Consider the following 53994-nt stretch of genomic DNA (forward strand, 5'->3'; position numbering starts at 1 on the left):
AAGGCTGGGCGGGCCTTAAGAAGGTGTATCGCAAGGCGGCATCTGCTGCACAGCTTTCGGCGAAATTTGCTGGCGTTGCGGGCACGCCGCTTAGCGCTGGCACGTCGGTCGTCCGGTCTGACGGTGTCACGTACACGACGGTATCGACAGCGACAGTGGACGGTACCGGAACCCTCTCGGTTACGATCGTCGCGACTGCTGCGGGATCAGCGGGTAACGCCGATGCGGGCACGTCGCTCTCGCTCGGCACCGCTGTCGCGGGCATCCAGTCCACCGGCTCGGTGACGGGCACAGTCCAATCGGGTGCCGACGTCGAGCAAGACGACGCGCTGCGCACTCGCATGCTGGCGGCCTATCAGAACACGCCGCAAGGCGGTGATGCGAACGACTACGCCGGCTGGGCGCTCGCCGTTCCGGGCGTCACGCGCGCGTGGGTTGCGCCGAACGGATTCGGTGCGGGAACAGTCGTCGTCTACACCATGTGGGACATCGCGGAAGCGTCGCACAACGGCTTCCCGCAGGGGACGAACGGCGTCTCGCAGTACGACCAAGGACCGGGCGGAATCCCTCGCGGGACTGCCGCGACAGGTGATCAGCTTGTTGTCGCCGACTCGCTCATCAATGAGCAGCCGGTGACTGCTCTCGTGTATTCATGCGCGCCGGTCCCGAACAGTCTCACCTTCACGCTTTCCGGTTTGAGCGGAACGACGACCGCGACGCGCGCGGCGATCGCGGCTGCAATCTCCGACGTCCTGTTCCGCAACGGTGATCCGCGCGCGGGCACCGTCAACCGCTCCGACATCGAGTCGGCTATCGCGTCGGTTTCTGGAACGAGTGGTTTTGTCATCACGCTCGTGCAGGGCGTGGTGAGCGGCACCACGACGACCTATCCGGGCAACATCACGAGCGGCACAGGGCAGTTGCCGGTGCTCGCGGGCGTGAACTACGTCTGAGGCCTCGATGCTCGCACCCAACTTCAAGGCGGCCGACTTCCTGTCCGCGATGCAGGCATTGCTGCCGCGCGGCCGCGTGTGGCCTCGCGATCCTGACACTGTGCAGGCGAAGGTCCTTTCGGGCCTCGCACCGAGCTACGAGCGCCAGACGGCGCGCGCGAACTATCTGCTCGTCGATGCCTTTCCGCCAACGACGTACGAGTTGCTGCCCGAGTGGGAGGCAACGCTTGGCCTTCCCGATCCATGCGCGGGAACTGCGCCGACGATCCCGGCTCGGCGTGCGCAGGTGATCGCGCGGCTGACGGCGCTAGGCGGCGCGTCGATTCCGCAGTTGACTGCATTCGCGGCATCGCTCGGTTACACCGTGACGATCACGCAGTACACGCAGGCGCGCGCGGGAATGCTCAAGGCCGGGCAGCCAGTCAACGGCTACGACTGGAACTTCGCCTGGAAGATTACGGCGCCGTTGAACACGATCGTCCGCGCCGTCGCCGGCGGCATGGCGGCAGGCGATCCGCTCGCGTCGTGGGGCAACAAGGTTCTCGAGTGCGAAATCCGCGCAGTGATGCCGGCGCACACCATTCCGATTTTCGCTTACGCCTAAGAGGCAAGAGTATGTTTCGAGTCGATGATGCAACGGCAGCGCCCTCGCTGCCATCCCCCGAAGCAGTGGGAACTCCGGGCTATTTCACCGAAGGTAACGCCGCTGCAGGCACACCCGCAACCAACGTGCGTGCGTCGTGGCTGAATATGCTGCAAGAGGAAATGATGTCGATCCTCGCAGCCGGCGGGATAACGCCAAGCAAAACGACGTACACGCAAATCAGGGATGCCATCAAGGCATATGTCGGTCCGGGTCGATTGCTCCGGACGCTGGTCTACTTCAATAGTGGTGGCACGCAGTACCTATCTGTCAACGGTGGCGCCGCTACGACGACAGGTGCGACCGTATACACGCCTAGCGCCGGCTTGGGGTCCGCATACGTCCAAGTTCAAGGAGCAGGCGGCGGCGGTGGCGGGACTGCTGCCACATCTACCGGCCAATACGCGATCGGAAGCGGCGGGGCATCGGGAAGCTACGGTTCTTCCTATCTCACAGCCGCGCAGATCGGTGCAAGCCAAGCTATCACCGTCGGGACCGCTGGTGCATTCGGCGGTGCTAATGGCAATGGCGGTACTGGTGGATCGTCATCGTTTGGCTCACTGATTAGTGCGCCCGGTGGAAACGGCGGACCTGTGGGGTTGGCTACCTCGTCGACATCTTCTCTCCAATACGGCGCGCAGCCCGGGGCCGCAGCGACCGGCGGCAATATCGTTTCCACCTATGGAATGCAGGGTGTCACAGGGAGTATCACCGGATCGCTTTTTGTCAGCGGCGCGGGCGGTGGCTCACCGATATTCGGCGGCTCGGGCGGCGGCAAATTTGTTTCCGGAAACGGGACCGGTCAACCTGCCGGGGCGCTGGGTGCCGGAGGCGGAGGTGCCGCGATTGGACCGTCATCGGCGGCTTCGACAGGCGGTTATGGCGCTGGCGGAATCATCATCATCCAGGAGTACGCGTGATGAACTATGCCTATGTGCAAGAGGGCCGGGTGATGGAAGTCATCGCCCCGATGCTGGATGACAGCGGGAACGAGATTCCCATCGAAGCGCGCTTCACCGAAGAGTTTCGTCAATCGCTGGTTCCTTGCGACGATAGCGTGAAGGAAGGATTGGTGTACGACGGGACGACGTTCTCGGAGTACGTTCCGCCGCCTAAGTCGGCGGCGCAGATTCTCGCGGATAACACCGCTGCTCGCGACACGATGCTTGCCCAAGCAACCGCGGCGATTGCTCCGCTGCAAGATGCCGTCGACCTGGACGAAGCAACCGACGCAGAAATCGCGCTGCTGAATAAATGGAAGCAATATCGCGTCGCGGTGAATCGAGTCGATTTGACGCAAGCAAGCCCGGTCTGGCCGGCCGCGCCTTCCGCCTGAACAGGCAAGTCGGAACAGCCGCCCCCAGAGGCGGCTTTCTTTTTATGCCCGGATGACCGGCAAACGAGGGGTGGTTAATGCCTGCTGAAGACTATTCGGGCTTGCGGGACAAAGTAGCTGAGCACGGCGAGGAACTTGCTGCTCTGCGCGAGTGGAAAACGGGTGTCTCGATTCGGATTGATACGTTCGTCACGAAGACGGAGTTTACCGTCGTGAAGATCCTCGTCTATTCGCTTGCGGGCACGACCTTGACCTCTGTTCTCGCCGCGCTGCTGGCAAAGGTGATCGTGAAATGAAGCCCGAAGATCGGAAGCAGATAGCCATTGGAGGTATGTACGCCGTAACGCTTATCGCAAGCGCCGCCGCACTGATGTATATAGCGCTCGTTGGTGGCAATCCATATCACGCCGGGCCGGCGGCCGCGTTCGATAAGGACGGCGCGCGCCGGACAACATTCCATCGTGGTGACTGGATGTACGTGCGCCGTAACGTTTGTCTCGATCGAGACATCTACGCGGAGCAGTCACCATCGCTGTACGACGTGGACCGCCACGCATACATCGCACTGCGCGGCGCCGCGACGCTTGCGAAGGCTGGATGCGCGATCCGCAGTTCGGCATTTGAGGTACCGCCGACCCTTCCGCCAGGCGACTACGAATACCGCAACGTGTCGCGGTTCCAAAACAACCTGGTCGGCCGCGACGAGAGCAACGTCTATCCGCCTATACGAATCACGGTGACCGAATGACCGATCTGACTGAGCCGGTGAGGGCGCGCGACGGCGTGCACATCGAGCAAGCATATTTCCTACGCGCGAAGCACCTTCCGTGGGTCTGCGGGATTCTGCTCTTCGGTGCGCTATGCACTGGCGTCGCTGGCATCTATGCGGGCAGCACCATGCAAGCGAGCAAGAACGAGCAGGACGTCATCGAGCTAAAGGAGCGGCTCGCTCAGCAGAAGCTCGAGTATGAGCAGCGACTCGGCAAGCAGTCGGCGCAATACGCGATCGACGTCAATAACTTTGCTGACGCCATCTCGAAGTTCGGGCAGGCGCTCGACAAGATGGACGCGAAGAACGATCTCCGCGCAGCAGAGCGAGAGCGCGCGCAGGCCGCCGCCATCATCGCTGCTCAAAAGGCGGCAGCTGCTGCCGCGGCGACGGCGCAGAAGACGGATCAGATTCTCGTGAAGCAAGACGCCGTGCAGCAGCAAGTCGTCGAGGCAGCCTCTGCGGTTAAGGCAACGGAGAAGAAGCTCGACACCGCTACTCGCGGCACTGCGGCCGTGCCGCCGACACCCTGGGCGGGCAATCGCCGCTAAACCGAAACCGCTTTTCATCCTAACCCGGCCGCGTGCCGGGTTTTTCATTTCTGGAGGGCATATGCCTCTCATCCCGTTCACTCGACTGCGGCTGACACTCGCCGACGGGTGGCAGAAGCTGCACAAGCGCGGCACCGTTATCGCCGGTGCCATCTTCACCGCGCTCGCCGGCGCTGGCCCGCTCATCGCCCAAGCATGGGAAGGAATGCCGCGAGAGGTACGCGACGTCATCCCCCAGAACGTGCAGCAGTGGATCGCGTACACGCTCTTCGGCCTGAGTTTCATCGCGATCCGCTACACGTCGTTGCGCCGCGTTGTGAAGGAGGGCGGCGATGGCACGAATTGACGCAGTCGCAGCCGGCGGTAAAAACCGAGTTGCCTTCCTCGACATGATCGCCGTCAGCGAGATCGGTACCGTGCAACTGGCCAAGACGGACGACGGATACAACGTGCTGGTCGGATCGACGCCCGCGCGGCTGATGCTTTTCAACAGCTACGCCGACCATCCGAACATCCTGAACACGTCGCTGAAGTCGACGGCCGCCGGCCGCTACCAGATCCTCTACCGCTGGTGGCGCATCTACAAACAGCAGATGAACCTGCCGGACTTTTCCCCGATCTCCCAGGACAAGTATGCGCTGCAGCAGCTGCGCGAGCATGGCGCACTGCCGCTGATCGATGCGGGCCGGTTCAAGGATGCGGTCGCGAAGGTGGCGAACGTGTGGGCAAGCCTGCCCGGCGCCGGATACGGGCAGAACGAAAACGCAATGTCTTACTTGCTGGCGGCATACCAGGCCGCGGGTGGAGGAATCTCAGCATGACCGCACTCATCACATCCCTGTGGCCGCTGATCGGCGGAGCGGTGCTCGGCCTCGGCGGCTTGATCTTCGGGCTTTTTCGTCACAAGTCAGCGCAGGCGGCGACCGCCGAGGCCGCCGCGGCAAAAGCAGACGCGGCGCGCGCCGTTGCTCAAAAAGAGAGCGAAGTGGACCAGTCGAACGCTGCGGCATCCGCTGCCGGCGAACAGGCCGTCGTCAATCGCGCGGCGGCTGATCAGGCGGCTGCGTCTACAGCGCGAGAAGACCTCGATGCCGAGCTCGACCAGATCGGCGCATTGCGACAGGAGTCGTGAACATGCGGGCCATGATTATTTGTTGCGCACTGGCAATCACTGGTTGTGCGACGACTGCGCCGGCGCCTCAGCCGCCTCAGACGGTGACCGTGACGAAGGTCGTTGACACGGCGTGCGACTGGGTCAGGCCAATCACGGCCAGCAAGGCAGACACCGACGAGACGAAGCGGCAGATTCTCGCGCACGATCTCGCGGTCGCGAAGAACTGTCCAGCAAGATAAAAGAAGCCCGGCATGGCGCCGGGCTCAACAGAGAGATTGACCGGACGATACCAGTCATCCAAAGTTTAGGACATGACAGGGACGCACTAAGTCGTTTTCTGAATGGGAGGGTCTCCCTTCTCCCGGGCGGCACAGTAGAAAGTAGAAGAGACACGTGCGACGGGTAAAAAGCTGATCAGGGCCAGCGTCTAATGCTGTAACCCTATCTCCCGACGCTATGTGGAGCACAACATGCTGGCGACCGCTCGGCAATAAAGCGACCTCTGCGAGCGCGGAACTAGCGTTCTCATGAGCACGCATCCGATCGCTCGTCTTGGGAAATCCACTCCCATTGTTTTATCGGAAGCCGGCCAACTCACTTAAGAAAGGTCGTGCGTCACTCCGCGCACTATTCGCTAGTCGTTGCCTTGAACCAAATTCCCTCGCCGTTGTGACGGTGCGTACACGCCGCTCGATTCGTCGAGCAGAAAGTTGAGCCACTGCTGGCTCGATGGATAGCCGTTTCGCAGTTCGGCGCAGATTGCCTGCGGCATGTCTATGCGGCTGACGGAGATAGGAGACCCGTCACGGTCGTCGAAACGATGCTGATCTCAAAATGGTCAGTGGCACCGCGCCAATCGGGGCGATCGCGACCTTGACCCGCCGTGTTAATCGACCGCCTCCCGAAGAGTCGACCCGGAGGTGGCCTTTCGCGGGGGAGTGAATTCGCCCGAACGTTGCACCGTCATTCACGCCGACGGGAGGGCGAAAACTAATGCCAATCGATAGGTACGAGCCCTCCGCCTTGAAGCCCACAGTCTGCTGCGGGGCCCGCTGGCTCCTGTGACGTGCACGTGTCAGGCAGCGCGATCAGTCGGCCAGCTTTGTCAATCAGAACGCCGGAGACTAGTTGGGAGTACTGGTACGTTACGCGCGGATTATGCCAGAACGTTTCTCCCTCTGTCACAGAAGAACCTCCTAATGCCGCAAAATGCAATACTAAAGTAAAGCCACCGTTAGCCATTGCATCGGCGATATACAGAGCCAGCGAAATTTGTCCGAACGCCGACGTTGAGCTTCCATTAGCCACGCCTGTTAGGTTGTTTAAAAACTGATCGACTAATGTACCGACCGTGTTTGCATTTGTTATTTCGGCAGGGAGAGCTTTATTTTTTGGAAATTGCGCCGCTACCTTTTGTGCAGCGGCGGCCTTGCTCGCGAGGGAAGCTCTCGCTTTCTGTAATTCAGAAATATAATTCTTAAGAAACGACGCGGCCGCAGGGGATCCGAATCCAGGGATTATTACGTTCACTTGTGGATCGGTTCCAAACTTGTCGAGTAAGCCAATCTCGACTTGCAGAAAGTCCTGATTAACAGCCACGGACGATAATGTGTAGTTCGATCGGAAAGTCGCCGCGACACCCTCGATCGCGCTCACGACTAGGCCGACTGCAGCGATAGCTGGTAGTAGTTGTTGGCCGCTTTGAGCGCCTTGTACCGCAAGATCCAAGTTATTGCTTTCGATCGAGAGAACATTTTTTAATTGATTGAGTCCGGCGACTGTCCCCTGTCCAGAATACAGAAGGCTCGCAATGTTCTGGTCGTTGGTAAGAATCAATGCTAAGGGCGCGTTGGGCGTAGCATCTCCTAGAGCTGCTTTGAATTTGTCGTTTCCGCTCAACTGGTCTGCCAAGGTATGTCCGCGCGCCCGCAATGCCTTCGCTATTGCGAAGTTCGCGAAATGATCCAGGCTTCCACTGTTCGTCGTAACAGTGCCGACCGTGCCACTTGGAAACGTTTGCGCGGCTTTCTCTTTCGTTAATTCCGCATTGTCATTTGCATATTGCGCTGCTTTGACCTGGGCTTGAAGCAGCTGCAAGTTTTGCGCATCCATTTGTGCCTGTATCGCCGGATCTGTACTTGCCGACGATGCGCTCCCACCGCTGGCCGCTGCGCAGACGCCCAGACTCATATGTAACACAAAGAGGGACAGAGAAATTCGCAACTTGTTGTTCATGGCATCTCTCCTCAAAGCGTTAGTGGTGTGCCTAATGTGCCACGGGTGGATCGAGAAACCGCTGAATCCATGGTGACGCGGATCCGATCCACCCGTAAACGCCATATTCATTCCGCTTTCCGCATCCGTCCGCAAAACTGTCGACGCCGATTTGCTGAAATGCACCATTCGTTGATTTGACTAACAGAGGCCCTCCGCTGTCACCCTCGCAAGCGGCAGCCCCCCCATCTTTGCTCCCGGCGCAGAGCATGGCCGCTTCAATTGGCGCGTATGCTTCTCCGCAGAGACTCTCTGCGACAAGTGGTAATGAGGCTTCATAGAGCAACGGTGCTGATTTCGCAGCTCCTTCCTCCGTTACGCCCCATCCCATGACCGTCGCACTTGCCATCGCAATGGCATGTGCTTTGTTCGGATCGGAAAACAGGGAAACGCGTTGCGACGCCACGTCACTATCTAATAAGAACACTGCAAAGTCGTCGACAGGCGAGCCTTTCAAGACTGAACCATTTGCCAAATGGAAAGTGGACTCATGATAGTTAGGCGACTTTTCAATACCAAGTATTCCCCGAGTTGCAGCTACCGGCGGGGCTGAAACAGACGCGCCGATAACGGCACGAAGGTACGTGCTCGGGATCCCACTTGGGATGATTTTGGTGCAATGCGCTGCCGTCAAGACAACCCGCTTTGCAATCAAAGTTCCACCACAGAAGTGCGACCATGAACTAGATTTGGGGTCTCCCGTTACCTGCAGAGAAACCATCCAGGGGTAACTAGAAGGATCGACTGCTCGTTTAGGTTTTACTACCCGGATCTGAATAATCTGTGATTCCTCGAGTAGGTGAACCTGTTGCAGTATCGCATTGGATAAAAGCTCCGATTTTTTATTAGCTTCCAAGTTCGAATCCGTAATCTGAGAAATTCTCTCACTAAAATCTCTCAGCACCTGATTTTGTTCGCTGAACTTGGAAATTGTTGCGTCGTTTTTGTCGCGCGGGACATTCGCATCAGCCACCGATGCGCTTGCGGCGGGCGGCATCGCAATCTCGGCGCGTGCGACGTGTTGCGAAGAAAACGGATCGATCACCGCCACGGTCACGAGGCTAAGAAGCGCTAGCTTTCTTAAGAGCGACGGCATGATTCGTCCCCACATTAAAGGACTTGATGCCACCCGTGCCCGAGGCTGGCTTAACTCAGGATATGTCAGGACGACTGCGGTGCGCGAGGGGATGCAGTCGGTTTGTGCGCCTGCGAACAATGTAAGCTAATACCGGCGCTCAAGCGCCGTGCAAGCACCCCGCCCAGACTCCGCCAGAAGAGGCTCCACGCAGTGCTGCTGGAAAGAAAAAGCCCCGACGCTCGGGCGGGCGGCACAGAGAGAGCGACCGGACTGAACCAATCATCTCGAGGCTAAGACCTGACACGGCACGCATCGAGTTGTTCCTGAACCGCAGCGTTTCACTTCTCGTGCTCTGGCGGGCGAGAGGAGCGGCGTGCGACTGGACGAAGCCGCTCGCGGCAGCAACGCATTGGCCGACGAGCGAAGCATTAAGTCATCGCCCAAGATCTTCCGGTCGCGAAGACATCGATCTTGTAGTTATGCCGCGCTCTACTCTTTGGGTCCGTCTGAGAGATTTGCATCCTTGAAAACCTTGTCGACGTCCGCGCTAAGGTAGCGTTTGCGCCGTATCTGATAGTTTTTATTCACTTTGTCATGAAACACCTCGTCAACGGGGCGCGTACGTGTGTCTGAAGTACGGTCGAGCGACGTAATGAGATCGCTGAACGACTCCGGGGCGATACCGGAGATCGACAGGCCTCGCTCGAGTTGAGCCACTCGACCGGACAAACTGCGCGTGTGCTCGAGGATCTCGGCCAGCATGCTGTTGTCCGATCGGGGCGGAGCATCCGCTGCGGCTGCAGGCACGTCGCGGAGAACGCTGGCGAACGACTGCTCGAACTGTGGCCAGTATGTGACGAAGACCCGGTCAAGGACGTCGTCTCGAAGTCGGTGCTCGACCGGCATTGCCGCGTTGAGGGTTCGAGCCAAGTGTCGAAGGCCTTGCTGATCCGGCAGGGTGTGGTTGAATTGCGCAAGAGGGTTTTCGACGTCCGCATGTTTCAAATCTACCAGGAACGTACAGACGCGTGAGGCGGAGATCCCTTTAGCCAAGGCCCCGGCCTCGAACAAGATCCATGGTTTTGTCTTGTTTTCTTGCGTTAGGCACACGATGCCGACAGACGTTTCAGCTAGCTGCGCCTGGATCTCGCTGAACCAGATCGTGCCGCTCGCTATGTCGTGCGTAGAGATCCATGGCCGCGCGGCCTGTAAGACGCACGAAATCCAGTCATTAAGCAGTTCGGCAACTTCGCGGCTGCGCTGACCGGACCAACTCAAGAAAACTTTCATCCCGACTCCCGCCTGTGTCGTTTCAAGGTCACTAGTCTAATTGATCTCCGAAGAGTTCCATCATCTGCGCCGCCGGCCGCAAGGTTGGGTGAGTGGAGTTATGAAGACTCAACTCTTCACTTTCGTTTGCCGCGTGGCGTACGGATCGCCTGTTTGAAAACCATCCGCAAGTGACTGATTCAATTAGGACGCGTGTGGCCGTTTTTGCACCTATTTTGTGGCACCTGGATTGGCCGCAAAGCCTTGCCAGCACTAGCTTTGTGCCGTAAGCCAGCCGCGTACCGCTTCGATTCGCGTCAGCAGACCGTCACCGTGCGCGGCCGTCCGGTGCAATTGAGCGGCACGCAGTTCCGGCTCGCGCAGCTTTTCTTCTCGAATATCGGCCGCGTGCTGTCGCGCGATCACATTTTCGCGATGGTCTGGGGCCGCGAGTTCCGCGAAACCACGCGCACCATCGACAGCCACGTGTCGCGCCTGCGTCTCGCGCTCGAAATCGAGCCGGTCAATCACTTCCGCCTGCAGCCGGTGTACAAAAGCGGCTATCGCCTGCTGCATCTTTACGACGACGGCGAGGACGCCGGCGACGATCGCGTCGAAGCCGAGCACGCGCGCATCGCCGCCTGAGTCGTCGCTTAAGTCGTCGGTTAAGTCGTCGCTTAAGTCGTCGCTGAAAGAAACTGAATGAGAAATGCCGTCGCGAGACGGCATTTTCGTTTGTCAGAGTTCCGGCAGCGCGGGCCGTGTTTCGATGCTGCGCCGGATCAACGTTTCCACGTCCCGGCGCTCGTCGCCCGCGAGCGGCAGCCGAGGCGGACGCACCGGCTCCGTGCCCAATCCGACGATCGCTTCGGCCAGCTTGATGTTCTGCACGAGCTTGTGTGACACGTCGAGCGCGAGCATCGGCGCGAACCAGCGGTAAATGGCGCGCGCTTCCTCGATCCGCCCCGCGCGCAGCAGCCGGTAAATGGCCACGGTCTCGCGCGGGAACGCGCACACGAGCCCGGCCACCCAGCCGTGCGCGCCCATCAACATGGCTTCCAGCGCCAGATTGTCGACGCCGCAGAAGAGCGCGTAGCGTTCGCCGACTTCGTTGATGAGATCGGTGATGCGCCGCACGTCGCCGCTCGATTCCTTGATCGCCGCGAACTTCGTGTCTTCCGCGAGTTCCGCGAACATCTTCGGCGTGACGTCGACGCCATAGGCGAGCGGGTTGTTATAGACCATCAGCGGCAGCGGACTCGCGTCGGCGACCATCCGAAAATGATTGAGCGTCTCGCGCCGGTCCGACAGATAGCGCAGCCCCGGCAGCACCATGTAGCCCGCCGCGCCATGACTGGCCGCGCGCTCGGCCTGGCGGCAGCCGTCGAGCGTGCTGTTTTCCGCGATGGTCAACAGCACCGGCACGCGCCCCCGCGATGCGTCCACGGCGATGTCGAGCACATCGAGCTTTTCGTCGAGCGAGAGCGTCGAGGCTTCGCCGAGCGATCCGCACACGATGATGCCGTCCACGCCCGCATCGATCTGCGCTTCGATGTTCTTCTTCGTCCACGCGCGGTCTATGCTGAAATCGGCGTTGAACTTGGTAGTGACGGCGGGCATCACGCCTTCCCAGATATGCGCCACGGCGGCTCTCCGAAAGTGTTTGAACGCATAGCAGTGTAGGCAGCGGAAAACGCGTCGTCTTGCGTGAATCGCGCGTCGCCCGTGCCGATTTCGGCACAGCGGCGAACGCCTCGGGCTATGCCGATATCGTCATCAAAACCGCCTAGCCATGCCAAGACGCCCGCCGGGCGCATTTCTACGATAGGCGGCATGAAAACCATCGACATCATCGACTCGCACACGGGCGGCGAACCGACGCGCCTCGTCGTCGCGGGCGGACCGGACTTGGGCGGCGGCACGCTTGCGCAGCGGCTCGACACTTTCCGCGCGCATTTCGACGACTGGCGGCGCGCCATCGTGACCGAGCCGCGCGGCTCGGACGTGATGGTCGGCGCGCTGCTGTGCGCCCCAGACGATCCTGGCGCGGCGGCGGGCGTCATCTTTTTCAACAACGTCGGCTATCTCGGCATGTGCGGACACGGCACCATCGGGCTCGTGGCGTCGCTGGCGCACGCGGGCAGGATCGCGCCGGGGCGGCACCGGATCGACACGCCCGTCGGCCCCGTCGATGCGACGCTCAATGCGAACGGCAGCGTCAGCGTGCGCAACGTGCCGGCGTATCGGCACCGGCACGCGGTGAGCGTGAACGTGCCCGGCCACGGCACGTTGCGCGGCGACGTCGCGTGGGGCGGCAACTGGTTCTTTCTCGTGAGCGAATCCGAGCACGGGCGCGAGTTGAGCCCCGCGCACATCGGCGAACTGACGGCGTTCACCGGGGCCATCCGCGAGGCGCTGCACGCGCAAGGCATCACCGGCGCAAACGGCGCATACATCGACCATATCGAATTGTTCGCGGATTCGCCGCACGCGGGCATCGACAGCCGCAACTTCGTGCTGTGTCCTGGCAACGCCTACGACCGCTCGCCCTGCGGCACCGGCACGAGCGCCAAGCTCGCGTGCCTCGCCGCCGACGGCCTGCTCGCGCCCGGCGCGGTGTGGCGGCAGGAGAGCATCATCGGCAGCGTGTTCGAAGGCGCCTACGCGATGGACGGCGATCGGCTGATCCCGACGATCACGGGCTACGCGCACATCATGGGCGAAGGGCGGCTCGTGATCGACGAACGCGATCCGTTCGCGTGGGGCATCGCCGCTGGCGAATCCGCATGACGGCGGACGTGATCGTGGTCGGCGCGGGCATCGTCGGGGCCGCGTGCGCAGCGGAACTGGCGGCGCGCGGCGCATCGGTCGACGTGATCGAGGCGCGCGGCGTCGGCGGCGGCGCGACGGCGGCCGGCATGGGCCATATCGTCGTGATGAACGACTCGCCCGCCGAGTTCGCGCTTTCCCATTTCTCGCGCGAATTGTGGCTCGCGCTCGCGCCGCATCTGCGCAAACGCGACGCCTTTTCGCGCTGCGGCACGCTGTGGGTCGCGGAGGACGAAGAAGAGCTCGCCGCCGCCCGCGCGATGCAGTGCGCGTTCGCGTCCAGCGGCGTGCGCGCGGATGTGCTCGATGCCGCCGCGCTGCGCGAAGTCGAGCCGGCGCTCAGCCACGCGATGGTCGGCGGCCTTCGCATCGCGGATGACGCCATCGTCTATGCGCCTGCCGCCGCGCAGTTCCTGCTGACGTGTTCGCGGGGAGCGGCGCGCATTCGCGTATCGACGGATTGCGCGGTCGCCGCCGTCGAAGCGGGCCGGAGCCAGGCGAGCGTCACGCTTGCGAACGGCGAGCGGCGCGCGGCGGGGCATGTGGTCGTGGCGAACGGGCTCGCGGCGTCCGGCCTGATCGACGACATTCCGCTCGAGCCGAAGAAGGGCCATCTCGTCATCACCGACCGTTATCCGGGCACGATCCGCCATCAGGTGCTGGAACTCGGCTACATCAAGAGCGCGCACCACGCACGCGGCACGTCCGTCGCCTTCAACGCACAGCCGCGTCCGACGGGGCAAATACTAATCGGCTCGTCGCGGCAGTTCGGCACGGTCAATCCCGCCGTCGACATGAGCGTGCTCGGCGCCATGTTGCGCCGCGCGTCGCGCTTTCTGCCGGGCATCGGCGGGCTGAACGCGATCCGTGCGTGGACCGGCTTTCGCGCCGCGACGCCCGATGGTCTGCCGATCATCGGCCCGGCGCGGCATTTCGGCGACCGGCTTTGGGTCGCCACCGGACACGAAGGGCTCGGCGTGACGACCTCGCTCGGCACCGCGAAGCTGCTCGTCGCGCAGATGTTCGGCGATCCGGCGCACGCAGGTTTCCCCGACGCCGCCGCGTTTTCTCCGCGACGCTTCGCGAAGGCGCACGCCGATGGATGACCACGTTCACGTGATTGTCGACGGCATGGCTTTGACCGTTCCCGCTTACACGACCGTCGCCGCCGCGCTTGCGCTCGCGGGCCGAACGGCGACGCGCCGCTCCGTCGGCGGCGAACCGCGCGCCGCGCTGTGCGGCATGGGCGTGTGTCACGAATGCCGCGTGTGCGTCGATGGCCGCGCGCACGTGCTCGGCTGCCAGACGCTGTGCCGCGATGGCCTCGTCATCGAGAGCGGGCGATGAAAACGGAGCATGTCGATATCGCGATCGTCGGCGCTGGACCGGCGGGGCTGGAAGCGGCGCACGTGGCGACGCAAGCCGGGGCGCGCGTCGCACTGATCGACGACAATCCGCGCGCCGGCGGGCAAATCTGGCGGCAGGGGCCGGGCGCGGCGCCGTCGCCGCCGCTGCGAAGCTGGCTCGACACGACCGGCGCGCGCCCGAACCTCGACCTGATGAACGCGAGCAAAGTCGCCGCCGCGCTCGACGGCAAGCGCTTGCTGCTGGAACGCGACGGCGCGCCGTGCGCCGTCGGGTACGCGAAACTGATACTCGCGACCGGTGCGCGCGAGCGGTTGCTGCCGTTCGAAGGCTGGACGCTGCCCGGCGTTACGGGCGCAGGCGGCTTGCAGGCGCTCATCAAGGGCGGCGTGCCGGTGCGCGGCGAGCGCATCGTCGTGGCGGGCAGCGGGCCGCTGCTGCTCGCCGCCGCCGATACCGCGCGCCGCCACGGGGCGCACGTTCGCGCGGTTGTCGAACAGGCGCCGCTTCGGCGTGTCGCGCGCTTCGTCGCGTCGCTGGCGGCAACGCCGTCGAAGTTCGCGCAGGCGGCCGCGCTGGTGAGTGCGCTCGGCGTGGCGCGGTATCGCGCGGGAAGCGTGGTCGTGAAGGCGCACGGCGTCGAGCGGGTGGAAGGCGTCACGATCCGCACCGGCGCGGGAGAAGAGACCATCGAAGCGGAGCGGATCGCGTGCGGTTACGGACTCGTGCCGAATGCGACGCTGGGGCTCGCGCTCGGCTGCGACGTCGATCCAGGCGGCGCGATTGCCGTCGATGACCACCAGCGCACGTCACTCGCCGATGTCTTCGCGGCCGGCGAATGCACCGGCATCGGCGGGATGGAGCTGGCGCGCGTCGAAGGCGCGTGTGCGGCGTATGCGGCGCTCGGCGCTTCGGTCGATCCGCGCCTCGAACGCGAACGCCGCCGCTGGCGCGCATTCGCGGCGCGCGTCGAACGCGCGTTCGCGCTCGGCCCCGCCGCCCGCGCGCTGCCGCCCGCCACCACGCTGATATGCCGTTGCGAAGACGTGAGCGTCGGCGAAGTGGCCTCGCACGCGAACTGGCGGGATGCCAAGCTGCATACGCGATGCGGCATGGGACCGTGTCAGGGGCGCATTTGCGGCGAGACGGCGGCGCTGTACTTCGGCTGGCCGCGAGCGACGGCGCACGAGCCGCTCGTGCCCGTGCGCATCGACACGCTGCTCGCCGCCTGCGAATCGTCGGAAGAAGCGGACTAACGAAAAACATAGTCGGGAGAGCGCCAATATTGGCGTCATTTTCGCGCACCTATAATCGGCGCCATTCCGACTCGGCGCACCCCGAACGCACGATGAGCACGACCGCACAACTTGCCGGCAGCGCCTCGCCTCGCGCGCCGAAAGGCGCCGCGTTGCCGCGCGCGTCGGCGCTCGGCGACATGCTCGCGCATTTCGCGCTGCTCGCGCCCGTGTTCGACGCGATGCCGGACATCGTGTTCTTCGTGAAGGATCGCGACGCGCGCTATGCGATGGTCAATCGCACGCTCGCCCGGCGCTGCGGTCACAAGGACGACAAGAGCGCGCTCATCGGCAAAACGGCCGAGGACGTGTTTCCCCGCCGTTTCGGGCGCATCTACACGGCGCAGGATCAGGCGATCATCGCGCAGGGCGTGGAACTGATCGATCAGCTGGAACTGCATCTTTATCCGGGCCGCGAGCCCGGCTGGTGCATGACCTGCAAGCAGCCGCTGCACGACGCTGAGGGCCATATCGTCGGGCTGGCCGGCATTTCACGCGACTTGCAGGCCGCCGAAAGCACGCACCCCGCGTATAGCCGGCTCGCGGCGGTCGTGCAGCACATTCAGGAAAATTACGTGCAACCGCTCAATATGCGCGATCTGGCGCGGATGGCGAACATGTCGATTGCGCAGCTCGAACGATACTTTCACAAGGTCTTCCATTTGACGCCGCGGCAGGTCTTGCTCAAGACACGGCTCGATGCCGCGACCGCGCTGCTCGTCTCGCACGACAAAGTCACCGACGTCGCCGCGCTCTGCGGATACACGGACCACAGCGCGTTCACGCGGCAGTTCAAGGCGACTGTCGGAATCACGCCGACCGAGTACCGCGCTTTGCTGCAATCCGCCTCGCCACGCGTTGAACAATGTGCAAACGCCTGACGGCAAAGCGGGCGAGTACCATGCCGAAGTTACAAGGAAATGCGCCATCGAGGTGCGGGCGGACACGTCCGCCAAGTGGCGCGCAGGGCCGGCTGGCCGGGCCAAAACGCACGTCGGTCCGTTTTTTGCTCGAATAGAATCGCTGGACACCGAGGCCGGGCGAAATTTCGCGCTGGCGGCGTCCGGACACCGCGAGACGTTCAGCACCGGCGCACGCGCGGCGAAAAATACGGTGCGTCCGGAATTCCCGCTGCGTTTCTCTGTCAACCTTCACGCGAGTCGCGCGACGGTCGGCAGAGAGAAGTGAAGCGGCGAGCCGTGGAGACCGTGCGCGAGAATTCCGTTTTAGGCAGTTGAAAAGAACATGATGAACGAAGTGGCAAGACTGGGGCATGCGCGGATCGTACTCATCGAAGACGATCCCGAAAGCAGGGAATCACTGCGGATGTTGCTGGAAGAAGAGGGCGCGCAAGTCGTCGCCGTGGCCGACGCCGAGGACGGCGCGGAAACCGCGACCCGTGTGCTTCCCGATGCGGTGATCTGCGATCTCGACCTTCCAGGAATGGATGGTTTCTATCTTATCCAGCGTTTGCGCGATCACGAGATACGCGGGAATCTGCCGCCGTCCGTGGCAATCGCGCTCACGGGGCACGACGGCGACGAGTACCGCCTACGCAGCATCGGCGAGGGCTTCCAGCATTTCATGACGAAGCCCGCGCATCCGGACGAACTCGTCACGCTGATTCAGGACGCGCTCAACGCGCGCGTCGTGGTCTGACGAAGAAAGAGCGCCGCGAGACAAGACGCGGCGCTCTTCGCTTTACGGACGCTAGGAACGGTCGCGGTTGCGCGCCCGCGTCGCGCCCGTGATGACGGCGATACCTAGCAAGATGACGGCGACGATGGCGATGGTATGTTGCGCCACGTGCATGGCGACGAGCGCCCACGATACGCCGCCGATCAGAATCAGCCAGCCCACGAGATAAATGATCAGGGTCATCGGGTTCTCCTTTTACTTGTCGGAATAGTCAGGAAGTGTTGCGGCGCGGCGGCTTGCGTCCGCGCGCGTCTTTCGCCTGCAAGAGTCGTACCGTCGGCACAACAAGAAGACATGCTCACTGTTCATCACCTCAACAATTCCCGTTCACAGCGCGTACTGTGGATGCTCGAAGAACTGGGTGTCCCGTATGAAATCAAGCGTTACGAGCGCGATCCGCAGACCATGCTCGCGCCGCCCGCGCTGCGCGCCGTTCATCCGCTCGGCAAGTCGCCCGTCGTCACGGACGGCGCGCTGATTATCGCGGAGTCCGGGGCGATCATCGAATATCTGGTGGACCGCTACGGCGACGGGCGTTTCGCGCCGCCGCACGGGGCGTCGCCGGAACGCGTGCGCTACAACTACTGGATGCACTACGCCGAAGGCTCGGCCATGCCGCCGCTCTTGCTCAAGCTCGTGGCATCGCGAATCGGCAAGGCGAGGATGCCGTTTTTCGCCAAGCCGATTGCGCGGCGCATCGGCGAGACCTTGCAGCGCAGTTTCATCGATCCGCAACTCATGCTGCACTTCGGCTATATCGAAAGCGAACTCGCGAAGACGCCTTGGTTCGCGGGCGATACCTTCAGCGCCGCCGACATCCAGATGAGCTTCCCGCTCGAAGCCGGGAGCCAGCGCGCGGGCGCCAACGACTTGCCGCATATCCGCGCGTTTCTGGAACGCATTCACGCGCGCCCGGCGTATCGGCGCGCATTGGAGCGCGGCGGCCGATACGACTACGCGGCCTAGCGGGCCTAGCGTGCCGTGCGGGAAAGCGCCGCACCTTGCGTACAATGAGGCGCACCGCGCGCCGCTTGGCATAGCCGCGCGTTTCGTCGCAAGTCCCTCACGCTCAAAGGCAACGCATGGCCCGTATCGTTCCCGACGACTGGAAGAACCTCGAAGCGACCGGCGCCGCGGCGCGCGAACTGGAGACGCTCGCGCAGCTCGAAAAGCTGCCGGAAGACTACACGGTCTATCACGGCGTCCACTGGACGCGCATCAACGAAGGCTTTTCGGTATTCGGCGAGGCGGATTTCGTCGTAGTCGCGCCATCGGGCCGCGTGCTGATGATCGAAATGAAGGCCGGTTTCCTGCGCGAAACGGGCGCGGGGCTCGTCAAGGTCTATCTGCAAAAGGAGCGCAACGTCGCCATCCAGCTTGCGCGCACGCTCGAAAACCTGCACCGGCGCTTCACGGCGGCGTTCGGCGCGGGAACGTACCGCATCGAGGAACTGCTGTATTGCCCCGACTACACAGTGAAGGACGCGGCGATTGCAGGCGTGCCGCCGGGCCGTATCGTCGATGCGAGCCGCAAGGCGCAGCTTGCGCGCGTCGTGCTGGAAATTCTTCCGCCCGACGAGCCGCGCTTCGAAGCCGCCGCGCGAATTCATCACTTTCTCGCCGATGAACTTTCGCTCACGCCGGATACCAACGCGCTCGTCGGCGCGGCGAACACGCTCGTCACGCGGCTGTCGGGCGGGCTCGCGACGTGGGCGCGGCGCCTCGAATTCGAGCCGTTCCGTCTGCGCGTGGTCGCGACGGCGGGCGCGGGCAAGACGCAACTCGCCGTGCGCGTGATGCGCGACGCGCTCGCTGCCGGAAAGAGCGTGCTGTATGTCTGCTTCAATCGGCCGCTGGCGGACCATATCCGCGCCATCGCGCCCAAAGAGGCGAAGATCGCGAACTACCATCAACTCAGCGCGGCCGTGGCGCGCGATGCTGGCAGTCCGCCGGATTTCAGCCAGCCGAACGTCTTCGCGACGCTCGAGGAACGCTTCGCCGCCGTGCCCGTGCCGGAGCACTGGAAGACAGACGTGCTGATCGTCGACGAGGGCCAGGATTTTCAGGCCGCGTGGGTCGAGGCGCTCGAACGTCTGCTCAGCCCGGACGGTGCGTGGTGGTGGCTCGAAGACCCGATGCAGAACCTCTATCTGCGCGAGTCGGTGCCGCTGCCGGGCTGGACCATTCTGCGCGAGACGACCAACTATCGCAGTCCGCGCGACTTGCTCGGCTTCATCCGCAAAGTCGTCGGACCGGGCGTGCGGCTCGATGCGGGCAGTCCGTTCGACGGCTCGGACGTCACCGTGTCCACCTACGAAGACGGCCATCCGGACGAGGTCATCGAAGCGACCAAGCGGGCCATCACGCACGCGCTGTCCCTCGGCTTTCGGAAGCAGGACATCGCGGTGCTGTCGTTTCGCGGGCGCGAGGGCTCGGCGCTCACGGCCGTCGATCATCTCGGGCCGCACCGGCTGCGCGCGTTCACCGGAACCTACGACCTGTTCGGCAATCCCGAATATCGCGAAGGCGACGTGCTGCTGGAGTCGATCTATCGCTTCAAGGGCCAGTCCGCGCCGTGCGTGATTCTCACCGAAGTCGATTTCGATCCGCTCGACGATCAGGCGGCGCGCAAGGTCTTCGTCGGCGCGACGCGTGCGACGATGAAGCTCATCGTGGTCGCGTCGGAGCGCGCGGCGCACGCAATGGAAGCGTTGCGCTAGTTCGCGCCGCTGTCGGCTCATGGCACCCATGCAGAACCGGCGTCCGTGGATTCGCCGCCTCTGGTATGCGGCGATGATCGCGCTGGCCGTCGCGCCGCCGCTCGGCGCGGTCGGCTATATGCTGTACTCGAGCGTGCTCGCGCGGCAGCCGCACGGCATGGTCGTGCCATACGAAGGGCTGTACTGGGACGCAGCGCAGTTCCAGATTGCCTACGAGCGGTTCGAGAGCCAGGTGCTGCTTTTTCGCAGCGGCATCGACGAAGACGCGGGCGCTGTCCGCGATGCCTACGCGCGGTTGCGGGCGCGGCTCGATATTGTCTCCGACGCCACGCGCACGCCCGAAGGTCACGACGCGATGCACAGCCGGCAACAGGAGATCTTGCGCCAACTGCACACGGCGCTGGATTCCATCGAAGGCGACGTGAGCCGGCTGACCGTCAGGCAAAGCCGCGCGCTGCGGGTGATCGGCGTGCTGCGGCAAAACGCGCCCGCCGTCGCGGAACTGGCGACCGGCAGGCGGCTGATGGACGCAGCCGAGCGCGAGAACGTCGTGCGCGATTTCGAGGCCAAGCGCCGTTATTTGCTGTATGGCGGCATTCTGCTTGGCCTGTTGTCGGCGGCGGCGACATCGCTGCTGCTGCTCAACGGGTATCGGCGCGCCCGCCTGATTGAGCAGCAAGGGGCCGCGCTCGCCGCCGAACATCAGGCCACGCGGGCGGCGCGCGAAGCGAGCGTCGCGAAAGACACGTTTCTCGGCATGATCAGCCACGAACTGCGCACGCCGCTGCACGCCATCGTATCTTCGATCGAGCTGCTCGGGCTCAATTTGCGCGGCGAAGCGGATCGCAGGATCATTCAGCGGCTGGAAACCGGCGCGCGGCATCTGGAAGCGCAGATGCGCGACCTGACCGACTACGCGCGTCTGGGCGCCGGCAAGCTGGAACTGCGCATGACCGTGTTCGATCCCGCTGAACTGCTCGATTCCATCGTCGAGGCGAACCTGCCCGCCGCGTCCGCGAAAGGGTTGCAACTGCGCGGCGATTACAGCGGCGAGCGCGGGCTGCTGGAATCGGACCCGCATCGCGTGCGTCAGATCGTGATGAATCTCGTCACCAACGCGATCAAATACACGGATGCCGGTTCCATCGACGTGCGCTTCGTGCGCGAGAAGGCGCGTCTCGATATCTCCGTGACCGACACGGGGCCCGGCATCGCGCGGGAACAACTGCCGCTCATCTTCCAGGAATTCACGCAGCTCGATTCGTCGAGCACGCGGCGTTTCGACGGCGCCGGCATGGGACTCGCGGTCGTGCGGGGCTTGGTGAATCTGCTCGGCGGAAGCATCGACGTGTCGAGCGAAGTGGGTCAGGGCGCGGCGTTTCGCGTGAGCTTGCCGGCGGTGCCAATCGAGCGAATGCCCGAGCGCCGCGAGCACGACGCCGAGGCGGCCGGCTTGCGCAAGTCGCACGTGCTGGTCATAGACGATCACGAATCCATCCGCGATTCGTTGATCGAAATGCTGACGCTGCTGGGTTATGGCGCCGTGGCGATGCCGGACGTGGACAGCGCGCTCGCATGGCTGCGCGGCAACGACGCCGACGTGATTCTTCTGGACCTTCACATGCCGGGCAAGGACGGCTATTCGTTCGCTCATGAATACCGCTCGCGGACCGCGGCGGGCGCGAGCGTGCCGATCATCGCGGTGAGCGCGTATGTGCCGGAACTCGTCGATCCGAGCGCGACGGTGCTCTTCTTCGACTACTTGCTGAAGCCGGTGCGCTTCGAGGTGCTGAAGGCGGCCGTGCATCGCGCGGCGACGGCGCGGCGGCGGGCTGCGTAAGATTTAGTTGCGCAAGAGCCGCTTCGACAGGTCCGCGACCAGAATGCCGAGTCGCGCCGGCTTTTCGAAGCACGTGACGTTGTAGTCGCGAATGATCTGGCTGATTTCCGATTCGCTCGCCTTGCCGGTCGTGAGTTCGCCGGTCAGCACGAAGATGGGCGCGTCCGGGTTGTCGGACTCGCGCACTGCCTGAATCGCGCCCGCCGACGTGTGCACGCCGAACAGCCAGTCGATCACCACGGCGTCGAAGACTTGCGACTGCAGCGCCTCCAGAAAGGCGTCGAGGCCGTAGAAGGCCATCGCGGTGAAGCCGGTCATCTCCAGATAGTCGTGCAGGTTGTCGGCGGATGCGTGATCGTCGTCGACCACGGCGATCACCGGTTTTTCCGTATCCGCGCGTCGCGGCTGAATCTCGATCTTGTGGACGTCGCTCGCTTGCTGCAGCAGCACGCCTTCGTGGCGCGTGACGATCCAGCGGTTATTCACTTTTTGCGCAATGAAATCGGGCCGGCTGCCCGCGTCCAGTGCATCGCCGATCCACGCGGTGCATGGAATTTCCGTCGACCCGAGCTTCAGCACGGCGTCGTGCGCGGTGCCTTCGGTGTCGTCGGGGCGCGTGTCGATGCTGTCGAAGAGGTGGAGCGCGGGCTCGTCGAAAGCGTCGGCGACGCGGCGAATCTGCGCGAGCGTCCACGGGCTGTTGCCGCGCAGCTTGCGGTGGCCTTGCGAAAAGCTGAGATCGAGGATGCGACACAGTTCGGCCGTCTGCTGACGCTTGCCGATGCCGTGGCGGCTCATCAGCTCGCGCACGCGCTCTGCAACGGCGAGCGATTCCAGGGATGAGGTTTCAGAGACCATGCTGCCCGACGGAAGCCAAAATAGCTGCGAATGCGCAGCAAACCGCCCATTGTAAACGGCGGCCGTGGTCGTACTCAAATCCGAAACGATCTGCGCGCGAGCGCGTGATGGCGAGCTTCTGCATAGGAATGGAAACTGGCCGATCGATCAATCTTTACAATGTAAAAACCGTTGACGCAACGTTCGCGTGAACTCAGAATGTTTCCACCGTAAAGATTGATCCTGACATCAAGGAGAACGACCATGTCATTGCAAGCGATTCTGGCCGGCACGCCGGCGTGGGTCTGGGTGTTGTTGGCTGTGCTCGTGTCGCGCGGCCTGAAGGCGATGAAAGGCGGCACCGCGCCGCTTTCGAAGCTCGCGGTCGTGCCGGCTATCTTTGCCGCGTGGGGCTTGTTGCATATCTTCACCGGGCCGGAAGCGGGCTGGGAACCGGCGGCGACCTGGCTCGTCGGCGGCCTGTTCGGCGTCGGCATCGGCGCGATGCTCGCGAAAAAAAGCGCGATGACGGTGGACCGCGTGCGGCGTACCGTCAGCGTGCCGGGCTCGGTCGTGCCGATGCTTCTGATCCTCGCGACCTTCGCCTCGAAGTTCTTTATCGGCTTCGAACTGGCGACCACCGCGAGTGTCGGTGTTGACTTTGTACTGGTAGCGCTGAGTGCGCTGATTTCGGGTGTGATCGCCGGCATTTTCGCGGGCCGCTTCCTGATCTACTGGCTCGCGCTGCGGCCAGCGGCGGTATTCGAGCGCGTGTGAGTCCGGCACAAAAAAGCCGTGGAGCCGCTATGCACGGCTCCACGGCTTCGACGTTGAAGCTTGTGCGCTTACTGCGGCTGAATGTTCGCCGCTTGCAAGCCCTTCGGACCCTGACGCACGTCGAACAGCACCTTTTGATTCTCTTGCAGCGACTTGTAGCCGTCCGCCCGGATTTCCGAGAAATGCGCGAACAGGTCGGGGCTGCCGTCGTCCGGCTTGATGAACCCGAAACCCTTCGTGTCGTTAAACCATTTCACAGTGCCAGTTGCCATTGTTTCCTCTTCTTCTGCAGCGTTGAGCGAGGCCATGCCTCGCGTGGTGATGAATCGTTGGGTAGCGCGTGGCCGTCAGGCGAGCGCGGCTTCGTCGGGAATCTCGTTGAGCAGCGTCGAGAGCTGGCTGTCCGCGTCGCGGCCGCTAAATTCCCGCAGCGTTGCCAGCAGCGTGCGCCAGGGCGCAGGCCAGCGCGTTTCCCGCACGCAGCGGCCGGTGGCGTCGGTAATGCGGAGCAGGGTGGTATCGGGATAGTACGTGAGCGTGACGGGCATGCCGTCGAGGACGCAGGTTGCAGTGCAAGGTTTTGGTGTGAACATGCTTTTTTAATGGGTAAGAGAATCGTCGCCGCGCGTTGCGCGCTGGTCGGTCGACGGTGCGTGGTGTAGAGCAACGTCCGTGCCTAGCCGCTTCGGGCGAGCGGCAAGCTCGTCGCCAATAGCCGAAGTTCGAAAGTGCGTTGCAGTAAGTTGAATGCCGAATGCGTCAGTTTCAGGTTAGTTGGCGAAAATTACTCGGATAGACTCGTGTCGTAATTATTCGAGGAGCTTTAACATGTTTGTCGCCACGTTGCTTCTGTGTCCGGTTGGCGTTGCCGCGCTTTTCGCATTCGCTTTGTTCGCCGATAGGGCTTTCCGCCGGGCCGGGCTGGAAAAAGCGCCCGCGATCGCGCACCCGGAAGTGCAGAACCGACGCGACGTCGAGCGCCGCTGATAGGAAACGCTTGCCACCGATCCGCTCTGGCTATCGATTGATCGCTGTTTCGAATTGTCGCGTTATCGGCTCCCGTCTATAGTGCTTACGACAAAACGACAGGAGACAACGCATGAACCGGATCGATCTGGCGGAACGCACCGTGGTCATCACCGGCGGCGCGCGCGGCATCGGCCTCGCGGTCGCGCAGCGGGCGCTTCTTTCGGGCGCGAACGTCGCGCTGTGGGATGTGGACGCCGAACGGCTTCAGCGCACGCGCGCCGAACTGGCGTCGAAGCACGAAGACCGCACGGTGAGCGAGTGCGTCGTCGAACTGACCGATGAAGCATCCGTCGAGGCCGCCGCGCAATCGACGCTCGCCGCGCACGGCAAGATCGACGTGCTCGTGAACAACGCAGGCATCACGGGCGGCAACGGTTCGACGTGGGAACTCGCCCCGGACGTGTGGCGCCGCGTGATCGACGTCAATCTGATCGGGCCGTACCTGACGTGCCGCGCCGTCGTGCCGCATATGCTGAAGAACGGCTATGGCCGCATTGTCAATGTCGCGTCGATAGCGGGCAAGGAAGGCAATCCGAACGCCTCGCACTACAGCGCGTCGAAGGCCGGTCTCATCGGGCTCACCAAGTCGCTCGGGAAGGAACTCGCGGGCAAGAACATTCTCGTGAACGCGGTCACGCCCGCCGCGGCCAAAACCGAAATTTTCGATTCGATGTCGCAGCAGCACATCGACTACATGCTCTCCAAGATTCCGATGAACCGCTTCCTCATGCCGGAGGAAGCGGCGTCGCTCATTCTGTGGCTCTCGTCCGAGGACTGCGCGTTCAGCACGGGCGCCGTATTCGACTTGTCGGGCGGACGCGCGACCTACTGACAGCGCGCTTCACTGGAGAGAGACATGGACCACTCCGCCGCGGCGGAAGGCGCTGTCACGTCCCGCGTGATGCGCCGGCTGCTGCCGTTCCTCTTGCTGATGAACGTGCTCGCGTTTCTGGACCGCGCGAACATCGGCTTCGCGCAGAAGGCCTTGCAGCAGGACACCGGTCTCACGAACGCCGCGTTCGCGTTCGGCGCGGGCGTCTTTTTCGTCGGCTATGCGATCTTCGAGGTGCCGAGCAATCTCCTGTTGCATCGCGTGGGCGCGAAGCTGTGGATGTGCCGCATCATGGTCACGTGGGGTCTCGTTTCGTCGGCGATGGCCTTCGCGCATTCCGCGACGACGTTCTACGCATTGCGCTTCCTGCTCGGCGTGGCGGAAGCGGGCTTCTTTCCCGGCATCGTCTATTACCTGACGCGCTGGTTTCCGCAGAACGCGCGCGCCCGGGCGCTCGGCGTGTTCTATTTCGGCGCGCCGCTCGCCTTCATCTTCGGCGCGCCGCTTTCGGGACTGCTGCTCGATCTGCACGGCGTGCTGGGCTTTGCCGGCTGGCAGTGGCTGTTTCTCGTCGAAGGACTGCTCGCGTCGATTGTCGGCGCGTGGGCGTTCTGGTATCTCGACGACGATCCCGCTCGCGCGCGCTGGCTCACGCAGGACCAGCGGGCGTGGCTCGTCGCGCGCCTCGATGACGACGCGCGCGCTGCGTCGTCGCACGGGCCGCATCGCGTGCTGGCCGCGTTGGTCGATCCGCGCGTGCTGGTGCTGTGCTGCGTCTATTTCCTGATTCAGGCGGCGGTGTACGGCGTCGTCTTCTATCTGCCGCAGCAGGTCGCTGCGCTGCTCGGCACGAAGGTCGGGTTTCGCGTCGGGCTCGTGACCGCGCTGCCGTGGATCGCGGCGGTCGTCGTGACGTGGATCGTGCCGCGATATGCGGATCGCACCGGCACGCATCGCCTGTGCGCTGTGGCGCTGCTCGTCATGTCGGGCCTGGCCATCGCGGTGTCCGGGCTTGCCGGGGCGCCCATCGTCTCGCTGATCGCGCTCTGCTGCGCCGCCAGCGGATTCATTGCCGCGCAGCCGCTTTTCTGGACCTTTCCGACGCGCTATCTGACCGGCGCGGCCGCCGCCGCGGGCATCGCGCTCATCAATTCGCTCGGCGGACTCGGCGGATTCTTCGCGCCGATGGCCCGCACCGCCGCCGACGCCGCTTTTCATTCCGCGAGCGCCGGGCTCGTCGTGCTCGGCGCGGCGAGCGTGCTGGCGGCGCTCGTGATCGTCGCGCTCGTGCGCGTGCCGGCGCACGGCTCGGTCGCCGAATCTCGCGCCGATAGCCCCAAACCGGCGAACGCGTCCTGACCATTCCAATATACGGAGACGAAACCATGTCCATGCCCACCATCCGCCAGGTTCGCGCGTTCGTCGTTCGCGGCGGCGGCGCGGATTATCACGATCAGGGCGCCGATCACTGGATCGACGATCACATCGCCACGCCGATGGCCCGCTATCCGGAGTATCGGCAGAGCCGGCAGTCGTTCGGACTCAACGTGCTCGGCTCGCTCGTCGTCGAAATCGAAGCGAGCGACGGCACCGTCGGCTTCGCGGTGACGACGGGCGGCGAGATCGGCGCGTTCATCGTCGAGAAGCATCTGGCGCGCTTCATCGAAGGGCAGCGCGTGACGGACATCGAGAAAATGTGGGATCAGATGTACTTCGCGACGCTCTATTACGGGCGCAAAGGCATCGTGCTGAACGCGATCTCGGGCGTCGATCTCGCGCTGTGGGATCTGCTGGCGAAAGTGCGCAAGGAGCCGGTGTTCCAGTTGCTGGGCGGCCCCGTTCGCGACGAATTGCAGTTCTACGCGACGGGTGCGCGGCCGGACCTCGCTAAGCAAATGGGCTTCATCGGCGGCAAGATGCCGTTGCAGCACGGCCCGGCGGAAGGCGAAGAAGGGCTCGCCGCGAACATCGCGAAGCTCGCCGACATGCGCTCCAAAGTGGGCGACGACTTCTGGCTCATGTTCGACTGCTGGATGTCGCTCGATCTCAATTACGCGAAGCGGCTCGCCACCGCCGCGCACGAATACGGCCTGAAGTGGCTCGAAGAAACGCTGCCGCCCGACGACTATTGGGGCTACGCCGAACTGCGCCGCTCCGTTCCTCGCGGCATGATGGTGACAACGGGCGAGCACGAAGCGACGCGCTGGGGCTTCCGGATGCTGTTCGAAATGGGCTGCGCGGACCTCGTGCAGCCGGACGTGGGCTGGTGCGGCGGGATCACGGAGCTGATCAAGATTTCGGCGATGGCGGATGCGCACAACGTGCTGGTCGTGCCGCACGGGTCGTCGGTCTATAGCTATCACTTCGTCGTGACGCGGCATAACTCGCCGTTCGCCGAATTTCTGATGATGGCGCCGCAAGCCGATCAGGTCGTGCCGATGTTCACGCCCTTGCTGCTCGACGAGCCGGTGCCCGTGAACGGACGCATGAAAGTGCCGGAAACGCCGGGCTTCGGCGTACGGCTCAATCCCGAATGCGCGCTGGCGCGGCCTTACACTCACTGACGAGGCGTCCTATGCTGCTGGAGAACAAAGTCGTGATCGTGACGGGCGGCTCGCGCGGCATCGGACGGGCGATTGCGCTGGCTAGCGCGCGCGAAGGCGCGAACGTCGCGATCAACTACTGGCGCGATAACGATCAGTCTTACGGCAAGGCATCGGCGGTGGAGTCGATCGTCGGCGAGATCGAGGCGCTTGGCCGCCGCGCGATTGCCGTCGAAGGCAACGTCGCGGAACGCGAGACGGGCATTGAACTCGTGCGGCGCACGGTCGAAGCGTTCGGGCGCGTCGACGTGCTGTCGAGCAACGCGGGCATTTGTCCGTTCCATGCGTTCCTCGACATGCCGGCTTCCGTGTACGAAACGACGGTCGCGGTGAATCTGAACGGCGCGTTCTATGTGACGCAGGCCGCCGCGAATCAGATGAAGGCGCAAGGCACGGGCGGCGCGATTGTCGCGACCAGTTCAATCAGCGCGCTCGTCGGCGGCGGCATGCAGACGCATTACACGCCGACGAAAGCGGGCGTGCATTCGCTCATGCAGTCGTGCGCCATTGCGCTGGGACCGTACGGCATTCGCTGCAATTCCGTGATGCCCGGCACTATCGCGACGGACCTGAACGCCGAAGACTTGTCGGACGCCGACAAGCGCGATTACATGGAAAAGCGCATTCCGCTCGGCCGTCTCGGCGCGCCCGACGATGTCGCGCAATGCGTGGTGTTTCTGGCGTCGGACCGCGCGCGCTATGTGACGGGCGCGTCGCTTTTGGTCGATGGTGGCCTCTTCGTCAACTTGCAGTAACCGCGAGCGAAACGGCCGAGTATTTGCGCAGCAATGCGATAAAGTATTCAGCCGGTTCGCTCAGTGTTTCGAACTTGCGGCGCAGCAGGCCGAAGCCCGACAGGCTCTTGCCGATCTCGACGGGCAACTCCACAAGCAGTTGCGCGCGCAGATAGTCGCGCACGACGGACTCGGGCAGCATCGCGACGGCGTCGCTGTTTTGCAGCAGTTGCAGCGTCGCGAAGATGGACGCGCATTCGACGATATCGGCGGGCGTGGTCAAGCCCGCGCGCGCGAGTTCTTCCTCGAAGAGACCGCGCGCGGGACTCGTGATCGGCTGGAGAATCCACGGCCAGCCGACGAGCGTTTCCAGTTCAAGGGAAGCCTTGCTTGCAAGCGGATGCTTCGCGCGCACGACGAGCCGCATAGCTTCCCGTGCGAGCGGTTCGAAGTCGAAGTCGTTGTGCTGTAGGGGCGTGGTCAGGCGGCCGAGCGCGAGATCCACTTCGCGGCGATGCAGCAGTTGCACGACCTGATCGCTCGTTTCGCCGAGTATGCGCACGTTGAGCAGCGGGCGTTCGGATTTGAGTTCGGTCACGGCCATCGCGAGCACGTCGGGCGCGGCGCCCATGATCGCGCCGACCGTCAGTTGTCCGTGACCGCCGCGCCGTTTGTTGTCGAGGTCGTCGGCGAAGCGCGTGAGGTCCGCGAGCGAACGGCGCGCGTAGGCGAGCGCGGCGGTGCCGAGCGGCGTCGGATGCATGCCGCGCGCATTGCGGTCGAAGAGCTGGAAGCCGAACGCTTCTTCGATATCCGCGAGCATGCGGCTCGCGCTCGGTTGCGCAACGTTGATGTTGTCCGCTGCCTGATGAAGATTGCGGGTGTTATCGAGCGCGACGAGCAGCGCCAGATGCTTGAATTTGAGGCGGTTGACGAGCGCGACCTGTGACACGTTCTGGTTCATTGGACAGCCCCCGCTTGATGCAACGCAACGATGTTCGCTGATACGGTTTTGCAATCGGCCAATCCTGCTTTCGGATTGTCGTGCTATCGGTCGGCGAATTATAGTCGCAGCACAACGCGCCTTATCGCAAAGAGAAGGCGCATCGAACATAAAAAAGGCGTCCGCCATGGAGACAGTGGCTTTTCGCATGACCCTGAAGCCAGGCATGCGCGAGGAGTACGAACGGCGCCATCGCGAGCTATGGCCCGAACTCGCCGATGCGCTGCATGCGGCCGGCATCCGCGATTACTGGATCTTTCTCGACGAAGCGACAGGCCATCTCTTCGCAACGTACAGGCGCACGGACACACACACGACCGACGCGCTGCCGAACTTGCCCATCATGCGCAAATGGTGGGACTTCATGGCGGAACTGATGAATACGCATCCCGACAACGCGCCCGTGGCCGTTGCGCTTGCGCCCGTTTTTCATCTTGCGTGAATCAGCCTGAGCCGCGAGGACACCACCATGCAGGTTGTCGATCCGCATATTCACCTGTGGGACCTTTCCACGCACCATTACCCGTGGCTCGCCAATCCGCAGACGTCCTTCGTCGGCGATGCGCGCAAGCTGAAACATGACTATCTGCTTGCAGACTTGCTGCGTGATGCAGAAGGCATCGACGTGCTCAAGCTCGTTCATGTCGACGCGAATCACGATCCCGCCGATCCTGTTGAAGAGACGCGCTGGCTGCAAGGCATTGCGGACGGTGAAGGGCGCGGCATGCCGAACGGCATCGTCGCGGGCGCTGATCTGTCGCGCGACGATGCTCCTCAAGTGCTGGAAGCGCACGCGGCGTTTGCGAACACGCGGGGCATTCGCCAGATACTGAATGTGCATGACAACCCGCTGTATGACTACGTGGGCCGACACTTCATGCACGAGCCACAATGGCGCAAGCACTTCGCGTTGCTGAGGCGCTTCGGTTTGTCGTTCGATTTGCAGCTTTATCCGTCGCAGATGCGGGACGCTGCGCAGCTTGCGCGTGAACATGACGACACGCAGTTCATCGTGAACCACGCGGGGATGTTCGTGGACCGCGCGTCGCCGGCGGGGTATCGCGCGTGGCGTGACGGAATGCGTGCGCTGGCGGCATGCCCCAACGTCGCCGTGAAAATCAGCGGCCTTGCGATGTTCGATCATCAATGGACAGTGGAGAGCTTTCGGGCTTATGTGCTCGAAACCATCGACACGTTCGGCTGCGAGCGCGCCATGTTCGCTTCGAACTTTCCGGTGGACCGCCTGTTCGGTTCGTACACGGCGATGTGGACCGCCTACGCGCATATTGTCGATGATGCAAGCGCGAGCGAGAAAGAAGCGTTATTCGTTCGGAATGCAGAACGTATTTATCGCATATAAGCAGGAGACGTTTCGATGACACCAAGGCTCGAAATGCGGCACGCGAGCAAGGCCTTCGGCCGCGTGCGTGCGCTCGGCGACGCGAGCTTGCAGCTTTTTCCCGGCGAAGTGCACGCGTTGCTCGGCGAAAACGGCGCGGGCAAGTCCACGCTCGTCAAGCTACTCGCGGGCGTCTATCAGCCGGATTCGGGAGAATTGCTGGTCGACGGCGTGACGCGGCGCTTCGCCAATCCCGCCGAAGCACGCAATGCAGGCATCGCGGTGATCTATCAGGAGCCGACGCTCTTTGCGGACCTCTCCATTGCGGAGAACATCTATATGGGACGCCAGCCGCGCGACAGGCTGGGGCGCATTCGCTACGACGAAATGCATCGCGAAGTGGATGCGTTGCTCGCGTCGCTCGGCGTGAACATGCGCGCGCAGCGGCTCGTGCGCGGGCTGTCGATTGCGGATCAGCAAGTCGTGGAGATTGCGAAAGCGCTGTCGCTCGATGCCAACGTCCTCATCATGGATGAACCCACCGCCGCGCTTTCGCTACCTGAAGTGGAGCGGCTCTTCGCCATTGTGCGCGGTCTTCGTGAGCGCAATGCGGCGGTGCTTTTCATCACGCATCGGCTCGACGAAGTGTTTGCTTTGACGCAACGCCTGACGATCATGCGCGACGGCATGAAAGTGCACGACGCGCTGACTGCTGACATGAGCATCGATTCGATCGTGAGCAAGATGGTGGGCCGCGACCTCGACACGTTTTATCCAAAGGCAGAAGTAACGCCGGGCGATGTGCGTCTTTCGGTGCGCAATCTCACGCGAGAGGGCGTATTCAAGAACGTGTCGTTCGACGTGCGCGCGGGCGAGATCGTCGCGCTAGCGGGTCTCGTGGGCGCGGGAAGAAGCGAGGTGGCCCGCGCGATCTTCGGCATCGATCCAGTGGATGGCGGCGAGGTCAGAGTCGGCGGCAACAGGATCGAACTCGGCAAACCGGCTGCGGCCGTGCGCGCCGGGCTCGCGCTCGTGCCGGAAGACCGGCGCGCGCAAGGACTCGCGATGGAGTTGTCCATTGCGCGTAACGCGTCGTTGACAGTGCTCGGACGTTTGATGCGGCACGGTCTCATCTCGTCGCGAAGCGAGTCCACGCTCGCTGCCGACTGGGGCAAACGCCTCCGCCTCAAAGCCAGTGATCTCGACGCACCCGTGGGCACGCTCTCCGGCGGCAATCAGCAGAAAGTCGTGCTCGGCAAGTGGCTCGCGACGAACCCGAAGGTGCTCATTATCGACGAGCCGACCCGCGGCATCGACGTGGGCGCGAAAGCCGAGGTGTATCGCACGCTCGCAGAACTCGTGAAGGAGGGTATGGCCGTGCTGATGATATCGAGCGAATTGCCTGAAGTGCTTGGCATGGCGGACCGCGTGCTCGTCATGCACGAAGGCCGTGTCAGCGCGGATATATCCCGCGCCGATGCGAACGAGGAACGCGTGATGAGCGCGGCGTTGGGCGCTCCCGCGCATACATTGGGTCACGCGGCATGATGACACGACATTCTCCCAGCTTGCCCGCCATGCACGCCGCGCAAGAGAAACGCGACGGTTTCGCCGGATCCATTGCGAAGAGCCGCGAGTTGACGCTCTTTGTCGTGCTGCTCGTGCTCGTCGGCGCGACGGCGGCGGTGAAGCCCGACTTCCTCAACCTGCAGAATCTGCGCGACGTATTGCTGAACGTGTCGATCATCGGCTTGCTGACCGCAGGCATGACCATCGTGATGTTGATGCGGCACATCGACTTGTCGGTGGCGTCGATTGTCGGCGTGAGCGCGTACACGGTCGGCAGTCTCTTCGTGATGTTTCCGCATATGCCGGTGGTCGTCGCGATCATCGCAGGAATGTCAATCGGACTCCTGATCGGTGCGTTGAATGGCGCGCTCGTCACGTTCGGCCGCGTTCCGTCGCTAGTCGCCACGCTTTCCACGCTTTACATCGTGCGCGGCGCGGATTACGCATGGGTCCACGGTGGACAGATCAATGCAACAAGTCTGCCGGATGCCTTCGCAAGAATCGCGACCGGCTCGTTGCTCGGCGTGCCGAATCTCGTTTTGATCGCGCTCGTGGTGCTCGTCGGGCTGTCCGTGTATCTGAAGCAGTATCGCGGCGGACGCGAGCATTACGCGATCGGCTCGAATCCCGAGGCGGCGCGCCTTGCCGGCATTCGAGTGGACCGTCGCGTGATGATCGGCTTCTTGCTGTCGGGCGCCATTGCGGGGCTTGCCGGCGTGTTATGGCTTGCGCGCTTCGGCACCGTCGATGCGAGCACCGCGAAGGGCATCGAACTGCAAGTGGTGGCGGCGGCGGTTGTCGGCAGCGTCGCGATCACGGGCGGCGTCGGCACGGTGGCGGGCGCGACGCTCGGCGCACTGGTGCTCGGGGTCATCAACATCGCGCTTGTGGTGCTGCGTGTATCACCGTTCTGGCAGCAGGCGATACAAGGTGCGTTGATCGTCGCGGCGATCACGCTGGATACCTTGCTCGCGCGTTCCGTCGCGCGCCGCATGATGAGGAAACGCGATCATGGCTAAACCCGATTCTGCTCTGTCCATTGCCAAACGCCGTCATTTGCAGTGGGAAGCGATGCTAGTGATCGTGCTTGCGGTCTCGCTCGTCGCGGGGCGCGTGCTTGCGCCCATGTTCTTGTCGTCGGCGAATCTTTCCAACATGCTGGCCGATTTCACCGAAATCGCGCTGATTGCGTTACCGATGACGCTCGTCATCGTGGCGGCCGAAATCGACTTGTCGGTCGCATCAGTGCTCGGGGCATCGAGTGCGTTGATGGGCGTGCTATGGCATTTGGGGTTGCCGATGCCGCTCGTCATCGCCATCGTGCTCGTCGCAGGCACGCTCGCGGGACTCTTGAACGGGCTCGTGATCGTGCGCTTCGGCTTGCCATCGCTCGCCGTGACAATCGGCACACTCGCGCTCTATCGCGGCCTCGCGTATGTGTTGCTCGGCGATCAGGCCATCGCGGATTTTCCCGCGTCGTACACGGCGTTCGGCATCAACACGGTCGGCGATACGTTCTTGCCGATGCCGTTCCTGCTCGTGATCGCGGGGGCCATCGTCTTCACGATTCTTTTGCAGGCCACACCCTTCGGACGCAGCCTCTATGCCATCGGCGCCAACCCGACAGCCGCGCAGTTTTCGGGCATCGATGTCGGCAAGACGAAGCTGAAGCTCTTCATGATGTCGGGCGCAATGTCGGCGCTCGCGGGCATCGTCTATACCTTGCGCTTTACGAGCGCGCGGGGCGACAACGGCGAAGGTTTCGAGTTGTCCGTCATCGCGGCGGTGCTATTCGGCGGCGTGAGCATCTTCGGCGGACGCGGCTCGATGATCGGCGTGCTGCTGTCGCTCGTCATCATCGGCGTATTGCGCAATGCCCTGACGCTCGCGGATGTGTCGAGCGAAACGCTGACCATCGTGACCGGCGCGTTGCTGCTCTCTTCGGTGCTGATACCGAATCTGGTTGCGCGCTGGCGGGCGGCGCGCGAGAAGCGCCTGATGGCGCTCGATCTTTAACGAACTGTTATACCCCGCGTTGATAACCAGCGCAGACGCCTGTTTGATGGGCCGCGCACAATGACAGGAGACGTTTCGACATGAGAAAGCCCTATCGATTCGCACGCGGCCCGATGCTCGCAGCTGCCGTGCTTGCCGTCACGGTCGCATTGACTGCGAGCGCCGCGGAAGTGAAGAGCGGCCTGAAAATCGCGTTCGTGCCGAAGCAGATCAACAACCCGTATGAGGTAATCGCCGACGATGGCGGCATGGCCGCGATCAAGGAGATGAAGGGCGACGGCAAGGTCGTAGGGCCGTCGGATGCGGGAGCGTCGTCGCAAGTCAGTTATATCAACACGCTCATTACTCAACGTCAGAACGCCATCGTGATCGCGGCCAACGATGCGAACGCTGTAGTGCCGTATCTGAAGAAAGCGATGTCGCAGGGCATCAAAGTCGTCACGTTCGATTCCGACACCGCGCCCGAAGGCCGGCAGATCTTCGTGAATCAGGCGGAGTCGGAGGCCATCGGGCGCGGGCAGATCCAACTGCTGTCGAAGCTGATCGGCGGTGAAGGCGAATTCGCGATTCTCTCCGCCACGCCGAACGCGACGAATCAGAACACGTGGATCAAATGGATGCAGGAGGAGTTGAAGAAGCCCGAGTATTCGAAGATGAAGCTGGTCAAGATCGCCTACGGCAACGACGATGACCAAAAGTCGTTCGTCGAGACGCAAGGCTTGTTGCAGGCGTATCCGAACCTGAAGGGCATCGTCGCGCCGACATCGGTCGGCATTGCTGCGGCGGCGCGTTATATCTCCAGTTCGCCGGCCAAGGGTAAGGTCACTGTGACGGGCTTGGGCACGCCGAATCAGATGCGCGCGTTTATCAAGAACGGCACCGTGCAGGCGTTCCAGTTGTGGGATCCGGGTCAGTTGGGCTACCTCGCGGCATTCGCGGCGGCCAACCTTGCGTCCGGGACCATCACCGGCAAGGAAGGCGATTCGTTCGATGCCGGCAAGCTGGGCAAGCGCACAGTCGGCAAGAGCGGCGAAGTCATTCTTGGACCGCCGACGACCTTCGATGCCAGCAATATCGATCGCTTCAATTTCTAAAGGCGAATGCGGCGGAGCAGCCGGACGCTCCGCCATTTTCACGTAGTAAGTGAACCTAACTATCTGCGCGACTTCGAAAGCCGGTGTGACAGGCCGAGATTCGTCGCGATTTGCCAGACGTACACGCGCGAGAAGCGCACGCCGTAGCGCCGCTCGATCAACTCGCGCAGGCGCGCGTTGGTCCACGTATCGCTCTGAAAGCCGTGTTTGCGTGCCGAAGTCTGCAACGCGGCGGCGATCCAGTCGAGCGCCGGGCGGTCCAGCACGGACGTGCGCCCGCCGACGCCCATCTTCGCGAGCGCATCCAGCCCGCCTTCTGAAACGATGCTTTTGTAGCGACGCACCGTCTGAACCGACAGATGCAGTTCGTTCGCGACCGCCTCGACCGATGCGCCGTCGAGCAGCCTGCGCCCAGCGGTCATGCGCCGCACGACGCTCGGAAGGGTGGCGGGGCGGGACGGCATCGGTCGGTCCGCGGCTCGGGCGCGCGGCTGTTCAGCCGCCTATCCCGGCGGCGCGAAAGCGTGTCAACCGGTGCGCCGAACTGCGCGATGCGTCGAGACTGGGCGCGGCGTCACGGCGTCCGTATGCGTTCATGCGTGGCTCCTTTTCGGGAGACTGCGGAACTCGATCGGGCGTGCTCAACGGTAAGGTGATGCGCGGCCTGCGAAGGAAGGCCGGCTGCTGTGAGGTACCAATAAACGTTTTACGGCGCGATGGGCACGCGTCGCCGCAAATTTTTCGCCTTGAATTATCGAAGCAAATTGCCTATGCGCGGTGCGGCGCAGTTCACCCCGTAGGTGCGGAGGACGACGCCGAAAGACGGCTCCGGCCGATCACGCCTCCGAGCGCACTCGAAAGGCAATGCGCGAGCCTCAGACACGATAAAACTCGATATCCTGGCCGGCGTGTACCGCGCGCTTCAACCATTCGGGCATGTCGCCGACGCCGTCCCACGTGTCGCCGCTCGCGTTGCGGAAAACCGGACCGGCTCCGTTCGACGCGGGCACCGACGGCAATTGCGGCATTGCCCGATGCGTTTTATGCGCGCCATTTGCCGCGTTCCCGTTGGTTTTCGTGAACGTGGGCGGTGGCGGTGGCGCGGCCTGCGCTTCGGCTAGTGCTTCGGCCAGGGCGGTCTCGGTAATGCCGAATTCGGCCATTCGGCTGCGCAAGTACGCAATGATGCTATCTCGCTTTCTTTCGTCCACGGCTTTCCTGATTCAGCTTTTTGATTTGCAGAAGACGAACCCATGCCCCGCGCGGACCGGGGCGGTTCGATGACATTAATAGGTGTATTACCAAGCGTGGCGCAGTGTGTGCCGCTCGTCAATTGGTGAATTTACCGCGAGGCTGTATTAATCCGCCAGACTCATTGACGCGTTCGCCGATTAGAGTCTCTTTAGCCCATTCATTCGTTCGAGGATCACCGCGACGGACGCACGACAACAGTGCGCGCGGGAAGTCACGCGAAAACCACGATACGCAGAGGGGCAAGCCGCGCCGCCGCCGATTAGACGACAGCCGAAATGCTCGCTCCGCTTCTATTGTATGCTGCTCTTAGCCACTAATAGAAAGTTTTAACGCGAATGTTGTTCTCCCGGTAATTCCGCACCGTGCGCCCGAATCGCGGCAATCAGTTCTGCCGGCGTTATTTCATAGCGGACTTCTCGGTGAATGCCGGGTTTACGTTCATCGATCTCGATCAGCAGCACGGCTTTGCCGTCAGCGGCAGGTTCGAGCTTCAACGAGCGCACTTCCTGACCCGTGGCGTCGTCATATTCGGTCAGGAGCGTCATGGCCCCGCTGGCTGCGCTTTTCGGCATCGACATTCTTCCTCCCGTCTTGCGACGTATTTGTTGTTGTTCCGCTGCATCGCCCGGCCGCGCGCAGCTCAGTGCTTACGCGTTCGAAGGACTAAACAGGGCGGATACGGCGGACGCGAAGCCCGACGCCCGCGCGCCGGCACTCCGGTATCTCATTATTGCCTGTCAAAAGCGCGGGCGTCTAGCGCCCGGCTTTTCCGGCTGTTCGCGCCTCAGGCCGTCGTCAGGCCGTCGCGCCGATGGCGTCGCGGGCTTGCGCCGTGAGTTCGAACGAACGCAGGCGCGCGGCGTGGTCGAAAATTTGCGCGGTGACGATCAATTCGTCGGCCCGCGTCTGATCCATCACCGAGCGCAGGCCCGCCTCGACGTCCGCTCGGTCGCCGACGACCGAGCACGACAGCGAGTGCTCCACGCCCGCGCGCTCGCCCGGCGTCCACGCGATCGATTCGACGGGCGGCGGCAGTTGTCCCGGCGTGCCACGTCGAAGATTGATGAACTGCTGTTGCAGCGATGTGAAAAGGAAGCGGGCTTCGTCGGCGGTGTCGGCGGCGAAGACGTTGACGCCGACCATCGCGTAAGGTTTGTCCAGCGTGGCGGACGGCCGGAATTGCGAGCGATACACGTGCAGCGCGGTCATCAGATAATCCGGCGCGAAATGGGACGCGAACGCGAACGGCAGCCCGAGCGCCGCCGCAAGCTGCGCCGAGAACAGCGACGAGCCGAGCAGCCAGATAGGCACATTCAGTCCCGCGCCGGGCACCGCGCGCACGCGCTGGCCTTCCACCGGATCGGCGAAATAACGCTGCAGCTCCACGACGTCGTCGGGGAACGAATCGGCGCTGCCTTGCAGGTCGCGACGCAGGGCGCGAGCGGTCGTCTGGTCGGTGCCGGGCGCGCGTCCGAGTCCGAGGTCGATGCGGCCCGGAAACAGCGAGGCGAGCGTGCCGAACTGCTCGGCGATCACGAGCGGCGCGTGATTCGGCAGCATGATGCCGCCCGAGCCGACGCGAATGGTCTTCGTGCCGCCCGCGATATGCGCGATCACCACCGACGTCGCCGCACTGGCGATGCCCGTCATGTTGTGATGTTCCGCGAGCCAGTAACGCCGGTAGCCCCAGCGTTCAGCGTGCTGGGCGAGGTCGAGCGAATGGGCGAAGGCGTCGGCGGCGGTCGAGCCGAGCGGAATGGGCGAGAGGTCCAGCAGCGAGAAGGGGATCATTGCGAAATTGGCCTGCAAGAGTGTCGCGGCGTGGCGTGCGGATGCGCGCAGCGGCCACGCGTCGGAGATTCGATTGTGCCGAAAGTCCGCGAAGTCTGCCGAAGCGGGCGCGGGCGGTTCTGGCCCGGCTTGCGCGTGCCGATTGTCGCGGGCGCGGCAACGACCGCCCGATCCGCTGCGCGCGGTGTGGCCGTTTCAGATGCCTGCGGTGCGCGTCTGCCGCTACGCCAGCACCGGATATCCGCGTTGCGCCGCTTCGCGTTCATAGCGAAGAATCGGCGCGTAGTCTGCCTGCGTGAAGCGCACGAAGCCTTTGAGCTTCAGCCGGCTGGCGAGCGGCCGATCATGCGCGATGGCATCGCACAGCGCGGCGGCGAGCGCATCGACCATATCGCGCGGCACGCGTTTCGATGCGATAAACGGCAGGGCTGCCGCGCTCGCCGTCACGCCGAGTTCGCGCACGCCGGCCACGAGTTCAGGACGATGCTCGCGCACGAAGGCCAGCGTCACGCAGTCGATGGCGGCAATATCCGCGCTCTTCTCGACGGCGATGGCTCGCAGGGACGCGAGATGCCCGCCGCTTTTCGTTATCGAGCCGAAAAACCGCCCGCCGTTCGCGAACGGCGCGACTGCATGGCGAAAAAGGTTCATGCCGCTGTTCGAATCGTCGTCGTTGTAGACGGCGCGCAGGCCGCGGCACGCCTCAAGCGACGGCGCATCCACATGGGCGGCCACGACGAGCACACTGCGATAGCCGCCGTTCTCGCAGCCGGGAACATCGAAATGCGGCGTGGCGACGAGTTGCACCTGATCATCGAGCGCATGCAGCAGCGGATAGCCGCATGTCTGCGAGAGCAGCAGATCCTCGCGCAGCCAGAACGCGGTCAGGTCCGACACGTGATCCGCGATGGCGAGCGTGTCGCCGCGCGCGTCGAGGCGCCCGGCGAGGCGGGTATGCACGGCGTCGAGCAACGCGCGCCAGTCGGCGGCGAGCGCGGGCGTCACGTTGTACATCGGCAGGGCGGCGGTCCAGTGCATCGTCGGCGGGTGGCTTCGAATATTGCATCGTAACGGCGTTTCGCTGCGATGCGTTCAGGACGCCCGGTCGAAAGCCATTCAGCAGATGGCGTTTTCTGCAGGCCGGCAAAGGAATCGCCCGCGACGCCAGTTCCAGTTCGCACGTTCTGCCGCTAGTCGCGTCATCAGTGGTATCGCTCGAACCGGGTCGTCCGCAGTGGCACGCATGGAAGCAGGACAAGGCCCGTGAGGCCGTCGCGAGCAGTCCGTAAGCGGAGCGTTCCGACCTTGGGCCGGCGATCAGGCGGTCGCTTTGTCCGACATCGGCGGCAATAAGGATGCGAAGCCGGCCCGGAAGCGATCAGCGACGCTTGGCCCGCGATGCGCAGTCACAGCGTTCAGCGGCCGACGCCCGCGCTCGCGAACGATGCCGCGCCGCTGCCGGATGTGCGAACGTGCGCCGCATCGTCACACACTCCCGGAAGCCGCCTCCGCCCGCTCGACACGGGCGAACGTCCGTTCCCCCGCATCCTCGCCCGAGGCCGCGAACGGATGCACCGGCGCGGCTGCCTGCGCGAGCGCATATCGCCGCAACCACTCGCCGTATCCCCGCACGACGAAACCGCCGTTGCTCGCGCGATACGCGTCGCGCCGCTCGCTGTAGATCGCGCCGAGCGCGAACCACGGCACGCCCGGCAGATCGTGGTGCACCGCATGGTAGTTGTTGTTCAGAAACAGCAGCCGCCACGGCCATGAAGCCTCGTTGAGAACCGTGCGCTCGCGCTCGGCACCGACCGCGCGATGCTCCTGAAACGAGCGCACCGACGAAAGCGCCAGCGCCGCATAGCCCACGCCAAGGAACGCGCGCCACGGCACGCCGCATCGCGCGTCGAGCCACCACGCGAGAACCGCCAGCGCCGCAAGGTGCGCCATCCAGCTGGCGACGATCCGCCATTCGCGATGGAGAACCGCCTGCGCGGCTTCCCGCCACGACGCGGCAATGGCGAACCACGGCCCGATCAGCAGACGGCCCACGAACGTGTTGCGCGCGGCGACTGCGGCGCGCAGCACGACGCCCGCGTTCGCCCACTGCGCGGGCGTTACGTAGTAGCTCTCGGGATCGCTGCCCGGGACGGTCAGATGCGCATCGTCGTGATGACGCAGATGCGACGCGCGATAGACCGCATACGGGAACCACACCGCGAGCGGCGCCAGCCCGAACATCATGTTGACGAGAGGCCAGCGCGTCGGATGCCCGTGCAACAGCTCGTGCTGAAGCGACATGTACCAGCACGACAGCACCGCGAGCAGCCCGAGCGCGAGCGGCAATCCGAGCGTGCGCGCGTTGATGGCGACGGCGAACCAGCCGCCATGCACCGTGACGATCACGAGCCATGTCGGCCATTCGCTGCGCCAGCGCCACGACGCGCGTCGATCCTGGATTGCATCGCGTTGGACGTCGTCGAGATAGCGTGGCATGGCGGGCTCTGAATGGCGAACGGCCATGTTAGCCGTCTGCCCGCGCGACCCCAACGAACGAATTCGCCTATGTTTTGCACGCAAAGCGAATAGGTGCGCACTTTGGTCAAATAGATAGACATCCGAAATAATCGCCCGGATTGGCAACGGAGCGACGCGAATATTGGCCGCAGGACGAAGCAGGGTATTCTCTGACGCTGTCTCCGGCTCTTCGCCCGCCTCGCGCACATATGACCCGACCCACCGATTCCGGCACCGCGTCGATCTCTCAGGCCACGCGGCGGCTGCCCGCCCGCTCCGCGCGTCTTTTCGCCGGACTCATCGCGTTCAACGTGCTCGCGTGGCTTTGGGCGCTCATCGCGTTTCGTCACTATCCGCTGCTCATGGGGACGTCGCTGCTCGCCTATTCGCTCGGACTTCGCCATGCTGTCGATGCCGACCACATCGCCGCCATCGATAACGTCACGCGCAAGCTGATGCAGCAGGGCAAGCGACCGCTCTCCGTCGGCATCTATTTCTCGCTGGGACACTCGACGGTCGTGATGCTCGCGACGGCGCTCATTGCCGCGACTGCGCTTGCCGTACAGGCGCGCTTCGCGGCGTTTCGCGAGATCGGCGGGTTGATCGGCACGTCGTTTTCGGCATTTTTCCTGTTCGCCATCGCCGCGATGAACCTCATCGTGCTGCGCGGCGTGTGGGGCGCGTTCCGCCGTGCGCGGCGCGGCGAAACGTTGCGCGAGGACGATACCGGCCTGCTCGTCGGCGGCGGGCTGCTCGCGCGCATTGCGCGGCCGCTGTTCGCGCTCATCGGCAAAAGCTGGCACATGTACCCGCTGGGCTTCCTGTTCGGCCTCGGCTTCGATACGGCGACCGAGATCGGGCTGATGGGCATCGCGGCGTCCGAAGCGGCACGCGGCATGCCGGTCTGGTCCATTCTCGTGTTTCCCGTGCTGTTCGCGGCCGGCATGTCCCTGATCGACACCGCCGACAGCCTGTTGATGGTCGGCGCCTACGGCTGGGCGTTCATGAAACCGGTCCGCAAGCTGTACTACAACCTGACGGTGACGCTGGCGTCGGTGGTCATAGCGGTGTTCGTCGGCAGCGTGGAGTTGCTGGGTCTTCTCGCGGACCGCCTGCAACTCAAGGGCGGGCTCTGGAACCTGGCCGCGTGGCTGTCGGACCATTTCGGCGCACTCGGGTATGCGGTCATCGGACTCTTCGCCGCGTGCTGGGTCGCATCGGCGCTTCTCTACAAGTGGCGCGGCTACGACGCAGCCGACGATGCGCTGGACTCCGGCATCGCACGCTAGCTTTCGTTTTCCTGATGCGGGCATCGTTTCTGCTGTCCATGTGCGCCTGCCGCTCGTCGATTCCGGGATCGGGCGGCCATCAAGGAGAACACACCATGGCAGATACGCAGGACGGCTCGCGAGAGGGCGGTTCCGCAGGCGCGGAGTCCCCGAACCTCGACGATACTCAACGGGAGCAGGCGGCCAAGCATTCCACGCCGCATGCGCTCGTGATCCACGAGATCGTGCGGGAGGAGGGCGAGGCCGCGATGGAGCGGACCTTCGCCGCGTTGACGTGGTCCGCGCTGGCCGCCGGGCTCTCGATGGGCTTCTCGTTTCTCGTGCAGGCGATACTGGAAAGCGCGGTGCCGGAGACGCACTGGAGCAGCCTTATCACGAGCCTCGGCTATACCATCGGCTTCGTGTTCGTCATTCTCGGACGGCAGCAGTTGTTCACCGAAAGCACGCTGACGGCGGTGTTGCCCGTCCTCACGCGCCGCGACATGAAGACGGTCGCCAAGACTCTGCGCCTGTGGGTGATCGTGCTGGTGTTCAATCTGATCGGCACGGCGATTTTCGCGAGCCTGCTGCAGCTTCCCGGCGTGTTCTCGCCGGAGGTCACCGAGGCGCTTGCCAAGGTCGCGAAGGCGCCGTTCTCCGGCAGCTTCGGCGTGACGGTCGCACGGGCGCTTTTTGCCGGCTGGCTGATCGCGCTGATGGTCTGGCTTCTGCCGAGCGCGCGGTCGGCGCGTCTGCTCACGATCCTGCTCGTCACCTACACCATCGCGGTCGCGAAGCTCTCGCACGTGATCGCGGGGTCGGCCGAAGCAGCCTACGCGGTGTTGTCGGGCGCGGCGAGCCTGTCCGACTACTTCCTCGTGTTCCTCGTGCCGACGCTCATCGGCAATATCCTCGGCGGCGTGTCGCTCGTGGCGATCGTCAATCACGCGGCCATCGCGCCGGAAATCAACGGCACGCCGCAGAACGCGGACTGAGCGCCGCATTCATCGCGACGTCAGCCCGCCATCAGCGCGGCGCGGGTTATTTGTTGTTGCCCGCGCCCGTGCCGTACAGACCGTTGTTGAAGCCGCCGGCGCCGTTCGTCGAGTGTTCCTTGCCGACGGTCGGCCCGCGCGATTTGCCCGCGGAGTCCTTCGATTGCTGCTTCTGCGTCTCGTGCACGGCGACGCCGGACGGATTGGCGCGCGACGTGGAATCGGACGTGCGGTTTTCCTGCTGATCGGAGCCTTCGGGCTTTGTGATCTGCGCGCTGGCGCAAGTGGCAAAGAAGCTGGCGGCAAGCCCCGCGATCAGCGTGGCGGCGGTTCGATTGCGTAATGCGGACATGAGGTCTCCATGCAGTTCGTGAGCACGAAGCCGAGCACAAACGATGCCTGACGACAGCCTCTGCAAGATCGGGATTGCCCGCTGCGACACACCGTGCGAGCGATCGATGTCGCGCGCGTGGCGCGAGTGGCGAAAGCGGCGGTCAGGCCGCTTTCGCCCATAGCCTGTTGGTCGACCTTTTGCGGCTGCCGCCGTCGCGAGGATTGCTCTGGACCGCGTCGAGCGCCACGCGCAGGGCTTCGATGCGCTGCTTCTGCGCCGGCACGAGCGCGTAGCCGCTCACGACCGCTGTGAGGCGTTCGCGCCAGTATTCGACGTTGAGCGTGCCCGACGACTGGTTGTTCATCGTGCGAAGCTGCGCGACCGCGCGTTCAATGTGCTGCAGTTCAATGTCCGCCATCGCCGAGGGCAGCAGGCTGCCCTTGGTCTCGCCTTTCTTCTTCTTCATTGTTGGTCTTCCTCTCAGCCGCGCCGCGCAACGCTGTATCGACGTTTCGCGCCCCACGGGCACCCCGTTCACCCGCGCGCTTTCTGTCGAAACGTCGCGGGCGGCCCTTGCTCATTTTCTGAATTGTTCGTCGTGACCGGTTGGCAGCATTCGCGGTATTGCGTCCGCGGCTGTCAACGGTACGACCGTTAGCAAAAATGTACTTAACGGCGGCATGATGCCTCCGTCTGTCATCGCACATTCTCGAAGGGGCTGGCGCGTCTTTCGATGCTGCGGCGCGCCACGGGGAGGTCGAATTGCAGGCGGCGCGGCTAGTCCGCGTCGCCGGAAGGAGACTTTTCCGCGCGCTTTCCGCTGCGTCCGATCTGCGCTTCCATTGCTTCGTCGAGCTTGCTGGCCTTGCGCGGCTTCGCCGGTTCGCGCGCGTTGACGAACGCGATGAAGTCGTCCATCGGCCGCGGGTCGCACAGCTTTTTCGAGCCTTCGGCTCCGCGCTCGACCAGATAGAAGTAGCCGCCGGGCATGCTCACGGCCGCGTAATGCGGATTGCCGCTGCGCGTCTTGAGCCGTTCGACGGCGCTGATGGCTCGTGTCGAGCGCATGATGTCAGGCTCGGCCGGTCAGGGCGCGCACTTCTTGCCCGCGCCTTCGATCCACATGTTCGACACATGGCGCTCGCCGGGGTAGAAGCGGTAGGTGGTCTCGCCGTTGTCGAAGCGGACCTTGACGACGTTCGAGTCGCCGAACTCCAGCATCGTGCCTTGCGGAATCGGCGTTTGCTTGTAGGTGGCGTTGTGCTTCTTCGCTTCGTCGGTGATGCATTGCACGATGCTTGCCACTTCGTTGTGCGTGGACGCGGCCTCGACTTCAGGCTGGCCGGCGTCTTCGTTATGAAAGCGGCCGCAAGCGGCGATGAGCAGGGGCAGCGCGAGGGCCGCGGCGAGTTTCTTCATGATCTTCCCGGTTTGAGGGTGTGGATTCGAGCGCTCCATTAGAGCACAGCGTCTTTACAGTCCGGCGCAGTGTCGATGGCAGCAACCTCCGCGCCCGCACGCGCTTCGCATGTCCCGGCGCAGCGCCTCGCTTACGCGTCCGGCGGCACGCCGAGCAGCGGCAGGGTGCCCCCGACGATGCCGGAGAACACCGGCCCGGCGACGGTCCCGCCGTAGTACGCGCCGCCCGACGGCTCGTCGATCATCACGGCGACGATCACGCGCGGATCGCTCATCGGCGCGATCCCGACGAACGACGCGCGATACTTGTTCGCCGCATACGCGCGCCCGATCTGCTTGCGCGCGGTGCCGGTCTTGCCGCCGACACGATAGCCAGCGACGGCGGCGGCGCGTCCGGTGCCGTCCGAACCTGTCGCCGCTTCGAGCATGTCGCGCACGGCGGCGGCCGTCGCGGGCTGCACGACCGGCGTGCTCGCGCGGCGCTTCTCGCCCTGGATCAGCGTGGCGGCGTGAAAGCGCCCGTCGCCGGCATACGCCGTGTAGATCTGCGCGATCTGCAAGAGCGAGAGCGACAGCCCGTAGCCGTAGGCCATCGTCGCCTGTTCGATGGGCTTCCAGCGTTCCGGCGCGCGCAGCCTACCGGTGGCGGCGCCCGGAAACGTCAGATCCGGCGCCTGACCGATGCCGTAGTCGCGGTACGTGTCCCAGATGGTCCGCGCGGGAATCTTCAGCGCGAGCTTCGTCAGCGCGACGTTGCTCGACATCTGCACGGCCTCGGCCACCGTGATGACGCCGTGATTCGACGTGTCGTGAATCACGTTCGGACCGATTTTCAGCGTGCCGGGATTCGTGTCGATGCGCGTATCCGGCCGCACGTGACCGAGGTCGATGGCGAGCGCGGCGACGAGCGGCTTGATGGTCGAGCCGGGCTCGAAGGTATCGGTGAGCGCACGATTGCGAAGCTGCTCGCCCGTGAGACGGTGGCGGTCGTTGGGATCGAAGCTCGGATAATTCGCGAGCGCCAGCACTTCGCCATTCTTTGCGTCCAGCACGACGACGCTGCCGGCGCGCGCCCGATGCTTCGCGACAGCCGCTTTCAGTTGCGCATGTGCGAGTTGCTGGATGCGCCGGTCGATCGTCAGGTGAATCGTCTCGCCGTTTTGCGGCATCTCCGTCTCGCCAATCTGCGATACCACGCGCCCCAGCCGGTCGCGGATCACTTCGCGCTGACCGGCGGCACCCGCGAGCCGCGCGTCGGCGGCCAGCTCGACGCCTTCCTGACCGCGATCCTCGTTATCCGTGAAGCCGACGACATGCGCCGCCGATTCGCCTTCGGGATAGAAGCGTTTCGTGTCCGGCACGAGCGTGATGCCCGCGCGACCCACTTCGGCGATGCGCTCGGCCGTCTCTGCGTCCACCTGGCGCTTGAGCAGCACGAAGCGGCGATCCGTCGCGATGCGGCGCGTGAGTTCGCTTGCCGGCACGTCCAGCCATTTGGCGAGGTCGTCGGCGCGCGCGGCATCCAGGAGCTTGGGATTGGCCCAGACTTCGTAGGTGGCGAGGCTCACCGCGAGCATCGCGCCGTGCCGGTCGACGATGCGGCCGCGCGTCGCTTCGAGCGCCAGCGTTCGCTGATAGCGCTTCTGTCCTTCGCCGATGTAGAACGCGTGATCGACGACTTGCACCCAGAGCGCGCGCCCGGCGAGCGCGAGAAACGCGGCGGTCAAGCCGGCAACGACGAACGTGGAACGCCACGCCGGCAGCCGTTGCGCGAGCATGGCGCTGCGGTGATGCGTGTGGAATTCGCGGCCGCCGCGGGTCTTCTTGCTGTTGATCATCGGCGGGATGCGTCAGGCGGGATTCGACTGCGCGAGCCGCGCGAGCGCCGCGTCGAGATCCGACGGAGCAATCGTGCCGTCGGCATCGGGCAGACGAATGCCGATGTCCTCGCTCAACACTTGCCGAAGCGCTTCGACGCTTTCGAGTTCGCGGTGCGTGGTGCCGGCGCGCTCGTCGTGCAGGGACAAGCGCAGGTTGTAGAGGCCGTAGCGGCGTCCCGGCGCGAGCCGCGCGACCAGCAGGTTATGCACGAAGATGGACTGCGGATAAGTCGAGACGAAGTAGTTCGACATCTCGTAGTCGATGTCGTATTGCGGATCGAGATTGAAGCGGTAGAGGGCCGTCCACGTTCCGTCGATGAGCGCTTCCATTCGATAGTTCGGCAGGCCCGCGTCCCAGTCGATGCGCTGCAGCCTGAAGGCGCCATGCGGCGTGATCTGCTCGAGCCCCGCCTGAAGCGCGAGCGGCGCGGAAAGCGTCATGCCGCCGAAGCCGACATCGACGGCGAACGCGCCTTCGTCCAGTTCCACGACGAGCAGCATGTGCGAGCGCGGCGGCATGACCGACGCATCGCGGCCCCACAGCACGCGGCCCGCGTAGCTTTTCACGCGAAAACCCAGTGCTTCGAGTACGCTGCGGAAAAGCAGGTTGTGTTCGTAGCAGTAACCGCCGCGCCGGTTCATGACGAGCTTGCGCTGAATCGACTCGATATCGATACGCACCGGCCTCCCGAGCAGCACGTCGAGATTCTCGAACGGTATCGCCTGTGGATGCAGCAAGTGCAGCGCGCGCAGCGTGTCGAGCGTGGGCGCGGGCCGCTCGCCGCCGCTGAAACCGATGCGTGCGAGATAGGCGGGCAGGTCAATGAGCGTGTCGTGTGAAGTCATGTGGAGTGGGCTGGGTGCCGCGAAGTGCCGCGAACATTCTACGACACGGGAAGCCAAAAATTACAACTAGCCTACGAACAACGCAATACGCCGTAAGAAGCGATGCGCGATTGAACTGTGCCGCATCGCCGAGGGTCTTTCCAGTTTCGCTCAACGGATGAGGACACCCACGTCATGCCGAACGATTCAGACAATAGCAGCCAGGCAAGTGCTTCGAACCCGTCTTCGGCGTCACCCGAAGCCAAGCGCCGCGCGCCTGCGTGCACGCTCGTGATCTTCGGCGCAGGCGGCGATCTCACGCGGCGGCTCTTGATGCCCGCGCTCTACAACCTGTCCGCTGACGGTCTGCTCGACGACGACATGCAGATCATCGGCGTCAATCACGGCGAGCGCGAAACGTCCGAGTGGCGCGACGAGCTGACCGAATCGCTGCGCAAGTTCGCCGCCGACAAGGCCAGCACGTTCCATACGTCGAAGCTCGACGAGGACGCGTGGAATCGCGTCGCGAACAAGCTCGAATACTTCGCGGGCGAGTTCGACAACGAAGAAACCTTCGCGCGGCTCAAGGAGCGCCTCGGCCAGTCGAAGAGCGGCAATGTCGTGTTCTATCTCGCCGTGAGCGCGCGGTTCTTTGCGCCGATCGCGGAACATCTCGGGCGCGCCGGGCTGCTCGAAGAGAAAGACGGCGCGTTCAGGCGGCTCGTCATCGAGAAGCCGTTCGGCACCGACCTCGCGTCGGCGCAGGCGCTCAACCGCTGCATTCTCGCCTACGCGCAGGAATCGCAGATTTATCGCATCGACCACTTTCTCGGCAAGGACACGGTGCAGAGCATTCTCGCGGTGCGCTTCGCCAACGCCATGTTCGAGCCGGTCTGGCGGCGCGAATATATCGACCACGTGCAGATCACGGCGTCCGAGACCATCGGCGTGGAAGGGCGCGGCAGCTTCTACGAGCAGACGGGCGCGTTCCGCGACATGGTGCCGAATCATCTGTTTCAGCTGCTCGGCATGGTGGCGATGGAACCGCCTAATTCCTTCGACGCCGAAAGCGTGCGCGACAAGAAAGCCGAAGTCTTCGACGCGATGAAGCCGCTTTCTCCGCGCGACGTGGTGTTCGGGCAATATGAAGCGGGCGCGGCGGGCCCGGGCTATCGCGAAGAGCCGGGCGTGGCGAAAGACAGTCGCACGGAGACGTACGCGGCGGCGCGCGTCTATGTCGAGAACTGGCGCTGGGCGGGCGTGCCGTTCTATTTGCGCACCGGCAAGCGGCTGGCCGAACGCCGCACGGAAATTTCGGTGCAACTGAAGGCGGTGCCGTTCCGGCTGTTCCGCGATACGCCCGTCGATGCCCTCACGCCGAACGTCTACACGTTGCGCATCGATCCGGCGCACGGCACTTCGTTCGATTTCAACGTCAAGGTGCCGGGCCCCGTGATGCAGGTCGGCGCGGTGCGCTCGGCGTTCGACTACGGCGATTTCTTCGCCGAACGCGCGAACGTCGGCTACGAGACGCTGCTCTACGACTGCATGCTCGGCGACGAAACGCTCTTTCAGCGTGCCGACAGCATCGAGACGGCATGGGCGGTGGTGGATAGCGTGCTGCATCCGGACGGCGACTTGCCCGTGCATGGCTACGCGGCGGGCAGCGACGGACCGCAGGAAGCGGATCGCCTTTTGGCCGAGGATGGCCGCACGTGGCGTCCGCTGACCGATAACCGCAAGAAGAACTGACACCCCGGGACACCAACAATGACAAGCGTGAGCACGGAAACCAGAACGAAGCAAAGAAAACGCGTGACCACCGCGAAGGGCGCGGTGAAGGCGGATCGCATACTCGCCATCGACATCGGCGGGACGGGGTTGAAGGCTGCGGTGCTGTCCGAAGACGGCGAGATGAAGACCGAACGGCTGCGCGTGCCGACGCCCAAGCCCGCGACGCCCGACGCGGTCGTCGATGCGATCATCTCGCTCGTGCAGCCGGCGCTCGCGGAGCCGCCGACGCATATTTCCATCGGCTTTCCGGGCGTCGTGCGCGATAACGTCGTGCTGACCGCGCCGAATCTCGGCAACAAATACTGGCAGCGCGTGCCGCTCGCGGACATGATCTCGCAGCGTCTCGGCGGCATGCCCGCGCGCATGATCAACGATGCCGAAATGCAGGGGCTCGCGGCCATACAAGGGCACGGTATTGAGTTCGTGCTGACGCTCGGCACGGGCGCTGGAACCGCGCTCTTTCGCGACGGCGAACTGATGCCGCATCTGGAACTCGCGCATCACCCGGTGTCGAAGAGCCGTACCTACGACGAATACATCGGCAACGCGGCGCGCGAGAAGGCCGGCAGCAAGCGCTGGAACCGGCGCGTCGAAAAGGTGATCGCCATTCTCGACACGCTCGTCAACTACGACAAGCTGTGGATCGGCGGCGGCAACGCCGCGCACCTGAATTTCGAGCTGCCGCCGAACGTGGCGGTCGTATCGAACGCGGCGGGCATCGAGGGCGGCGCGAAGCTGTGGCATCCGCGCTCCGTTCGCGAGACTCGCCAACTCTCCGACTTCAATCAGCGCGAAGGAGCGCCTACATGAATGCCAATGGCCAATTCGGTTTGCACAGCGTGAACGGCGACGGCGCCGCCGCGCTCGAAGCGCTCGCGCAGGTGCAGCTCGTCGTCTCGGACTGCGACGGCACGCTGCTCCACACCGACAAGTCGATCAGCGAGGCCGCGAAAGAGGCGGTGCGGCGTCTGCGGCAAGCGGGCGTCGAGTTCACGGTCGCGAGCAGTCGGCCCGGCGCGGGTATGCGCTATATCGTGGAGACGCTCGGCGTCGACATGCCGTATGCGTCGTATAACGGCGGCAATCTCGTTCAGCCGGGCACGTGGGAAGTGCTCGCCGCGCACAAGCTGCCGCGCGACGCGGTACAGACGTCGCTGGAAGCGCTCGCGTCCGCGGGCGTGGATGCGTGGGTGTTCGTCGGCGACGTGTGGTATCTGACCAATCCCGACGGCGCGTATGTGCCGCGCGAACGGCGCACGGTCGGCTACGACGGCGTGCTGGTGCAGCGTTTCGACGATGTGGATCTGGATGCCGTCGACAAGATCGTCGGCTCGACGGCGGATGCGCCGCTGCTCGAACGCGTCGAAGCGCAGCTGCAGACGCAGCTCGAAGGGCGCGCGAACGCGGCGCGCTCGCAGAGCTATTACCTCGACATCACGCATCTGCTCGCGAACAAGGGCGACGTGGTGCGCGAACTCGCGAAGCGCAAGAACGTGCCGCTCGAGCGCGTGGCCGTGCTCGGCGACATGAGTAACGATATCGCGATGTTCGAGATTGCAGGGCTATCGATTGCGATGGGGCAGGCGTCTGAGACGGTGCAACGACGCGCGAGCCTCGTCTCGTCGACGAACGACGAGGACGGCTTCGCGGTGGGGATCAATGCGCTCTTGTCGGCGCGTGGGTTGTAGCGTACTTCGGGCGAACGCCGGCCGGCCTCGGCTGGCGTGCCGGACGGCTTAACGCCGGCGCATCGGGGCGCGGGCCGCGCCGCCGCCGCTCGCGCGTTCGTCCTTGTGACGGAAGTTGATGCGGCCTTTGGTCATGTCGTAGACCGACATTTCCAGCGTCACGCGGTCGCCCGCCAGAATGCGGATGTGGTTCTTGCGCATGCGGCCCGAGGCATAAGCGCCGACAACGACGCCGTTGTCCAGCGTCACGCGATAGCGGCTGTCGGGAAGCACTTCGTCAACGATACCGTCGAGTTCGATCAGTTCTTCTTTCGCCATTTGAGCTCCTGTTGAAGTAATAGGGGGTGCCGCGCCGCTCGACGCCACGCGACGGCATTCGCGATTGTCGGCACGCGACGTTGCCGGAGGCATCGCCGCTGCAACGCGTCGGAAGCGAAGTCAGGCGTGGCTCGGTGCGCTCGAACGACGAACGCGCCGCGTCTTGCTTTCAGGCTCGTGGCGAGCTTGACGGCATAGGCCGGAACGACCGGACTCGCCTTCGAGCGGCAAGCCCTTGGCCGGCATGACCGGGACGGCGACGCCGGCTCCCTGCGAGGCTTCGACCGAGATTCAGGGCGATGCCGCGAGTGCCGGCGTGCGGTGTGATGCGGTGAATGGGTCTGCTGTGACTGGCAGATGCGGTCAGAGAGCCGAATTGCAAGCGTACTGACGCGGCACGGGGCTGCTTCCCCCTACAACTGCTACTGCTTCGCAACAGAGTCCGTTTAGACAGAGGAAACCGCACAAAAGTTCCTTGCGCGATGTCCGGCGAGTGGTACATGTTTCTTTGCGATGTCTATCGCATCGCACCGTATTATAACCAACCCGCCTTCTTGAAGCGCCAGAAGAGCACGATATCGACCAGCAGCATGACGCCGAGACACGCCGGGTAGCCATACGTCCAGTCAAGCTCCGGTATGCGATGAAAGTTCATGCCGTAGATGCCGGCGATCATCGTCGGCACGGCGAAGAGCGCGGCGAAGGAGCCGAGGCGCTTGGTCACTTCGCTTTCGGCGAGCGCAATCAGCCCGAGATTCACCTGAATCGCCGTGACGATCATTTCCCGGCGGCCTTCGATCGTCTTCACGATGCGCAGCAGGTGGTCGTAGACATCGCGGAAATATTCCTGCATGCCCGCGCACACGCCCGGCGGCCGCCCGCCGTACAGCTTGCTCACGGCTTCGAGCAGCGGCGCCGTGTGATGCTGCATGAGCGTCATGCGGCGCTTGAGCGAATACAAATCTTCGATGATCTCGCGGGACGCCGCCGAGCCGTTGCGCTCGAAGATGCGCTCTTCCACTTCGTCGAGCGCGTTGCCGAGTGATTCGAGCACGGGAAAGTAGCGATCGACGACGGCGTCGAGCAGCGCGTACATCACGAACGCCGGGCCGTGCTTGAGCAACTGCGGCTCGCGCTCGCAGCGTTTGCGCACTTCCTGAAAGCCCTGCGTCGTGCGATTGCGCACGGAGATCACGTAATTGCGCCCGACGAACACGTTGATTTCGCCGACGAGCAACTCGCCTTCCTCGTCGAACTCGACGGTATGGAAGACAGCAAAAAGCGAATCGCCGTACTCTTCGATCTTCGGGCGCTGATGACCATGCTGCGCGTCCTCGATGGCCAGTTCATGCAGGCCGAACTGATGCGCCATGTGCGCAAGCTCGCCCGGCCCGGGTTCCTTTAGCGCGACCCAGATGAACGAGTCGGGCACGTCCCGGTACGCGTTGATGTCGTCGATCTGTACGTCTGCGAGCTTTCGGCCGTTCTGATAAGCCGCGCAATTGACCAGCATGGGGCGCCCTTGTTATGTCGATGTAATCGGCCACGCGCCTCTTGCAAGGTGTAACGACGGGCGCGGGCGCGGACCGTATCGCTTAAATCTTAGCGGATCGCGACGCGCCACGCGCCGTGTATTTGCACGCGCGCGCGGTCTTTAGCCTGCCGTGTAGTCGAGTTGCGGCACGACTTCGGACACCGGCAGCGCGGGGACATTCGACTGCATCGCGTCGAGCTTGGTCAGCTTGCCTTCGACCGTCGCGCCGACGTCCATGCGCAGCTTCTGATAGTAGATGTTGCCGTGCACGTGCGCGTTCGACTGCAACTCGACGAAATGCGCGACGGTCACGTCGCCGACCACCCGGCCGTTGATGATGACGTCGTAAGCGCTGACGTTGCCGTGAATCGCGCCCTGGTCGCTCAGGACGAGCAGCGATTCATCGCCGGGGCGGCCCTTGACATTGCCTGTCACCTGACCGTCCATGCGCAGGCCTTCGCTGAATTCGAGATCGCCCGAGATGTGGACGTTTTGCGCGATCAGGGTGGAGAGCTTGGCCGGCTTGACGCTCTGCGCGTCTTTCTTCGATGAAAACATGGCGATTCCTTGCGATGCGGTAAAGGGTGGCGGCCGACGATCACGCGCAACGGCGTGTCCGGTCGGTCGGTAAATCAACGTTGCTTCTTCAAGAAAGCGAGGTCCGTTTGCAGCCTCTCGATCTGCGCGGCGCTTTGGACCGCACGCTGGTCGAGCGCGGTGCGCGCGGCCTTTTCCTGTTCGAGCGCGAACTGCGCGTGGGCCAGCTCGTCGCGCAGCTTTTGTTCCGAGACGGGCGGCGCGCACAACACG

Annotated in this window: 62 protein-coding genes and 1 pseudogene (2 of these 63 cut by a window edge); 38 read left to right on the forward strand and 25 right to left on the reverse strand. The window is 63.7% G+C overall.

What is annotated here, in order from left to right:
* The 11 genes from P9239_RS00300 to P9239_RS00350 form a co-directional block, all read left to right on the forward strand.
* A protein-coding gene (locus P9239_RS00300; RefSeq protein ID WP_309748526.1) for a baseplate J/gp47 family protein crosses the window boundary here: on the forward strand, positions 1 to 953 show its 3' portion. Its footprint begins 211 nt before the window's first position; only the last 953 of its 1164 coding nucleotides appear in the window; the start codon falls outside the window, past its left edge; it ends in the stop codon at positions 951 to 953.
* A gap of 7 nt (positions 954 to 960) precedes the next feature.
* Positions 961 to 1557: a putative phage tail protein gene (locus P9239_RS00305; RefSeq protein ID WP_309748527.1), complete on the forward strand. Its 597-nt coding sequence runs from the start codon at positions 961 to 963 to the stop codon at positions 1555 to 1557.
* Between the two features lie 11 nt (positions 1558 to 1568).
* Positions 1569 to 2516, forward strand: a complete 948-nt coding sequence (locus P9239_RS00310; RefSeq protein WP_309748528.1) for a hypothetical protein — start codon at positions 1569 to 1571, stop codon at positions 2514 to 2516.
* The gene (locus P9239_RS00315) at positions 2516 to 2932 is read left to right on the forward strand and encodes a tail fiber assembly protein (protein ID WP_309748529.1); all 417 of its coding nucleotides are present in this window, start codon (positions 2516 to 2518) and stop codon (positions 2930 to 2932) included. The genes P9239_RS00310 and P9239_RS00315 overlap by 1 nt, the downstream gene beginning before the upstream one ends.
* A gap of 77 nt (positions 2933 to 3009) precedes the next feature.
* Positions 3010 to 3228 (forward strand): hypothetical protein, encoded by a 219-nt coding sequence (locus P9239_RS00320; protein WP_309748530.1) that lies wholly within the window; start codon positions 3010 to 3012, stop codon positions 3226 to 3228.
* Positions 3225 to 3680, forward strand: a complete 456-nt coding sequence (locus tag P9239_RS00325; protein ID WP_309748531.1) for a hypothetical protein — start codon at positions 3225 to 3227, stop codon at positions 3678 to 3680. The genes P9239_RS00320 and P9239_RS00325 overlap by 4 nt, the downstream gene beginning before the upstream one ends.
* On the forward strand, positions 3677 to 4252 hold the full coding sequence (locus P9239_RS00330; RefSeq protein ID WP_309748532.1) for a hypothetical protein: 576 nt from the start codon (positions 3677 to 3679) through the stop codon (positions 4250 to 4252). The genes P9239_RS00325 and P9239_RS00330 overlap by 4 nt, the downstream gene beginning before the upstream one ends.
* A gap of 61 nt (positions 4253 to 4313) precedes the next feature.
* Complete coding sequence (locus P9239_RS00335; RefSeq protein ID WP_309748533.1) at positions 4314 to 4598, forward strand: hypothetical protein; 285 nt, start codon at positions 4314 to 4316, stop codon at positions 4596 to 4598.
* Positions 4585 to 5073, forward strand: a complete 489-nt coding sequence (locus tag P9239_RS00340) for a glycoside hydrolase family 104 protein (protein ID WP_309748534.1) — start codon at positions 4585 to 4587, stop codon at positions 5071 to 5073. The genes P9239_RS00335 and P9239_RS00340 overlap by 14 nt, the downstream gene beginning before the upstream one ends.
* Complete coding sequence (locus tag P9239_RS00345) at positions 5070 to 5384, forward strand: hypothetical protein (RefSeq protein WP_309748535.1); 315 nt, start codon at positions 5070 to 5072, stop codon at positions 5382 to 5384. Before P9239_RS00340 ends, P9239_RS00345 begins: the two co-directional genes overlap by 4 nt.
* Before the next feature lie 89 nt (positions 5385 to 5473).
* Positions 5474 to 5605 carry a hypothetical protein gene (locus tag P9239_RS00350; RefSeq protein WP_309748536.1) on the forward strand — a complete coding sequence of 44 codons (132 nt, stop codon included), beginning with the start codon at positions 5474 to 5476 and terminating at the stop codon, positions 5603 to 5605.
* Positions 5606 to 6356: 751 nt separating this feature from the next.
* Here the strand turns inward: P9239_RS00350 and P9239_RS00355 are convergent.
* The 3 genes from P9239_RS00355 to P9239_RS00365 all read right to left on the reverse strand — a co-directional run bounded on the left by P9239_RS00355 (position 6357) and on the right by P9239_RS00365 (position 10008).
* On the reverse strand, positions 6357 to 7601 hold the full coding sequence (locus P9239_RS00355) for a hypothetical protein (protein WP_309748537.1): 1245 nt from the start codon (positions 7599 to 7601) through the stop codon (positions 6357 to 6359).
* 31 nt (positions 7602 to 7632) lie between these two features.
* Entirely contained in the window at positions 7633 to 8736 is a 1104-nt protein-coding gene (locus P9239_RS00360; protein WP_309748538.1) for a serine protease, read from the reverse strand.
* Positions 8737 to 9207: 471 nt separating this feature from the next.
* Positions 9208 to 10008 carry a toll/interleukin-1 receptor domain-containing protein gene (locus P9239_RS00365; RefSeq protein WP_309748539.1) on the reverse strand — a complete coding sequence of 267 codons (801 nt, stop codon included), beginning with the start codon at positions 10006 to 10008 and terminating at the stop codon, positions 9208 to 9210.
* Between the two features lie 279 nt (positions 10009 to 10287).
* On the opposite strand from P9239_RS00365, the pseudogene P9239_RS00370 reads away from it, so the two are divergent.
* A pseudogene (locus P9239_RS00370) lies at positions 10288 to 10632 on the forward strand (winged helix-turn-helix domain-containing protein); the annotation flags it as partial.
* Between the two features lie 93 nt (positions 10633 to 10725).
* On the opposite strand, the gene P9239_RS00375 reads toward P9239_RS00370, so the two are convergent.
* Entirely contained in the window at positions 10726 to 11631 is a 906-nt protein-coding gene (locus P9239_RS00375) for a dihydrodipicolinate synthase family protein (protein ID WP_309748540.1), read from the reverse strand.
* A 180-nt stretch (positions 11632 to 11811) separates the two neighbouring features.
* On the opposite strand from P9239_RS00375, the gene P9239_RS00380 reads away from it, so the two are divergent.
* The 7 genes from P9239_RS00380 to P9239_RS00410 all read left to right on the forward strand — a co-directional run bounded on the left by P9239_RS00380 (position 11812) and on the right by P9239_RS00410 (position 17135).
* Positions 11812 to 12777, forward strand: a complete 966-nt coding sequence (locus P9239_RS00380; protein ID WP_309749572.1) for a 4-hydroxyproline epimerase — start codon at positions 11812 to 11814, stop codon at positions 12775 to 12777.
* On the forward strand, positions 12774 to 13922 hold the full coding sequence (locus tag P9239_RS00385) for an FAD-binding oxidoreductase (RefSeq protein ID WP_309748541.1): 1149 nt from the start codon (positions 12774 to 12776) through the stop codon (positions 13920 to 13922). Before P9239_RS00380 ends, P9239_RS00385 begins: the two co-directional genes overlap by 4 nt.
* A complete protein-coding gene (locus tag P9239_RS00390; protein WP_309748542.1) occupies positions 13915 to 14163 on the forward strand; it encodes a 2Fe-2S iron-sulfur cluster-binding protein in 249 nt (82 codons plus the stop codon). Before P9239_RS00385 ends, P9239_RS00390 begins: the two co-directional genes overlap by 8 nt.
* A complete protein-coding gene (locus tag P9239_RS00395; protein ID WP_309748543.1) occupies positions 14160 to 15437 on the forward strand; it encodes an FAD-dependent oxidoreductase in 1278 nt (425 codons plus the stop codon). Before P9239_RS00390 ends, P9239_RS00395 begins: the two co-directional genes overlap by 4 nt.
* A 179-nt stretch (positions 15438 to 15616) precedes the next feature.
* A complete protein-coding gene (locus tag P9239_RS00400; protein WP_309749573.1) occupies positions 15617 to 16357 on the forward strand; it encodes an AraC family transcriptional regulator in 741 nt (246 codons plus the stop codon).
* On the forward strand, positions 16335 to 16664 hold the full coding sequence (locus tag P9239_RS00405) for a hypothetical protein (RefSeq protein ID WP_309748544.1): 330 nt from the start codon (positions 16335 to 16337) through the stop codon (positions 16662 to 16664). The genes P9239_RS00400 and P9239_RS00405 overlap by 23 nt, the downstream gene beginning before the upstream one ends.
* A gap of 57 nt (positions 16665 to 16721) precedes the next feature.
* The gene (locus P9239_RS00410) at positions 16722 to 17135 is read left to right on the forward strand and encodes a response regulator (protein WP_309748545.1); all 414 of its coding nucleotides are present in this window, start codon (positions 16722 to 16724) and stop codon (positions 17133 to 17135) included.
* A gap of 51 nt (positions 17136 to 17186) precedes the next feature.
* Here P9239_RS00410 and P9239_RS00415 read toward each other — a convergent pair whose 3' ends face one another.
* Positions 17187 to 17357 (reverse strand): hypothetical protein, encoded by a 171-nt coding sequence (locus tag P9239_RS00415; protein ID WP_175941955.1) that lies wholly within the window; start codon positions 17355 to 17357, stop codon positions 17187 to 17189.
* A 111-nt stretch (positions 17358 to 17468) separates the two neighbouring features.
* On the opposite strand from P9239_RS00415, the gene P9239_RS00420 reads away from it, so the two are divergent.
* The 3 genes from P9239_RS00420 to P9239_RS00430 all read left to right on the forward strand — a co-directional run bounded on the left by P9239_RS00420 (position 17469) and on the right by P9239_RS00430 (position 21734).
* Positions 17469 to 18140 (forward strand): glutathione S-transferase, encoded by a 672-nt coding sequence (locus P9239_RS00420; protein WP_309748546.1) that lies wholly within the window; start codon positions 17469 to 17471, stop codon positions 18138 to 18140.
* Positions 18141 to 18256: 116 nt separating this feature from the next.
* Positions 18257 to 19894: an ATP-dependent helicase gene (locus P9239_RS00425; RefSeq protein WP_309748547.1), complete on the forward strand. Its 1638-nt coding sequence runs from the start codon at positions 18257 to 18259 to the stop codon at positions 19892 to 19894.
* A gap of 19 nt (positions 19895 to 19913) precedes the next feature.
* Positions 19914 to 21734: an ATP-binding protein gene (locus tag P9239_RS00430; protein ID WP_309748548.1), complete on the forward strand. Its 1821-nt coding sequence runs from the start codon at positions 19914 to 19916 to the stop codon at positions 21732 to 21734.
* A gap of 3 nt (positions 21735 to 21737) precedes the next feature.
* On the opposite strand, the gene P9239_RS00435 is transcribed toward P9239_RS00430, so the two are convergent.
* A complete protein-coding gene (locus P9239_RS00435) occupies positions 21738 to 22592 on the reverse strand; it encodes a helix-turn-helix domain-containing protein (protein ID WP_309748549.1) in 855 nt (284 codons plus the stop codon).
* Positions 22593 to 22835: 243 nt separating this feature from the next.
* Here P9239_RS00435 and P9239_RS00440 point away from each other — a divergent pair, with 243 nt between their 5' ends.
* The gene (locus P9239_RS00440; RefSeq protein ID WP_404980148.1) at positions 22836 to 23348 is read left to right on the forward strand and encodes a DUF6622 family protein; all 513 of its coding nucleotides are present in this window, start codon (positions 22836 to 22838) and stop codon (positions 23346 to 23348) included.
* Between the two features lie 68 nt (positions 23349 to 23416).
* On the opposite strand, the gene P9239_RS00445 is transcribed toward P9239_RS00440, so the two are convergent.
* On the reverse strand, positions 23417 to 23620 hold the full coding sequence (locus P9239_RS00445; protein ID WP_309748551.1) for a cold-shock protein: 204 nt from the start codon (positions 23618 to 23620) through the stop codon (positions 23417 to 23419).
* A gap of 75 nt (positions 23621 to 23695) precedes the next feature.
* Positions 23696 to 23941 carry a hypothetical protein gene (locus tag P9239_RS00450; RefSeq protein WP_309748552.1) on the reverse strand — a complete coding sequence of 82 codons (246 nt, stop codon included), beginning with the start codon at positions 23939 to 23941 and terminating at the stop codon, positions 23696 to 23698.
* A gap of 506 nt (positions 23942 to 24447) precedes the next feature.
* On the opposite strand from P9239_RS00450, the gene P9239_RS00455 reads away from it, so the two are divergent.
* From P9239_RS00455 to P9239_RS00470, 4 genes are read left to right on the forward strand one after another with little or no spacing between them, the layout of a single operon-like run.
* Positions 24448 to 25209, forward strand: coding sequence for an SDR family NAD(P)-dependent oxidoreductase (locus P9239_RS00455; RefSeq protein ID WP_309748553.1), 762 nt, complete (start codon positions 24448 to 24450; stop codon positions 25207 to 25209).
* A gap of 24 nt (positions 25210 to 25233) precedes the next feature.
* Complete coding sequence (locus tag P9239_RS00460; protein WP_309748554.1) at positions 25234 to 26568, forward strand: MFS transporter; 1335 nt, start codon at positions 25234 to 25236, stop codon at positions 26566 to 26568.
* A gap of 26 nt (positions 26569 to 26594) precedes the next feature.
* Positions 26595 to 27773: an L-rhamnonate dehydratase gene (gene rhmD, locus P9239_RS00465; RefSeq protein ID WP_175941938.1), complete on the forward strand. Its 1179-nt coding sequence runs from the start codon at positions 26595 to 26597 to the stop codon at positions 27771 to 27773.
* An 11-nt stretch (positions 27774 to 27784) separates the two neighbouring features.
* Positions 27785 to 28567 (forward strand): SDR family NAD(P)-dependent oxidoreductase, encoded by a 783-nt coding sequence (locus tag P9239_RS00470; RefSeq protein ID WP_309748555.1) that lies wholly within the window; start codon positions 27785 to 27787, stop codon positions 28565 to 28567.
* Here the strand turns inward: P9239_RS00470 and P9239_RS00475 are convergent.
* Entirely contained in the window at positions 28554 to 29510 is a 957-nt protein-coding gene (locus P9239_RS00475; protein ID WP_309748556.1) for a LysR family transcriptional regulator, read from the reverse strand. The genes P9239_RS00470 and P9239_RS00475 overlap by 14 nt on opposite strands.
* 166 nt (positions 29511 to 29676) lie before the next feature.
* Between P9239_RS00475 and rhaM the strand changes: the two genes are divergently transcribed.
* The 6 genes from rhaM to rhaS all read left to right on the forward strand — a co-directional run bounded on the left by rhaM (position 29677) and on the right by rhaS (position 35567).
* Complete coding sequence (rhaM, locus tag P9239_RS00480) at positions 29677 to 29991, forward strand: L-rhamnose mutarotase (RefSeq protein WP_309748557.1); 315 nt, start codon at positions 29677 to 29679, stop codon at positions 29989 to 29991.
* Between the two features lie 27 nt (positions 29992 to 30018).
* Positions 30019 to 30909, forward strand: coding sequence for an amidohydrolase family protein (locus P9239_RS00485; protein ID WP_309748558.1), 891 nt, complete (start codon positions 30019 to 30021; stop codon positions 30907 to 30909).
* Between the two features lie 15 nt (positions 30910 to 30924).
* Complete coding sequence (locus P9239_RS00490) at positions 30925 to 32436, forward strand: sugar ABC transporter ATP-binding protein (protein ID WP_309748559.1); 1512 nt, start codon at positions 30925 to 30927, stop codon at positions 32434 to 32436.
* Positions 32436 to 33476 (forward strand): ABC transporter permease, encoded by a 1041-nt coding sequence (locus P9239_RS00495; RefSeq protein ID WP_404980177.1) that lies wholly within the window; start codon positions 32436 to 32438, stop codon positions 33474 to 33476. Before P9239_RS00490 ends, P9239_RS00495 begins: the two co-directional genes overlap by 1 nt.
* Complete coding sequence (locus P9239_RS00500) at positions 33469 to 34473, forward strand: ABC transporter permease (RefSeq protein ID WP_309748560.1); 1005 nt, start codon at positions 33469 to 33471, stop codon at positions 34471 to 34473. The genes P9239_RS00495 and P9239_RS00500 overlap by 8 nt, the downstream gene beginning before the upstream one ends.
* An 80-nt stretch (positions 34474 to 34553) precedes the next feature.
* The gene (rhaS, locus tag P9239_RS00505) at positions 34554 to 35567 is read left to right on the forward strand and encodes a rhamnose ABC transporter substrate-binding protein (protein WP_309748561.1); all 1014 of its coding nucleotides are present in this window, start codon (positions 34554 to 34556) and stop codon (positions 35565 to 35567) included.
* 59 nt (positions 35568 to 35626) lie between these two features.
* On the opposite strand, the gene P9239_RS00510 is transcribed toward rhaS, so the two are convergent.
* The 6 genes from P9239_RS00510 to P9239_RS00535 all read right to left on the reverse strand — a co-directional run bounded on the left by P9239_RS00510 (position 35627) and on the right by P9239_RS00535 (position 41108).
* Positions 35627 to 36031, reverse strand: a complete 405-nt coding sequence (locus tag P9239_RS00510) for a helix-turn-helix domain-containing protein (RefSeq protein WP_309748562.1) — start codon at positions 36029 to 36031, stop codon at positions 35627 to 35629.
* Between the two features lie 411 nt (positions 36032 to 36442).
* On the reverse strand, positions 36443 to 36778 hold the full coding sequence (locus P9239_RS00515; protein WP_309748563.1) for an H-NS family nucleoid-associated regulatory protein: 336 nt from the start codon (positions 36776 to 36778) through the stop codon (positions 36443 to 36445).
* A gap of 369 nt (positions 36779 to 37147) precedes the next feature.
* Positions 37148 to 37393: a hypothetical protein gene (locus P9239_RS00520; RefSeq protein WP_309749575.1), complete on the reverse strand. Its 246-nt coding sequence runs from the start codon at positions 37391 to 37393 to the stop codon at positions 37148 to 37150.
* Positions 37394 to 37616: 223 nt separating this feature from the next.
* Positions 37617 to 38612 (reverse strand): luciferase-like monooxygenase, encoded by a 996-nt coding sequence (locus tag P9239_RS00525; RefSeq protein ID WP_309748564.1) that lies wholly within the window; start codon positions 38610 to 38612, stop codon positions 37617 to 37619.
* A gap of 222 nt (positions 38613 to 38834) precedes the next feature.
* Positions 38835 to 39650, reverse strand: coding sequence for a PhnD/SsuA/transferrin family substrate-binding protein (locus P9239_RS00530; protein WP_309748565.1), 816 nt, complete (start codon positions 39648 to 39650; stop codon positions 38835 to 38837).
* Between the two features lie 447 nt (positions 39651 to 40097).
* Positions 40098 to 41108: a fatty acid desaturase gene (locus P9239_RS00535; RefSeq protein WP_309748566.1), complete on the reverse strand. Its 1011-nt coding sequence runs from the start codon at positions 41106 to 41108 to the stop codon at positions 40098 to 40100.
* Positions 41109 to 41338: 230 nt separating this feature from the next.
* Here P9239_RS00535 and P9239_RS00540 point away from each other — a divergent pair, with 230 nt between their 5' ends.
* A complete protein-coding gene (locus P9239_RS00540) occupies positions 41339 to 42418 on the forward strand; it encodes a HoxN/HupN/NixA family nickel/cobalt transporter (protein WP_309748567.1) in 1080 nt (359 codons plus the stop codon).
* Positions 42419 to 42513: 95 nt separating this feature from the next.
* Entirely contained in the window at positions 42514 to 43392 is an 879-nt protein-coding gene (locus P9239_RS00545; RefSeq protein WP_309748568.1) for a formate/nitrite transporter family protein, read from the forward strand.
* 46 nt (positions 43393 to 43438) lie between these two features.
* On the opposite strand, the gene P9239_RS00550 is transcribed toward P9239_RS00545, so the two are convergent.
* The 6 genes from P9239_RS00550 to P9239_RS00575 form a co-directional block, all read right to left on the reverse strand.
* Entirely contained in the window at positions 43439 to 43744 is a 306-nt protein-coding gene (locus P9239_RS00550) for a beta-xylosidase (protein WP_309748569.1), read from the reverse strand.
* A 142-nt stretch (positions 43745 to 43886) separates the two neighbouring features.
* Entirely contained in the window at positions 43887 to 44192 is a 306-nt protein-coding gene (locus tag P9239_RS00555; protein WP_309748570.1) for a hypothetical protein, read from the reverse strand.
* A 311-nt stretch (positions 44193 to 44503) separates the two neighbouring features.
* Positions 44504 to 44794: a hypothetical protein gene (locus P9239_RS00560; RefSeq protein WP_309748571.1), complete on the reverse strand. Its 291-nt coding sequence runs from the start codon at positions 44792 to 44794 to the stop codon at positions 44504 to 44506.
* Positions 44795 to 44812: 18 nt separating this feature from the next.
* The gene (locus P9239_RS00565) at positions 44813 to 45145 is read right to left on the reverse strand and encodes a hypothetical protein (protein WP_309748572.1); all 333 of its coding nucleotides are present in this window, start codon (positions 45143 to 45145) and stop codon (positions 44813 to 44815) included.
* A 131-nt stretch (positions 45146 to 45276) separates the two neighbouring features.
* The gene (locus tag P9239_RS00570; protein ID WP_309748573.1) at positions 45277 to 46983 is read right to left on the reverse strand and encodes a penicillin-binding protein 2; all 1707 of its coding nucleotides are present in this window, start codon (positions 46981 to 46983) and stop codon (positions 45277 to 45279) included.
* Between the two features lie 12 nt (positions 46984 to 46995).
* Positions 46996 to 47871, reverse strand: a complete 876-nt coding sequence (locus tag P9239_RS00575; RefSeq protein WP_309748574.1) for an arylamine N-acetyltransferase — start codon at positions 47869 to 47871, stop codon at positions 46996 to 46998.
* A gap of 174 nt (positions 47872 to 48045) precedes the next feature.
* Between P9239_RS00575 and zwf the strand changes: the two genes are divergently transcribed.
* From zwf to P9239_RS00590, 3 genes are read left to right on the forward strand one after another with little or no spacing between them, the layout of a single operon-like run.
* Positions 48046 to 49602: a glucose-6-phosphate dehydrogenase gene (gene zwf / locus P9239_RS00580; RefSeq protein ID WP_309748575.1), complete on the forward strand. Its 1557-nt coding sequence runs from the start codon at positions 48046 to 48048 to the stop codon at positions 49600 to 49602.
* A gap of 18 nt (positions 49603 to 49620) precedes the next feature.
* Positions 49621 to 50454, forward strand: a complete 834-nt coding sequence (locus P9239_RS00585) for an ROK family protein (RefSeq protein ID WP_404980149.1) — start codon at positions 49621 to 49623, stop codon at positions 50452 to 50454.
* Positions 50451 to 51332, forward strand: coding sequence for an HAD family hydrolase (locus P9239_RS00590; protein ID WP_309748577.1), 882 nt, complete (start codon positions 50451 to 50453; stop codon positions 51330 to 51332). Before P9239_RS00585 ends, P9239_RS00590 begins: the two co-directional genes overlap by 4 nt.
* A gap of 48 nt (positions 51333 to 51380) precedes the next feature.
* On the opposite strand, the gene infA is transcribed toward P9239_RS00590, so the two are convergent.
* The 4 genes from infA to P9239_RS00610 all read right to left on the reverse strand — a co-directional run.
* A complete protein-coding gene (gene infA, locus P9239_RS00595; RefSeq protein ID WP_175941889.1) occupies positions 51381 to 51650 on the reverse strand; it encodes a translation initiation factor IF-1 in 270 nt (89 codons plus the stop codon).
* Positions 51651 to 52185: 535 nt separating this feature from the next.
* Complete coding sequence (gene corA, locus P9239_RS00600) at positions 52186 to 53163, reverse strand: magnesium/cobalt transporter CorA (protein WP_309748578.1); 978 nt, start codon at positions 53161 to 53163, stop codon at positions 52186 to 52188.
* 141 nt (positions 53164 to 53304) lie between these two features.
* On the reverse strand, positions 53305 to 53742 hold the full coding sequence (locus P9239_RS00605; RefSeq protein ID WP_309748579.1) for a polymer-forming cytoskeletal protein: 438 nt from the start codon (positions 53740 to 53742) through the stop codon (positions 53305 to 53307).
* Between the two features lie 74 nt (positions 53743 to 53816).
* Positions 53817 to 53994, reverse strand: partial view of a hypothetical protein gene (locus P9239_RS00610; RefSeq protein ID WP_309748580.1) — the end only. Its footprint extends 179 nt past the window's final position; only the last 178 of its 357 coding nucleotides appear in the window; the start codon falls outside the window, past its right edge — the gene reads right to left on this strand; its stop codon occupies positions 53817 to 53819.

The organism is Caballeronia sp. LZ062 (assembly GCF_031450785.1).
Classification (GTDB): Bacteria; Pseudomonadota; Gammaproteobacteria; order Burkholderiales; family Burkholderiaceae; genus Caballeronia.

Bases quoted from the DNA above. Each gene is read 5' to 3' on its own strand.
- P9239_RS00455 (WP_309748553.1), top strand. From the start codon at position 24,448: ATGAACCGGATCGATCTGGCGGAACGCACCGTGGTCATCACCGGCGGC.
- zwf (WP_309748575.1), top strand. From the start codon at position 48,046: ATGCCGAACGATTCAGACAATAGCAGCCAGGCAAGTGCTTCGAACCCG.
- P9239_RS00415 (WP_175941955.1), bottom strand. From the start codon at position 17,357: ATGACCCTGATCATTTATCTCGTGGGCTGGCTGATTCTGATCGGCGGC.
- P9239_RS00360 (WP_309748538.1), bottom strand. From the start codon at position 8,736: ATGCCGTCGCTCTTAAGAAAGCTAGCGCTTCTTAGCCTCGTGACCGTG.
- P9239_RS00420 (WP_309748546.1), top strand. From the start codon at position 17,469: ATGCTCACTGTTCATCACCTCAACAATTCCCGTTCACAGCGCGTACTG.
- P9239_RS00560 (WP_309748571.1), bottom strand. From the start codon at position 44,794: ATGCGCTCGACACGAGCCATCAGCGCCGTCGAACGGCTCAAGACGCGC.
- P9239_RS00530 (WP_309748565.1), bottom strand. From the start codon at position 39,650: ATGCACTGGACCGCCGCCCTGCCGATGTACAACGTGACGCCCGCGCTC.
- P9239_RS00500 (WP_309748560.1), top strand. From the start codon at position 33,469: ATGGCTAAACCCGATTCTGCTCTGTCCATTGCCAAACGCCGTCATTTG.
- P9239_RS00460 (WP_309748554.1), top strand. From the start codon at position 25,234: ATGGACCACTCCGCCGCGGCGGAAGGCGCTGTCACGTCCCGCGTGATG.
- P9239_RS00590 (WP_309748577.1), top strand. From the start codon at position 50,451: ATGAATGCCAATGGCCAATTCGGTTTGCACAGCGTGAACGGCGACGGC.
- P9239_RS00320 (WP_309748530.1), top strand. From the start codon at position 3,010: ATGCCTGCTGAAGACTATTCGGGCTTGCGGGACAAAGTAGCTGAGCAC.
- P9239_RS00355 (WP_309748537.1), bottom strand. From the start codon at position 7,601: ATGAACAACAAGTTGCGAATTTCTCTGTCCCTCTTTGTGTTACATATG.
- P9239_RS00430 (WP_309748548.1), top strand. From the start codon at position 19,914: ATGGCACCCATGCAGAACCGGCGTCCGTGGATTCGCCGCCTCTGGTAT.
- P9239_RS00585 (WP_404980149.1), top strand. From the start codon at position 49,621: ATGACAAGCGTGAGCACGGAAACCAGAACGAAGCAAAGAAAACGCGTG.
- P9239_RS00550 (WP_309748569.1), bottom strand. From the start codon at position 43,744: ATGTCCGCATTACGCAATCGAACCGCCGCCACGCTGATCGCGGGGCTT.
- P9239_RS00400 (WP_309749573.1), top strand. From the start codon at position 15,617: ATGCTCGCGCATTTCGCGCTGCTCGCGCCCGTGTTCGACGCGATGCCG.
- P9239_RS00440 (WP_404980148.1), top strand. From the start codon at position 22,836: ATGTCATTGCAAGCGATTCTGGCCGGCACGCCGGCGTGGGTCTGGGTG.
- P9239_RS00425 (WP_309748547.1), top strand. From the start codon at position 18,257: ATGGCCCGTATCGTTCCCGACGACTGGAAGAACCTCGAAGCGACCGGC.
- P9239_RS00495 (WP_404980177.1), top strand. From the start codon at position 32,436: ATGACACGACATTCTCCCAGCTTGCCCGCCATGCACGCCGCGCAAGAG.
- P9239_RS00485 (WP_309748558.1), top strand. From the start codon at position 30,019: ATGCAGGTTGTCGATCCGCATATTCACCTGTGGGACCTTTCCACGCAC.
- P9239_RS00385 (WP_309748541.1), top strand. From the start codon at position 12,774: ATGACGGCGGACGTGATCGTGGTCGGCGCGGGCATCGTCGGGGCCGCG.
- P9239_RS00555 (WP_309748570.1), bottom strand. From the start codon at position 44,192: ATGAAGAAGAAGAAAGGCGAGACCAAGGGCAGCCTGCTGCCCTCGGCG.
- infA (WP_175941889.1), bottom strand. From the start codon at position 51,650: ATGGCGAAAGAAGAACTGATCGAACTCGACGGTATCGTTGACGAAGTG.
- P9239_RS00450 (WP_309748552.1), bottom strand. From the start codon at position 23,941: ATGTTCACACCAAAACCTTGCACTGCAACCTGCGTCCTCGACGGCATG.
- P9239_RS00535 (WP_309748566.1), bottom strand. From the start codon at position 41,108: ATGCCACGCTATCTCGACGACGTCCAACGCGATGCAATCCAGGATCGA.
- P9239_RS00565 (WP_309748572.1), bottom strand. From the start codon at position 45,145: ATGAAGAAACTCGCCGCGGCCCTCGCGCTGCCCCTGCTCATCGCCGCT.
- P9239_RS00390 (WP_309748542.1), top strand. From the start codon at position 13,915: ATGGATGACCACGTTCACGTGATTGTCGACGGCATGGCTTTGACCGTT.
- P9239_RS00305 (WP_309748527.1), top strand. From the start codon at position 961: ATGCTCGCACCCAACTTCAAGGCGGCCGACTTCCTGTCCGCGATGCAG.
- rhaS (WP_309748561.1), top strand. From the start codon at position 34,554: ATGAGAAAGCCCTATCGATTCGCACGCGGCCCGATGCTCGCAGCTGCC.
- P9239_RS00525 (WP_309748564.1), bottom strand. From the start codon at position 38,612: ATGATCCCCTTCTCGCTGCTGGACCTCTCGCCCATTCCGCTCGGCTCG.
- P9239_RS00510 (WP_309748562.1), bottom strand. From the start codon at position 36,031: ATGCCGTCCCGCCCCGCCACCCTTCCGAGCGTCGTGCGGCGCATGACC.
- P9239_RS00475 (WP_309748556.1), bottom strand. From the start codon at position 29,510: ATGAACCAGAACGTGTCACAGGTCGCGCTCGTCAACCGCCTCAAATTC.
- P9239_RS00410 (WP_309748545.1), top strand. From the start codon at position 16,722: ATGATGAACGAAGTGGCAAGACTGGGGCATGCGCGGATCGTACTCATC.
- P9239_RS00395 (WP_309748543.1), top strand. From the start codon at position 14,160: ATGAAAACGGAGCATGTCGATATCGCGATCGTCGGCGCTGGACCGGCG.
- P9239_RS00570 (WP_309748573.1), bottom strand. From the start codon at position 46,983: ATGATCAACAGCAAGAAGACCCGCGGCGGCCGCGAATTCCACACGCAT.
- P9239_RS00325 (WP_309748531.1), top strand. From the start codon at position 3,225: ATGAAGCCCGAAGATCGGAAGCAGATAGCCATTGGAGGTATGTACGCC.
- P9239_RS00340 (WP_309748534.1), top strand. From the start codon at position 4,585: ATGGCACGAATTGACGCAGTCGCAGCCGGCGGTAAAAACCGAGTTGCC.
- P9239_RS00315 (WP_309748529.1), top strand. From the start codon at position 2,516: ATGAACTATGCCTATGTGCAAGAGGGCCGGGTGATGGAAGTCATCGCC.
- P9239_RS00435 (WP_309748549.1), bottom strand. From the start codon at position 22,592: ATGGTCTCTGAAACCTCATCCCTGGAATCGCTCGCCGTTGCAGAGCGC.
- P9239_RS00335 (WP_309748533.1), top strand. From the start codon at position 4,314: ATGCCTCTCATCCCGTTCACTCGACTGCGGCTGACACTCGCCGACGGG.
- rhmD (WP_175941938.1), top strand. From the start codon at position 26,595: ATGTCCATGCCCACCATCCGCCAGGTTCGCGCGTTCGTCGTTCGCGGC.
- P9239_RS00330 (WP_309748532.1), top strand. From the start codon at position 3,677: ATGACCGATCTGACTGAGCCGGTGAGGGCGCGCGACGGCGTGCACATC.
- P9239_RS00540 (WP_309748567.1), top strand. From the start codon at position 41,339: ATGACCCGACCCACCGATTCCGGCACCGCGTCGATCTCTCAGGCCACG.
- P9239_RS00490 (WP_309748559.1), top strand. From the start codon at position 30,925: ATGACACCAAGGCTCGAAATGCGGCACGCGAGCAAGGCCTTCGGCCGC.
- corA (WP_309748578.1), bottom strand. From the start codon at position 53,163: ATGCTGGTCAATTGCGCGGCTTATCAGAACGGCCGAAAGCTCGCAGAC.
- P9239_RS00520 (WP_309749575.1), bottom strand. From the start codon at position 37,393: ATGCCGAAAAGCGCAGCCAGCGGGGCCATGACGCTCCTGACCGAATAT.
- P9239_RS00345 (WP_309748535.1), top strand. From the start codon at position 5,070: ATGACCGCACTCATCACATCCCTGTGGCCGCTGATCGGCGGAGCGGTG.
- P9239_RS00605 (WP_309748579.1), bottom strand. From the start codon at position 53,742: ATGTTTTCATCGAAGAAAGACGCGCAGAGCGTCAAGCCGGCCAAGCTC.
- P9239_RS00575 (WP_309748574.1), bottom strand. From the start codon at position 47,871: ATGACTTCACACGACACGCTCATTGACCTGCCCGCCTATCTCGCACGC.
- P9239_RS00470 (WP_309748555.1), top strand. From the start codon at position 27,785: ATGCTGCTGGAGAACAAAGTCGTGATCGTGACGGGCGGCTCGCGCGGC.
- P9239_RS00545 (WP_309748568.1), top strand. From the start codon at position 42,514: ATGGCAGATACGCAGGACGGCTCGCGAGAGGGCGGTTCCGCAGGCGCG.
- rhaM (WP_309748557.1), top strand. From the start codon at position 29,677: ATGGAGACAGTGGCTTTTCGCATGACCCTGAAGCCAGGCATGCGCGAG.
- P9239_RS00445 (WP_309748551.1), bottom strand. From the start codon at position 23,620: ATGGCAACTGGCACTGTGAAATGGTTTAACGACACGAAGGGTTTCGGG.
- P9239_RS00310 (WP_309748528.1), top strand. From the start codon at position 1,569: ATGTTTCGAGTCGATGATGCAACGGCAGCGCCCTCGCTGCCATCCCCC.
- P9239_RS00365 (WP_309748539.1), bottom strand. From the start codon at position 10,008: ATGAAAGTTTTCTTGAGTTGGTCCGGTCAGCGCAGCCGCGAAGTTGCC.